Here is a 57,671-nt window from a genome sequence, read left to right on the forward strand (position 1 = left end):
CAAGACGCTCCAGTTAATTCAAAGTGATTAAGTTGTCGAACCGCCGTATACGGAACCGTACGTACGGTGGTGTGAGAGGTCGATAATTGAATTAATCAATTATCTCCTACTCGATTCTAACGTTAAAATCGTTTAGATTCATCAAATCCTTTAAATATCAAGGCATATCAGGCCTGAACTTATACTATTTTTAACCTGCTACAATATAGCCTAAGTATTTCGCTTCAGCATTTGCACTATAAGTTAATCACATTATAACTAATATTATTATTTAATCATTTTAGCAAACCAATAATAACCATTAAAAGCAATTAGGTTATTTCCTTATAAGGCACAAAAAGACCCACGGCAAATTTTGTCGTGGATCTTTTAGACTGCAACTATATTGAAGTTTTAATATTTAGATTTGAGGGGGGATAAACCTATTTATCAGTATCTTCTTTCTTCTTCCGCAAGCCACTTGCGCCTAAGAGGCCAGTAGCTGAGGCTAATCCTAGGCCAACTAATGCTGAAGTCTCACCATCCTTGTTACCAGTCTGTGGCAACTTCTTATCATTAGCTTGTTTTTCACTCTTACTACTATTAGCAGCTTGAGTCTTTACAGTCTTAACAGTAGTAGCGGTCTTGCCACTAGTCTTAGTAGCAGCCGAATTATTACCACTTTGGGTCGTTGCAGTATTTTCAGCCTTACCGGCATTACTATCAGAAGCAGTTTCGGTTGTAACGCCACTATTGTTGTCAGTATTTTCAGCAGTCTTATTGCTATCAACGTGTACCGTAACCGTGACATCGTACTTACTACCATCAGGGAAGGTTACTTCAATTACTCCGGTATGATCACCAGCGGTCGTAACATCTGGTTGTTGCTTCCAACCATACTTAGTTCCTGCTGGCATTTCATCCTTATTCGCAATTCCTTGGTCAGGAGTTGGTAACTTGCCTTGTGGAGTACTGATGTTTTGTCCCTGTGGTGTGACGGAATGAACAGTCACATCGATAGTATCTTTAGAACCATCAGGGTAGGTAACAACAACTGTCTCGGTGTGATCACCGGCAGTTTTGACATCTTGTGCAACCTTAGCTGGGTTTGACCAAGTGTACTTAGTATCGCCCGGTAAATCAGCTTTATTCTTAATTCCTTCAGCTGGATCAGGAACAACCCCTGTTGGATCAGTAATTGGCTGCGTCTGTGGTTCGTACTTATCGGCGTCAGAAACAACGGTGATGGTAATCGTGACGGTCTTATCTGTACCATCTGGGTAGGTGACAACCACCGTTGCGTTCTGCTTACCCGTCTTATTAGTATCTGGAGTAGTTTGCCATTCGTACTTGGTGTCACTCGGTAATTCACCCTTATTAGCAATGACCGTTGACGGATCAGGAACAGCTTCACCCTTATTCACGGTAATGTCCTTACCAACTGGTGCAACCTTGGTGTCATCATTACCATGTGGAGTAACGTTTTCTTTTACCGTTACCTTTACTGTTACCGTATTCTTAGAGCCATCAGGGTAATTAACCGTGATTACTTCGGTATGAGTACCAGGCGTCTTGACATCCTGAGTGATCTTAGCCGGATCATTCCATGTATAAGTCGTGTCACCTGGTAAATCACTCTTATTAGCAATTCCCTCACTTGCTTCTGGAATTACATTTTGCGTTGTGCCAACCGGCTTACCCTTTGGTACGTATTTATCTGCATCAGTTGGGTTACCGTAGTTGACAACTGTTGGTACCTTGACTGGATCTTGTCCCGGAACCGTGACTGTAACACTCGTTGGCTGATCGCCCTTCTTATTTGGATCAGGTTCTTCACCTGGTGTCCAAGTAACCTTGGTCCCAGCCGGCAAGTTCTCAGGATCCTTGATCGTATCTTGTGGATTTGCCGGATGATCAACATGATCCTTCGTAGCTACAATCACGACAGTCGCTGTAGTCTTATCAGTCGTCTTATCTGGGTAAGTAACGGTGACTGGAATCGTGACCACTTGGGTCGTACCGTCTGCGGGGGTCTTCGTTGTAATCGTCCCGGTAGATGGGTCAACTGTTACCCAGCTTGGTACATTTGCACCATCAGTAATCTTGTAAGATACATCGCCAGTCGGCTTTTCACCATCATACTTAACATTCGTCGTGGTAGTCTTGCCTGGCGTTGTAACTACTTCTGGATATGATGGGGTGTACTTATCAGCATCGGTTATCGTTGGAGTTGGCGTATCATCCTTTACTGTTACATTTACCGAAACAGTCGTCTTATCACCAGATGGATAGGTAACAACAACTACCGCTGGATGAGTTCCAACTGTTTCCGTATCAGGGGTTGCCTGCCAAGTATAGGTAGTTCCAGTCGGCAAGTCATCCTTATTAGTAATAGCCGTTGCGGGATCCGGTGTTGCACCCTTATTGACGGTAATATCATGACTAGTTGGCTTATTAGCGTTGTAGGAAACTGTTACTGTCGTACCCTTGCTATCAGGAGTGACAACAATCGCACCAGCATCCCCGCTGATAACCGTTGTGTAACCCTTAATTGGGTTAATGTGAACTGCGGGGAGTCCTTGCTTTGCAGGTGTCCATGGGTTCATCGTGGTCTTACCAGTGACCGGATCAGTATAACCAGCATTGCCCTTGGCATCTTCACGGGTAAACTTAGCAGTCTGGGTACTTGTCTTTGTCTCACCAGTGACCGGATCAGTAACATTGATTGTCCGGGTTACTTCACGGTACATATCACTGTTCGTTGGATCAAATGGTACTGGTGTTACCGCGCCCTTAGCGTAAGTAATAGTGTCAGTAACATTCTGCGAATCAGGGTTGACGGTCAAAGCAGCGATTGAAGTTGCCTTTGTACCATTGACATAGCTGTCATAGCCCTTTACCTGTTGGATATCATAACCCTTAATAAGGTAGGTCGTAACACCATTTTCAACCTTTGCGCCTTGTGGACCTTGCCATGCATTCCACGTCGTCTTGCCGGTAACAAGATCCTTGACACCGGTCCGCTGGAATTCAACTGTAACCGTGCGGGCAGGCTTAGTATCTTGCTGTCCAGCTGGTACTACATTAATTGTCTGGGTGATTGCCCGGTAAGTGTCACTGTTGTTCTTATTAACAGGGATATTCTCTGTCTTATGTTCAACATAGACCGTGATATTCTTTGCTGGTGTTGAACCAAACGTGATTGAAGATGGTACTTGCTGTCCACCAACGAGTTGCCAGTTGGCTGGAACATTGAGACTAACCTTAGCCGTTTCACCAGTCTTACCAGTAACTGTTTGGCTAGCAACCACCTGACTGTGATCATTAGCATTCACAAAGTTAATCTTGGCGCTTTGATCATTAGCCGTGTAGTTTACTTCAACCGTGTAATTCTTGACCGGAGTACCATCTTGCAATGCGGACTGTGCAGGTACATACTCCTTGCCATTGATGTTTTCAAGAGTTGCACCCGTAGCGGTCATCGTGTAACCACCGACCATTGGAACCTCAACTTCACTAAAGGCGGTTGCACCATTTTGCATGTTCGAAGTCCAGTTGGTGTAAGTCGTCTTCTTTGTAACTTCATCAGTACTCTTGATCCGGTAGAAGTCAAGAGTTTCGTGAACCGTCTGTGGTGTTTGACCTGGTAAGTTGACGGTAATTGTCCGGGTGACTTGTCGGTAAAGATCTGAATTACTCTTGTCATTGCGACCATCATTAGTATCAACCTTGTGAACCACGTAAACGGTTGTCGCAGATACTGGGGTCGAACCAAATGTGATCGTTGATGGAACGTTTGTACCGCTGACTACTTGCCAACCTGCTGGAATAGCTAAGTCAACCTTAACCGTTTCACCAGTCTGTCCGGTAACTGTTTGGGTACCGACAATATCATTATGGTTATCGTTGTTAACAAAGTTGATCTTTGCACTTTGATCATTAGCAACGTAGGTAACCGTAACTGTCGTATCATGTGATTCTGGGGTAAGCGTAATTGCAGGAACTTCATTATTAACCAAGTCCTTACCATTTACTTGAGCAGTGTAGCCAGCAATCGCAACACCAACTGCGGCAATGTCAGTATTTGCACTCCACTTACCGTAAGTTACGTCACCCGTTACCAAGTCTTCGGTTGCATTCCGAACAAAGCGTGCAGCCGTTGAGTACCGTACCGTCTGGCTACCCTTGAAGTCTTGAATAACCTTGTAGCTGATCGTCCGGTGAGTCTGATCCATTTGACTTGGGTCGTTAGTAACATCCTTGGTCTGGTGTTCAACGTAAACTGTCATATCCTTCGTTGGCGTTGAACCGAATGCAATTGTTGACGGAACTTGTTGGTTACCAGCTAGCTTCCAGTTGGCTGGAACATCGAGGGTAACCTTAACCGTTTCACCGGTCTTCCCAGTAACAGTCTGGGTACTGATTACCTTGCTGTGATCATTGGCATCGACATAATTAATCTTGGCGCTTTGATCATTAGCTGTATAGTTGACTGTTACCGTAAAGTCATTTATTGGTGCGCCATTCAACAATCCAGATTCAGCTGGAACAAATTCTTGACCATCACGGGTGATAATCGCAGCCCCAGTTGCACTAGTTGTATAACCGCCAATTGTTGGTACTGAAACAGCTTCAAAGCTCGTTGAACCATCAGTCATATTAGAGGTCCATGGTGTGTAGGTAACCGTCTTCGTTACTTCATCTGTACTCTTAATCCGGTAGAAATCAAGAGTTTCAGAAACAGATTGAGCTGGCTGACCTGGCAGGTTAACTACAATTGTCCGGGTTACTTGCCGGTAAAGGTTCGTGTTGTTCTTGTCATTACGACCATCTTCCTTATCAACCTTGTGTTGGACATAAACGGTCGTGTCTGCAACCGGTGTCGAACCAAAGCTGATCGTGGCTGGTACATCCGTTCCGGCAACTACTTCCCAACCAGCTGGTACGTCAAGGTTTACATTTACAGTTTGCCCTGTCTTACCGTTAATTGTCTGAGTAGCAACCGTTTCGTCATGATTATCATTATTGACAAAGTTGATCTTAGCCGTCTGGTCATTAGCCGTGTAGGTAACAACAATTGTCTGATCTTTAGTGTTAGGAGTAATTGTCATCTTCGGAACCACGCCATTAGCCAGAACCTCACCATTAGCATGAGCGGTGTAGCCGGCAATTGCAACATCAGTATCAGGAATCTCCTTGTCCTCGCTCCACTTACCGTAAGTTACGTTACCTGTTACGAGATCTTCGGTTGCGGTCCGGGTAAAGGTTAAGTGAGCCTCTCTTGCGACCGTTTGGGTACCGTTGAAGTCTTGAACAACCTTGTAGTTGACTGTCCGGTGAGTTTGATCCTTTTGACTTGGATCATCAGTGACATCCTTTGTCTGGTGTTCAATGTAAACTGTCATGTCCTTAGCAGGAGTTGAACCAAACGTAATTGAACTTGGTACTTTCTGATCGCCACTAAGTTTCCAGTTTGTTGGCACATCAAGTTTAATATCAACCTTCTCGCCAGTCTTACCAGCGACAGTTTGGGTACTAATTACCTTACTGTGATCCTTAGCGTTGACAAAGTTGATCTTCACACTTTGATCTTGCGCAGCGTAATTTACTTCAACCGTGTAGCTTTCAACAGGCGTACCGTTTTGTAATGCAGATTGAGCTGGAACATATTCCGTCCCATCATGATTTACAAGGGTTGCTCCTGTAGCACTAATCGTGTAACCACCGATTGATGGCAATTTAACTTCTTGGAATGATGTTGCCTTGTTATTCATGTTTGAAGTCCAAGCAGTGTAAGTCGTCTTCTTTGTCACTTCATCAGTACTCTTAATCCGGTAGAAATGAAGAGTTTCAGCGTCAGACTGCGGAGCTTCTCCTGGAAGGTTGACGGTGATTGTCCGGGTAACAGTCCGGTAAACATCAGTGTTGTTCTTATCATCCCGACCATCGACCGTATCAGTCTTGTGAACCACGTAAACTGTCATATCAGCAGTAGGTTCTGAGCCAAATGTAATTGTTGATGGAACACTTTCACCATTAACTACTTGCCAGCCGGTTGGTACATCGAGAGTAATATCAACCGTCTTACCGGTCTTACCACCGACGATTTGGGTACCAACAATATCATTATGATCATCGTTGTTGACAAAGTTGATCTTCGCACTTTGATCATTAGCCGTGTAGGTAACAATAATTGTTTGGTCCTTTGATTCAGGGGTTAGAACTGTTGCTGGCACCTTATTGTCAGCTAATGCTTCACCATCAACTTCAGCGGTGTAACCTGGTTGGGCTACATTAACCGCAGCGACTTCCTTATTCGAGCTCCATGCACCATAAGTGACTTTGTTTGTAACAAGGTCAAGCGTTGCCGTCCGCGTAAAGGTAGCAGAAGTTGTGAACTTGTCTGATTTAGTACCGTTAAAGTCTTCAACAACCTTATAGTCAACTGTCCGGTGGGTCTGATCCGTTTGACTTGGGTCGTTGGTGACATCCTTGGTCTGGTGGTCGATGTAAACAGTCGTATCCTTAATTGGCGTTGCACCAAATGCAATTGAAACTGGTACATCTTGTCCACTAACAATTTGCCAGTTGGCTGGAACATTAAGGGTAACTTTAACCTTCTCACCAGTCTTCCCGTTAACCGTTTGGGTAGCGATAATATCACTGTGATCCTTAGCGTTGACAAAGTTGATCTTGGCACTTTGGTCGTTAGCCGTGTAGGTAACAACAATCTTTTGATTATCAGACTTTGGGGTAAGAACTGTTGCTGGAATTACACCATTTTCGACAACCTTATTATTTGCGTAAGCAGTGTAACCTGGTTGAGCAACATTGGTTTCCTTAATCGAAACGTTATTGCCAGTCCAAGCACCGTAAGTTACCTTGTTTGTCACAAGATCCTTAGTTGCCGTCCGGGTAAATGGAGCACTAGCGTTTACGACCGTCGTCTGCTTCCCATTAAAGTCTTCAATGACTTGGTAAGTGACCGTCTTAGTGGTTCCTTCATCAACATTTTCAGTTTGGTGTTCCACATAAACCGTCGTTGTTGGAACCCCATCCTGACCAAAGGTAATTGTGGATGGAACCTGCGTACCAGGAACTACTCGCCAGTTAGCTGGAACATTAAGGGTGACCTTAACTGTCTCACCAGTCTGACCATCGACCGTTTGCGTACCAATAATATCGTTATGATCATCGTTGTTGACAAAATTGATCTTGGCACTTTGCTCATTAGCCGTGTAATTAATCTCTGCACTGGTTGAATCAGTCGTTGGCGTTACAGTTACTTCATCAAGACCCTTGTCCGCAGTATAGCCTGTTAATTTAGGAGCATCATAAGCAGTCCATGTGCCGGTTGTTGCATCACTACCAGCAATATGCCAGGCATTCATCTTAGTCTCACCGTTGACGATGTACCCGGCATTGCCCTTCGCATCTTCACGACTAAAGTGAACGACTTGCGGTGCTGGCTGGGTGCCCTTAACACCAGCTGGGTAGTTAACCGTAATTGTCCGAGTAACATCTTTGGTCATGTCATTCTTAGTACCATCCCACTTAATTGGGGTAGTTGTTTCAACATAATCAACCGTTACCGTTTCATCGTTAGTTGCTTCAGTAACAGTCACTGCTGGTACTTCAGTGATGTCCTTGTGATCAAGCTGTGGTGTGTAGACTGCGCCTGTTGATTTATCAGTGATTATTGATACTGGTTGAGCAGCCCAGGTACCAGTTGTTGCATCACTACCAACAACGTGCCATGAATTCATCTTCTTGGCACCAGTAACCGCATCAGTGTAACCAGCATTGCCCTTGGCATCTGCACGGGTAAAGCTAATAGTCTGCTTAGCCGGTTGTTTGCCTTCATGACCAGCTGGATAGTTGATAACAATCGTCCGGGTAATCGTCTTGGTGTCATTAGCGCCAGCCTTAATCGGCGTATCATCATTACGGTTATAAGTAATCGTGATTGTTGTTGGGTTAGTATTTGGTGTTACGGTTACTTCCTCAACCTTTTGTGGATTAGCAGTGTAACCCTTAATTGAAGTTGGCGTGTATTCAGCCCAAGCGTCAGTGCCAACAGCGTGCCAGTCATTCATCTTAGTAACGCCATTGACAATGTAACCGGCATTGCCCTTCGCATCTTCACGACTAAAGTGAACGACTTGTGGTGCTGGTTGAGCATCATTTTCATGTCCCGCTGGGTAATCAACGGTAATCGTCCGGGTAACATCCTTGGTCATATCGTTCTTAGTACTATCCCACTTAATTGGGGTCGTCGTTTCAGCATAGGTAACTGTTATTACGGCATCTGCGGTACTCTCTGTTACCGATTGACCTGGTACTTCAGTAATGTCCTTATTATCAAGTTGTGGTGTGTAGACTGCACCCGTCTTAGCATCAGTAATCTTCTCTACTGGTTGAGCGGCCCATTCAGCGGTCTGACCATCAGCGAGCTTCCAATCATTCCATGTGATATCACTCGTATCCTTACCTTGCGCATCAACATTGTGGTAACCGTCACGAACATAGTGAACTGTTTGGGTAATCGTTTCTGGCGCCTTTTCTCCTGCTGGTGCCTTAAAGTTAATCGTCCGAGTGACATAGTGGTTTGTCTCATCGTTAGTCTTGCTATCAGATGTTGGAACATGTGAACCGGTCTTGAAACTTACTGGTACTTCAAGCGTTGTGTTATCCGCAAAAGTAAATTCAAGGGTACCGTTCATATTAGTAGCATTGAACTTACCATTTGCGCCAGGCATTGATACCCACTTAATTCCAGTTGGGTTGCCATTAGCAAATGTCTTACCAGAAATACCGTTACTTGCAAGATAGTTTTCGAGGTCTGCTTCTGTGGTTGGTACGGCGCTGTTATAGTTGACTGGAATATCAGTCCGTCCAGTAGCACCAGCAAAGTTAAAGTAAACATTTGCCCAGCTATTGTAGCCCCGAAGTGATAAACCAAGCTTACTCAAAACCGTGCCATCAGTAATGCTAAAGTTGTAACGGTACTTTGAATTACCACGGAGCGTACTACTGATAAAGTCTTGTTCTGCTGGGTTGACCTGACCATTAAGAATGTATGGCGTATCAGCCGCACCATTGGTAAAGTTCTTAATACCAGTATTAGCTGCAAAGCCATCTTGCCAGCTGTAATTGAGCGCATCAGCAGCGAAACTGTCATTGCTATTCTTAGTATTTACATACTTCGTACCGTCTGCATTGAGCTTGTAGACTGTCTTAGTCTTGTAATCAGATTCTTGATTGCCAGTCTGGTCCCAATCTGAGTAATAAGTAATCGTCTGGAACTGACTATCCTTAGCTGGTAACTCATTATCAGCAGTGGTCTTGTGGACGTTGACTAAGTTATCATTGAAGACCGTCATGCTCTGGTCACCATAGTAAATGTTGTCGTCGCCTTTGCGTTCATTACCAGTAACGCTAACCGGAACGTTAACTGTCATGGTCGTTCCATCGCTATAAGTTACTTGAACAGGAACGATGACTGAGCCTAATGCAGCGTCCTTATTTACTTCTGCGGTTGCCTTACCAGTTGTTGGGTCGACAATAACCGTTACACCAGTTGGCGCGGTGTATGAACCGGCCTTGTAACCAGTGATTGCACCAGCTGGCATATCCTTAGCAGTCGTTGGGTCGACACTATTAGTGGCACTCGTCGTGGTAGTTGGTCGTTCAACGTTTAATGGGCCATAGCTAACTGGATATTGGTTAGCATAGTCGGTAATCGTAACCGGAACGTTAGCATCAATATGGGTGCCGTCAGGATAAGTAGCGGTAATGACACCAGTTTGTTGACCAACCTTAGATGTATCTGGTGCAGTCTTCCATTCAACCTTAGTTGGGTAGCCTGGAACATTGTCCTTAAGGTTGGTAATAGTTTCAGCCGGTGTGATTGTCGTACCAACTTTGACGGAAATATTCTTTACTTGTGGTACTTCATCAACCGTGACAGAAATAGTAACGTCCTTGTGGGTACCGTCTGGGTAGGTAACTGTGGCGACACCACTTCTGTTACCTGGAGTCTTGGTGTCTGGTGCAGTCTTCCATTCAACCTTAGTTGGGTAACCTGGAACATTATCCTTAAGGTTAGTAATGGCCTTAGTTGGGTTTGGTGTTTCACCAACTTTAGTAGGAATACTGTTTACATCAGGTGCTTCATTAACAGTAACCTTAGTTTTAACTGTGTCCTTAGTACCATCCGGATAGGTAACCGTGATTGATTCAGTGTGTTCACCAGGGTTGTTAATATCCGTCTTGACTTGGTTAGGGTCAGTCCACTCGTAGGTTGTTCCAGCAGGCAACTTAGCTTGGTTGGTAATTGCCGTCTTAGCTGCTGGTTCAGTTCCCTTATCAGTTGAGATATCCTTCGTCTGTGGTTGGTTGTCATCGGCATCGTTGTTAACGATAGTAAGGGTGACAGGAACATCTAATTCCGTACCATCTTCAAACCAGATAGTTACACCTGTCTTGACATCGCCAACTTTGGCAACGGATGGAATTGCAAGGACAGTCTTACCTTCATGAATTGTTCTTCCCTCATCGACAAGCCACGTAATATCTTTGATTGCTGAATTATGCGCTGCTGTCAAATCGGTTACATCAACTAATGATGCTGGATCTGGTAATGTATTAGCAAGTCCATGAACTGCCGTCTTGCCTTCTATTGGTGTAGCACCATAAAGTGTGACGGTTGTTGGCACAATGGCCGTACCAATAATTGCACTACTCTCACCTCTATTAATCTCAACCTTTATATTTACTTTCTTATCCTTAACAGTAGCGGTTGAAGCACCTGGCTCTACTTGATCAAAGTCAGTAGGATCCCAGCTACTTGTAGTACCATGACTTTCTAGAGCTTCAGAAACTAAATTACCATTGTCATCATAGACATAACGTTCACTATTTACGTCAGGTAATAATATACTTCCACGACTTGACCAGTGATATACACTTGGCGTTGTCGTTAAGATAACTACACCATACTCGTTTGAGACAACCCGCTGGTTAACTGGGTTATAAACAACTAACGGAATTGTCGTCTTAGCAGGATCACCTATCTGGTAGTTGACAGTTGCTGGTAAGTTGTAAACCCCAGTCTTAGTCGTATCAGGGGTAGTGGTCCATTGGGCACTAGTTGGATAACCATCTTGTGGCGTACTCTTACCATTATTAAGGTTGGTAATTCCCTTCGTCGCATCTGGTGTACCATTTACTGCGACCACGATTGCCTGGGTAGTTGGTGCAACGTTAGCGGTAACATTAGTCGTAACCGTATCCTTGGTGCCGTCGGGATAAGTAACCGTGATTGATTCGGTGTGGGTACCTGGAACCTTAACATTGGCACTTACTTGACTCGGGTCTGTCCACGCAATCGTTGAGCCAGCAGGAAGCTTCTTTTGACCTGTTGGAACTTTATCCGTTGCTTTATTAGTAATTGCGTCACTTGCTGTTGGCGTGGTGCCTTCTGGAACAGCAATATTCTTCGTCATTGGTTGGTAGGTATCATCATCCCCAATGACATTTAGTGATTTCGCTGGAATAGTGATATTAAGGTAGGTTGGCTGGCCATTAGCTTCATCTTTAAAGGTGATCTTAATAACGCCACCTTGACCCTTTGTTGGCTTAGTTTCCCAAGCAGTCGAGGCAACCTCACTTGCTGGAATATTGCTATCAACTAATTGGTTAAATTGGTCAGACGTCAAGTCAGAATCTAATTGAATAGTAACCGGGGTCTTAACATCCTTTGCTGCAGCACCTTTAGCAAGAATATCAAACTGTGGCGTTGATACTTCCTTAGCATTATTCCCAAGGATTGCAACTGCCGTTTGATTGCTTGACAAATCAACATTAACCACATTACCAGTAATCTTCTTACCCGCTAAAGTAGCTTCGGAAACGGTGGTGTCTGGAGCAGTCGCCCAGCTTGCCTTTACTGAAGCAGGAGTAATATCTACCGTTGATTTTGCAATCTTGCCATCTGATTGAAGCTCATAGCTTTGGATTGAGATAGCATCATTAGGAGAAACTACCTGTGAACTAGCAGTGGTTTCATGTGCGGCTACGTTAGGGTTGGCAGTAACAACCACTACCCCATTTTCACCGGAAACAACCGTTTGGGTAGCATCAGTAACAACAACTGGAACGTAAACAGTTTCTGTGCTGGCATCAGGATAAGCAATATGAACAGGCACATTATACGCACCGACTCGAACCTCAGTACCTGGCTTAAGGGTTACTTCACCAGTTGAAGCATCAATTGTTGCCCATTTTGGAGCGTCCGCACCCATAGTAAATTGAGTACCTTCTGGAACATCAGCTTTGTTTTTACTATCCTTCTCAACAAAGTTCAACTGAACAGTTACTGACTTGCCCTGTTCAACATTCGTTTCTGGATATGAAGCCTTGTAAAAGTTCTTAGCTTGATAATCTGAACCAAAGCCAGCATTATTGTTCCACCAGCTAAAGGTATTGATAAAGCTATTTAAGGCCTTGGATGCTTTACCGTTAGCAACCTTATTATTGTTAAATTCAAAAGAACCTTCTTGACCTGGGAGAGCATTAAGAATAACCTCGTTTTCACCACCGGCGTTGTCATTTACCGAGCCAGCCATCGTTGGTGCACCGACTTGGTATACAGCAGTCGGTGAGTTACGGAAGCCATAGGCATAGTCTCCCCCTTCACTCCGGTTGTTGAGGTACTTAACACCATATAATTGGGTATTACCATTAGCATCCATTACAACAAGTGGCGTAACTGTTTGCGAGTCAGGTGTATTAATCCGGATATAGCTTAATTCAGTACCATCCATTCCGGCAGCATCCGTGTGAATCAAGTAAGTTCCACGGGTAGTTGGGTTTGTCCGCTCAAGGGTGATCTTCTTAGCATTATTAAAGGTAATATAGTTTTGTGAACCAGTACCCCACATGGTCAGAATTCCAGGCCAACCAATCGTATAGTTCCCCTTAGTAACTGATGAAGGCCACCGATTAGAATTGGCAGAATCCTTTAACATCACGCTACCGCCATTAACTGTGAAGTTATAAGCTTCCTTAGGGCCATTACCATCATTGGGTCCCATTGAAATTAATGGCGAATCAGACTTAGCAACCCCAGCACGAATAACTGATAATGTCGCGTTTTGTCCAACACGGAATGTACTATCGCTTACATCACCATCAGTTGAGTCTAATTCAATTGGTGCCAAAGCCCGGAAACCAGTCGTATTAATCTTAGTATTGACGTCCAAAGTAGAATCATGTTGCATATCAATGTGACTTGCCCGCATGATAGCCATTGATTCGCCAGCACCAAGGTTCATCTTAACCGCCGCAGTTGGCATTAAACGAACAACCCCATTTGTAGCGTTGTCGATTGTTTGGTCACCCGCTCCCTTGTCAAAGGTGATTCCGGCAAGGTTAGCAGAATTACTATTTACATTTAAGTTGGCATTGCCGTTAACAGTAACGTTACCATCCGCAATTCTAATAGCTGTAACGCTCTTCTTGGTCTGGTTAGTTGCGTTAATTGTCGTTGTACCATCAAGAACATTGAGACTCTTAGCATAGATACTTTGGTCAGTGTTGTTGCCAGCAAAGTTAAGCGTAAAGGTGTTGTCACCAGCAAAGTTGACGTTGACCCCACTAGCATTGATTAGCTTTTGGGTAGCTTGCGTTGTCTTAACATTCCTAAAGGTAACCGTGTTCTTAGCATTATTAGCAGCACTACCATTGAAGTAAAGCGGCCCATAAGAACTCGTTGCACCAAGCTTCATGTTAGACAAGGTAATGTTCCAGTTGCCACCGCCATTACTTTGGTTGGCGTTATTAAAGTTAAGGTAATGATCGCCAAAATTAAGGGTATGGCCTTGACCATCAATTGTGATTGTCCGGGCAATTCCTTGGTCATTGATGTTTTCGTAATTTTGACCACCAATATCTTTACTATTTAGGTTCGCATTACTAAAATCAACATCATTAGTTAATTGAATCGTTCCAATATTAGCATCACGAACAGCATTTAAAAATGATGAATAATTATCAACATTTTGCGTCTGACTAGCAGAAGTCGTAGCTGCAGGGACTTGTGCAAAGCTTGCCCCGTATAACCGAGCTGCTTGCGCGGAGCTTACAGCTTGATTACTAGTCGTAACTTGCGATTCAGCCTTAGCAGCATTTGAGGCAACAATCTGTTCATAAGCATCGGCAACCGGCATTTGTGGCGCAGCCTGGCTTTGACTTGTTGGTGTTGCCTGGCTGGCAGCAGTTGAAGCTGTAGTAGTAGCTGTGTTCAGTACTGCTGTCGTTGAAGTCATATTTGCATTTGACTGTGCGTCATCTGAACTAGCATCGCCGTTTCCACCTGCATTAGGCGTCGTATCAGCGTTCGCAGAATTATTTAATCCCATAAAAGTAAAACCAATTAAGACAGATGCAACCCCTACGGTTAATTTCTTAATCGCAAACCGTTGCTTCTTCGGCTCTTGCTTTTGAATCTGTTCCTTTTTATTATTCTTTGATAACATATCGCTTTATCCCCCTCTACATTATCGAAACAAAAATCACATATCACTTTACAAGGTAAAGGGTAAACCCACTACTAATTAAAAACAATTCACTAATAAGTCAATAAGTTTTATAAACGCTATTATGTCGGTAATACATCGATATTAATATTTTTATATCACATGATAGACTTATCATACATATCTATAATTGATAAATAAACGAAAATTATTCCCTTTAAGGAACCGAATACATCCCTTGCTAACCCTTGATTTTATAGCGTTTATATCACTTATCAATCGATTTATAGATTTGGAATTTATTTATCTATATTTTTAAATTTATAAAATAAACACATTCATATAAGTAATATTAAAAAAGATAGCTCATTAAGCCTTTTAACGATAAAAAACTCAATGAGCTATCTTCCATTTTTTCGATATCTTGATCATTCTCCAAGTATCTTGATCATTTTACCCCAAATGATCAAGATACTCCAAAGATGATAAAGATAGATCAACTCTTCCTTACCCCGTACTTAGTAGCTCTAGCATTACCATATTTAGCGATCTTATCATCATCACGCAATTTCTTAATAGCACGGCGAATAGTAATCTCACTATATTGAGGAATTAAATTAGTAAGTTCTTTAATAGACAATGGTTTCAAGGATTGATGGATAGTCTTCATCACTAGCTTATCTACAGGTAAATCGGATTGATTCACCATACTTAATCGTTCGTTAAAGTCACGATAGTCTTTCAAGACAACCCCTAAAAAATAATCTAGGAACGGTAAATAATCATTCTTATTTTCCATCCAATTAATTGAACTGTCTTTCAAAGCTTCATAGTACGCTGGTTTTGTATCCTCAATTGATTTTTCAATACTAATATATTTTCCAACATCAAATCCTGCTTTATACATTGTTAACAGCATTAACAAACGCGACATTCTTCCATTGCCATCACGAAATGGATGAATTGACACAAAGTCAAAAATAAACGCTCCCGATAATAGTAATGGTGATATTTCTCCTGCTTGAACTGCTAAATTATATGAATCGCATAAATTTCGTACTAGCTCCGGTGTTAAATAAGCCGCTGGTGGATTAAACCTCACTTTCTGTGTACCATCAGTATATTTCGTAACTATTTGATTGTTACTATCTTTAAACTTTCCACCCCAAGTACTTTCTGTATATGCAAATAATTGTTTATGCATTTCTAAAATAGAGTTAACTGTAATTGGAATATAATCATATTGTTCATGAATTAGTTTAAGAACATCGCGATACCCTGAAATTTCTCTCTCATTTCGATTTCGTGGTTGCGTTTTATTCATCATAATCTTATTCATTCGATCATCGGTTGTATAGATCCCTTCAATACGATTAGATGAACTCGTACTTTGTATCTTGGCAACTTCAACTAACCGATCCAAGGTATCTTGATAGTCAGTTTCGTAACTATCAGTCTTACCTCTAAGATTATAAATTTGATTTAATTTATTCACCAACGAATTAGTGTATTTCAATCCATTAAGTGTCTTATAATCAAACTTTTTGATATTAATCACCCCTTTTATCTTGATCATTCTCCAAGTATCTTGATCATTTTACCCCAAATGATCAAGATACTCCAAAGATGATAAAGATAATTATCATTCTTTAAACCCAAAAAGATCCATGACAAAGCTTTTTTGCTCTATCATGGATCTTTTTTACTTCATCAGCAGACTTATTTAGCTACTAAATCCTTTTGAGGGGGAATGGATCTATTTATCTGCTTCCTTCTTCTTGCGTAAGCCGCCTAAGCCAAAGAGACTTGCAACAGAAGCGAGGCTTAATCCAACTAATGAAGCAGTATTGTTAGCTTCATTACCAGTCTGTGGTAATTGCTTAGCAGGTGCGGCACTTTGCTTCTTATCACCAGTAGAAGCAGGCGCTGCAACCTTGTTAGTTACTGTTGTGTTGTTGTCAGCTTGTGGTGCAGCAGTATTGCCATTACCGTTGTCAGTATCGGCATTAACATTATCGTTTACTGCGTTGACATGAACATTAACAGTTACTTCATAAGTCGTCCCATCTGGGAATGTTACTTCAACGATACCAGTGTGGTCACCCGGTGTAGTTACATCAGGTTCTTGCTTCCAAGTGTACTTAGTACCATCTGGCATTTGGTCCTTGTTCTTGATAGCATCCGCTGGGTTAGGAAGTTGACCCTGGTCGGTGTTAATGCCTTGGCCTTCTGGAGCCGGAACAGTAACTTCGACTTGCTTTTCAATGTTTGAGCCATCTGGGTAGTTCACAACAATAATTTCAGTGTGAGTACCTGGAGTCTTAACATCTTCTCTAACCTTACCTTCGTCCTTCCAAGTGTACGTGGTACCATCTGGCATATCACCTTTGTTCTTGATACCTTCTGATGCATCAGGAAGAACGCCTTCTGGAGTGGTAATTGGTTGAGTTTCAGGAGAATATTTATCCTTGTCTTGATCGTTGCCGCCTGGATTTGCAGGGTTTTGCACATTAACAGTAACAGTGATTGTGTCCTTTGAACCATCTGGATAAGTTACTGTGATTTGTTCATCATGCTTACCAACAGTGTTAACATCTTCCTTAACCTGATCTGGGTTAGTCCAGTTAGGCTTAGTGCCTTCAGGTAATTTATCAAGGTTCTTGATTCCATCATCAGCAGCTGGAACATTACCCTTAACAGTGTTAACTGGTTGGCCTTCTGGTTCGTTGCTTTCAGCATCAGTCTTGACGTGAACAACAGTTGGCACTTCATCTTTTGAACCATCTGGGTAAGTTACAACAACTGTCACTGACTTGTCACCTGGAGTAGTGGTGTCAACAGGAGTCTTCCAAGTGTACTTTGTGCCGTCTGGAAGATCGCTCTTGTTCTTAATACCATCTTCAGCATTAGGAGTCTGACCCTTATCAACAGTAACAACTTGTGGTTCTGGAGTATACTCGTCAGCCTGACTAGTAACATTGACATAAACTGAAACAACTTCACTTGAACCATCTGGGTAAGTAACAGTTACATCATGCATTGTTAATCCAGACTTAGCGGTTGATGGAATACCATTAGTCCATGTGTACTTGGTACCACTTGGTAAGTCACCCTTGTTGGTAATACCTTCAGGAGCAGCATTAGTCAAGTCATCGCCTAACTCAGCAGTGATTGTACCGCCTTGTGGGTTGTACTTATCAGCATCAGTTTGTCGAGGTTGAGCCGGCTTGTTAACCGTGATTACTACCGGAACAGTGTCCTTGGAACCATCTGGGTAGGTTACAACAACCGTAGCTGGCTGGTCCCCAACCTTGCTGGTATCAGGGGTAATTTCCCAAGTGTACTTAGTTCCTTGTGGTAAGTCATCCTTGTTGGTGATAGCAGTTGATGCATCTGGAACTGGAGCATCCTTTTCAACAGTGATGTTTTGACCCTTAGGTGTGTTTTCATCAGCTTGTGATGGGTTAACGTGAACGATTGTTGGTACATCTTCAGCAGAACCATCTGGGTAGTGAACTGTGATTACAGCAGGCTTGTCACCTGGGGTATTAGTATCAACATCATTCTTCCACGTGTAAGTAGTACCTTCTGGCATCTCATCCTTGTTCTTGATACCTTCTGATGCATCTGGAAGCTTGTGACCCTTGTCAACGTTAACTACTTGACTTTCTGGAGTGTACTTTTCAGCATCCGTCTTGTCTGGAGTAGTAGCGTTGTCAGTTACGATGACCGTAGTCGGTACCTTGTCTTGTGAACCATCTGGGTAAGTTACCGTGATAACTACCGGTTGCTTGCCGACCTTAGATGGGTCTGGAGCTACTTCCCATTCGTACTTAGTATCGCTTGGTAAGTCACCAGTGTTCTTGATTCCATCCTTAGCAGCTGGAACCGGGTCACCCTTCTTGATAGTGACATCTTGACCTTGTGGATCGTACTTAGCAGCATCATCGATAACGTGAACCATTACTGGAGCTTCGTCAACTGAGCCGTCTGGGTAAGTTACGATTACCACACCTGTCTTGTCACCAGTAGTTGAAGTATCAACCGGTGTCTTCCAAGTGTACTTCGTGCCAGCCGGTAAGTCATTGTGGTTAACAATTGCCTTTTCAGCATCCTCATCAGTCAACGTGTATCCCTTGTCGACAGTAATGTTGCCACCGTCAGCAGTGTACTTGTCAGCATCTGTTGGGTTAACAGTAACAGTAACTGGTACTTCAGTCGTCTTACCACCTGGGTAAGTTACAACTACCGTAGCTGGCTTTTCGCCTGGAGTAGTAGTGTCAACTGGAGTCTTCCATTCGTACTTCGTGCCGTCTGGAAGATCGCCAGTGTTGCTGATAGCAGTTGCTGGATCTGGAGTTTCACCCTTATTAACAGTGATATTTTGACCCTTAGGTGTGTTAGCGTTGTAGGAAACGTTAACAGTTTCGCCCTCAGTATCTGGAGTTACCTTAACTTCTGCAGTGTTTCCTTCAACAACAGAAGTGTAACCCTTCTTCTCTTGGGCTGTGTATGCTGGCCATACGCTAGGAGCCTTGTCGTCAGCAATGAATTTGTCTCCATCAACTTTACCTAATTGCCATTCACCGTACTTAACAGGCGCATTTGGATCAGTTGAAACCGTCTTCGTCCGACCGAACCATACTGTTTGAGTTGAAGTAGTAATTTTACCAGTTACCGGATCAGTTACCTTAATTGTCCGTGTTGGGTGAGCGAACATATCACTGTTTTCACCTGGGTTATTAGGATCAATTAATGGATCAGTTGGTTGGGTAGTCTTGTCGTAAGCAACAGTTACATTAGTGTTATGAGCTTCTGGAGTAACCTTATCATTGCCTTCAACTACCTTAGCATCTTTGCCATCAACAGTTGAAGTGTAACCCTCAACTTGTGGTACATCGTATTCGTCCCATGAGCCAGCCTTAGCACCAGTTGACTTCCAAGTGCCGCCATCCTTAGTAGCAACAGTCCAGTCTACCCAGTTACCATTCTTGTCCTTGGCATTTTGGCCTTCGCCACCACGAACGAAGTGAACATTTTGCTTAACAGTTTCAGTAGTACCATCAGTCTTGTAAACCGTGATTGTCCGAGTAACATCCTGGTTCATTTCGCTGTTTGATGGATCATAAGCAGTACCACCATTTTCGTGAGTTACGTATACCGAAATACCGTTTTGTGGTGTCAAGTAGCCGTGTGCATCAGCAGTTGATTGAACAGCTTCTGACTTAATCTTGTCTGACTTAGTCTTTTTACCGTTTTTGCCGTATTGTACGTAAGTTACGTCATCAGCATTCTTACCTGCTGGAGCATCTTCTTCAGCGAAGACAGCCTTTTCAGTTGAAGCAATCCACTTACCGTTTTCAAGCTTGCCAAATGTCCATGCGCCGTAACTTACAGTATCCCCATTAGCGTCAACTTCCTTAGTACGTGCGTAGCTAAGAGTTTGTGACAATTCGTCTGACTTTGTACCATCTACGTATACATCACGGTGAACATTCATGAAGAGGTCCTTTTGGTTTTCGTCAGTTGGATCTGTTGGGTTAACTGTAGTAGAACCCGCAGCAATCGTTACATCAATGTCTAAGTAGTTATTAGGATCATTGTTGAAAGTCAAGCGAACAGTACCTTCATTAGCACCCTTAACAAACTTACCATCTTGGCCCGGAGTCTTATTCCAGCTTGCGCCAGTCAACTGACCGTTTTCAAAAGTACCAGTTGCCAAGTTACCTAAGTTAAGGTAGTTTTCAAGATCCTTAGCTTCTGTTGGTACAGTTTCACCAACACCAGCCTTCAAGTTATCCTTAGCAGTTGCACCGTAGAAGTTGAAGTAAACATTTGACCAGTTTGAGCTACCGTTATAGCCTAATCCAAGCTTACCAGAGATTGATTTATCAACCATGTAAGTGTAACGCCACTTAGAGTTGCCACGTAAACCTTCTTCAGTTTGTTCAGCAGAGTTAACAACACCATTTACCTTGTAAAGCGTGTCGGCTGAACCGTCTGCAAAGTTAGATACGTTAGTGTTTGGAGCTTTTACACCCTTGTGGTAACTCTTGTCAGAATTATTAATCCATTCATAACTAATAAGACTTGCGTCAAAGCTATCACTTGGATCTTCAGTATTAATAAACTTAGTACGATCAGCATTTAACTTGTAAGTTACATGCTTGTTATAAGCATCCGCAGTATTACCCTTGCCTTTCCATTCACTGTAGAAAGTAATTGTATCAAAACCACTCTTAGCAGCTTCTGGAGTGTAATCATAGCTAGTCTTGTGGTAATTCTGTTCAGTTGCCTCGAATGAGGTCATGGTTTGGTTGCCATAGTAGGTATTGTTACCATGGTCCACACCAGTTACGCTTACCGGAACATTAACAGTAGTGCTTGAACCATCCTTGTAAGTTACAGTTACAGGGACAGTTAATGAACCAAGGTCAGCATCTGAATCTACGGTTGCTGTTACTTCACCAGTAGTCTTGTTAACATCAACGTTTACACCCTTAGGAGCAGCGAAGTCACCAGCTTCGTAGCCAGTAACAGTACCTTCTGGCATGTTCTTAGCATTTTCAAACGAAGGGTTAACGCTTTGCGTAGCTTGACCACTTTCTGGACGTTCAACGTTTAGGTCTGGGTATGAAGCTTTGTACTTATCAGAATCGTTAACGTGATCAGTAACCGTTACTTTAACACTAGTTTGGTCTTGTGAACCATCTGGATAAGTTACAGTTACCGGAATAGTGTAATCCCCAGTAGTAACGTCAGTACCAGGATTCAATGTTACAGTACCATCTTCTCCAACAGTTGCCCAATCTGGAGCATTATCGCCCTTAACAAACTTCGTACCTTCTGGAGCAGTTGTGGCTTTACCATCTTTATCCGTAAACGATGGGGTAGCTGTAGTTTCTCTACCTTGTTCAACTGTTACCGCTGGGTATGAAGGAGTGTAATTATCAGCTTGAGGTTCAGTAACATTTACTGGTACAAGAACAAAATCAACTGATGGGTGATCTGCTGTACTATCCTTGTAAATAATCGTTGCTACTTGACCGTTGAAGTCATCGCCAGTACCACTAGTCTTAACCTTAAGAGTACCATCTTCATTAGTGGCTGGAGTTACACTAGCAATCTTCTTCAAAGCGTTGTAGACGTTTTGTTGAGCTGTAGTTAACGTAGCACTTGGATCTTTGCGGAGCTTACCGTCTTCAGTGAAGTCAGTCTTACTCCAATCAAGGCCCCAACTAGAATTATTCCAGTCAATAAGACTATCTGGTCCAAGAATAGTTTCGTGGTCTTGGGCAACAGTGTTATCTGAGCCCTTAAGATCCTTGATCCCATTTTGTAAGTCTTTCTTAGTAAAGTCACTAACTTTGTCGTTAGTAGTCTTGTTAATAGCTTGAGTTTCTGGTTCATAGTTGGTTGCGTCGTTGATTACGATCTTGCCGTTTTCACCAAGAGTGATTCGACGTGGTGACCACCAATTAAAGTCGTTAGTCAATTGAGTTAAACCAACACCATGAACGCCGCTCATTGAATCACCAATGTATGAACCGTTGACGTATTTGTAATCGCCTTGGAATGGAGCCATCACAGCAGTACCTGCTGACTTGTCAAATGGCGTTCCCCAATATTTGCTCTTCAAGTAACCTGAGATATCGAAGTATTGACCACCCTTGTCGCCAGCCTTAGCACCAGCTGGTAAGAAGTTACTAAAGAAGTTACCACCAGCAACTTGAGTATTTAATTCTTGGATTCGCCATGCTTCATCTGGAGTTTCAGTTTGGTTAGAGCCATTCCATTGAGCTAAAGGAGTTCCTTTAACGTCATCCGCCTTAACGATTACATTGTTGTGAAGGCCTTCAAGACGGAATGCTGAACCAACTTGCGAACCTAAGCGTTGGAAGTTAACGTATTGCGGGTTAGTGATAGTAACGTTGTTAGTTGCTCCCGTACCAAACATTGAAACCAAACCAGCAATATTTGCGGAACCCTTTGGACCAATCCAATTCATTGAATCTGGCCAAGTACCATCGTATGCAGAATTAGCTGAATCTTGTAAATCAAGAGTTGCACCTTCACCAACCGTTAAGTTATAAGTTTGTCGTTCGTTAGTATAGCCTGAACCAAATGAAATTAACGGATCAACGGTTTGAATGTCCATGCCCTTTTCGCCACGAACAATTCTCAAAGTACCATTGTCAACAAGTGAATTACTGTTCTTCTGGAGAATATGAGGGTCACCTTCAATTACATTAAGAGTAATTGGAGCATAGTGGAAACCATCGTTAGTTAAAGTTGCTGAATCTTTAACAGTACCGTTCTTGTTGTTATCTTGACGGGTATCAATGTTTAAAGTGGCGTCCTTATCAATTTGCAAGTTACCAGCATAAATTGCGATTGAGTGACCAGTACCCATAGTAAGGTCCATGTTTGAGCCACTCTTTAAGACAACGTTACCACCTTGAGCATTGTTGTCGTACAAGAAGCGTAAGTTGTGACCCACACCATTTTCACGGTCAATACCCTTATTAAAAGTCAGCTTAGCGTTTTCACCCATCGTGAAGTTACCCTGGGCAGCTGGCTTCTCAAGAGTTGCATCACGTTCATTTTCAACACCAACGTAGAATGCGTTGTAGCCTTTACCAGTGGTCTTGCCACTAGTAACTGGGCCAGTAACATTCATGTCGAGAGTTGCATCTTTGGCAAAGTCAACATTGCGGGCAACAACTGTACTGTAACCAGTTCCTGGTAATACGTTAGTTACCTTGTTGTTACCTGCAAAAGTAACGTTGATTTGACCAACACCAGCCCCAGAGTTATCAACTAACGAAGCGTTCTTAACATCAGCAGTAACGTTTTCAAAAGTTAAGTTAGTGTTGTCAGCGTTCTTTTGATTTACGAAGAAGTGGAATGGACCATAGCCACTAGTAGTGTCATTAGTCTTAAGATCCATGTTCTTAACAGTTAAGTTCCACTTAGCACCGTTATCGTAGTTCTTATCCCAGAAACTGAAGAACCATTGACCCATGTTAAGTTCGTGACCATTACCATCAATAGTTAAATCACGGGCAATACCATTAAACGTCTTATCAAATGCGTTCTTATTACCAAATGCAAGTTCATGAGCGCCAAGTAATGTATTATGATAGTCACCCTTGTTACCACCGGTCCAGGCACCACCCTTAACATCAGCTTCTTCATCAGTTAAGTTGGTTAAATCGATGTTATTTGAAAGGTTAATAGTATTAACATCTTTGTTAGCAATCGCTTGACTTAAACCGTAAATGCCATCAACAGTAGCAACACCATCTATAACATCGTATTGCTTACCTGGTTGATCATTATTTTGCGCTGCACGGAAAGCAGTATTTTCGTTTGCGTTAGCAGTGGTCTTTTCAGCAGCTACTGATTCTAAAACAGCGTTAGTATCAACATCCGAACTCGCTGCCGGTGCGTCACTTTGCCCATGTGAACTTGCAGCAGCTTTTTCTGCTTCGGCAGTGTTTGATGCAACTGCCTTTTCAAATGCGTCAGCAACCGTAGCGGATTGACTAGCTGGGGCCGCACTTGGCGCAACTGCTGAAGAATCAGCTGCAGCAGAAGCCTTTAAAGTAGTGCTAGTAGCGTTTGCGTCGTTACTTGCTTGGGCACTGGTTGCGGAGTGTGCATTAGCATCAGAATCAGGTTGTACTTCATCAGCACTAGCAGATGCATTTATCCCCATAAATGTAAATCCTAGTAATACAGAAGCAACACCTACCGTAAGCTTTTTAATCGTAAACCGTTGTTTCTTCGGTTCCTGCTTACGGAAATATTCTTGTCGGTTATTCTTTGACAACATTTAAATTTCCCCCTCTTAGTTAGTGGCTTATAAACATAATTATTAATTAACGTGTTTGATTCTAAACTAATTTATCATGTTTTCAAAGAATAAATTTTCCCCAACGGCCGTAAACCCTATGCTCTAAAGGGAAAGCAGCCCAAAAAATTATTTTTGTTCGCATGATAGATTTATCATATATAAAGTAATTAGTCATAAATGCGATAAGCGTTTTCAGGTGAAAAGTAGAAATATGCTATTTATCACCCTGGTCCAACCGTCAATAGCCCTTAAACACGTAGAGAATTAGCTAACCCAATGCTATTTTCCATTATTTTAGCCTACAGTTCAAAACTGAAAAGCTATTTTTGACTCATCATAGTATCTATCGATAAACCAAAAGAAGCGATAAAAAAGGCTCACGACATTTTGCTGTCGTGAGCCTTTATAGCTGGCAATGTTACTAATACGCTGTGTTAATAATCATGTTTATTGGTAAATCCTAGAGGGGGAGTGTGGATTTACTTGTTGTCGTTTTTCTTGCGTAGACCACCGAGGCCAAAGAGACTTGCAATTGCAGCTAGTCCTAAGCCAACTAGTGAAGTGGTTTCGTTAGTTTCATTACCAGTTTGTGGCAATTGCTTAGAATTATTCGTTGTGGTAGTTTGCGAATTATTCTTTACGCTTGCCGCTGCTGGTGCGGATACACTAGCAGTCTTGTTAACTGTTGATGTCTTTTCTTGCGGTGCAACAGTACTATTGTTGTTATTATCGCTCTTAACATTGCTGTTGTTTACTGCATTGACATGAACAGTAACTTCAACATCGTAAGTCGTACCGTCTGGGAAGATGACTTCAACAACACCGGTGTGATCACCTGGTGTAGTTACATCAGGTTGTACCTTCCATTCGTACTTGGTGCCATCTGGCATTTGATCCTTGTTCTTAATAGCATCACTTGGGTTAGGAAGTACGCCTTGGTTGGTATTAATGTTCTGACCTTCTGGAGCTGGAACAGTAACCGTTACTGTAACTTCATCTGTTGAGCCATCTGGGTAAGTAACAACGATTGTTTCAGTGTGAGTACCAGGCTTCTTGACATCATTAGCAACCTGATCCTTGTTCTTCCATTCGTACTTAGTGCCACCTGGCAATTGATCCTTATTCTTGATACCTTCTGATGCTTCAGGAACAACGCCTTCTGGAGTAGTAATTGGTTGAGCAATTGGGTTGTTCTTCTCAGCGTCAGTTGGATTTGGCGTTGCAGGATTCTTAACAGTAACGGTGACCGTAATAGTATCCTTAGTACCGTCTGGGTAAGTTACCGTGATCTGTTCATCATGGTTACCAAGTGTGTTGACATCAGTCTTAACCTTGTCTGGGTTAGTCCATTCAACCTTCGTACCAGTTGGAACTTCATCCATGTTCTTGATGCCCTTTGTAGGAGCTGGAACATTACCCTTAATAGTATTTACATTTTGTCCTTCAGCAGGAGTGTAAACTTGAACGACAGTTGGAACTTCTTCCTTAGAACCGTCTGGGTAGGTAACAACTACTGTAGCAGGCTTGTCACCTGGAGTTGTAGTATCAACTGGGGTCTTCCAAGTGTAGTCAGTACCCTTAGGAAGGTCACCCTTGTTCTTGATACCATCAGCTGGGTCAGGTGTTTGACCCTTCTTAACAGTAACCGTTTGTGGTACTGGGCTGTATTCGTCAGCATCACTTGTAACGTTGACATAAGCTGGAACAACTTCACTTGAGCCATCTGGGTAAGTTACCGTTACGTAATGCATCGTCAAACCAGCAGTCTTGGTTGATGGAGTACCATCAGTCCAAGCATACTTAGTACCAGCTGGCAAGGTATCCTTGTTGACAATGTCATCAGCAGCCTTGCCACTCAAGTCTTCGTTCAACTTAGCAGTAATCGTGCCACCTTCTGGGTTGTACTTGTCAGCATCACTTTGTACTGGTGTTTCAGTATTCTTAACCGTGATGATAACCGGAACATTGTCTTGTGAACCATCTGGGTAAGTTACAACAACTGTGGCTGGTTGATCACCGACTTTATTAGTATCAGGGGTAGTTTCCCAAGTGTACTTGGTACCTTGTGGTAAGTCACCCTTGTTAGTAATAGCAGTTGCTGGATCAGGAACCTTATCACCCTTGTTGACAGTGATGTTTTGACCTTGAGGAGTGTACTTATCAGCGTCTGATGGGTTAACATGAACGATCGTTGGTACATCTTCAGCAGAACCGTCTGGGTAAGTTACTGTGATTACAGCAGGCTTGTCACCTGGTGTGTTGGTATCAACGTTGGTCTTCCAAGTGTACTTAGTGCCGCTTGGTAAGTCCTTAGAGTTCTTAATACCATTGACGGCATCTGGAAGCTTGTCACCCTTGTTAACAGTGACTACCTGACCTTCTGGAGTGTACTTGTCAGCATCAGTCTTTGTAGGTGTTGGGGTGTTATCAGTAACAATAACAGTTGTTGGTACTTGGTCTTGTGAACCGTCTGGGTAGGTAACAGTAATAACTACTGGTTGTTGACCAACCTTAGATGGGTCAGGAGCAACTTCCCAAGTGTACTTAGTACCGCTTGGTAAGTCAGCAGTGTTCTTAATACCTTGTTCAGGATCAGGAACCTTGTCACCCTTCTTGATAGTGATTACTTGACCTTCTGGGTCGTACTTAGCAGCTTGGTCAGTAACGTGAACCATTACTGGAACATTGTCAACTGAGCCATCTGGGTAAGTTACAGTAACGATACCGTTCTTATCACCAATAGTAGCGGTGCTTGGCGCATCCTTCCAAGTGTATGTGGTACCTTCTGGAAGCTTATTGTTGTTAACAATAGCGTTTTGTGCATCCTTGTTATCTAAGACATGACCCTTGTCAACGGTGATATTACCACCATCAGCGGTGTACTTGTGAGCATCAGTTTCAGTGTAAGTGATGTTTACAGTAGCATCCTTAGTAGTTGCTGTTATGTCGTTTACAGCTGCAACCTTAGCTTGACTTGGGATGTAACCGTTGAATACTGGAGCATCAAATTCTGCCCAGCCGTTAGGAGCCTTGGCATCAACAACGAATTTGTCGCCGTCAACCTTACCTAATTGCCATTCACCATAAACAGGTTTTACATTTGGATCAGTTGAAACAGTCTTTGTCCGACCGAACCATACTGTTTGAGTCTGAGCATCAGTCTTACCTGTCAATGGGTTTGTAACATTGATTGTCCGTGTTGGGTGAGCGAACATGTCGCTGTTTTCACCTGGGTTGTTAGGGTTGATTGATGGGTCAGTTGGTTGAGTACTCTTGGTGTAGGCAACTGTTACGTTTGAAGGATCAGTATCTGCAGTAACATCGTTGTTTGCAGCAACATCCTTAGCAGCCTTGCCATCAACAGTTGAAGTGTAGCCATCTACTTGAGGTACATCGTATTGTGCCCAAGTACCCTTAGTAGCACCGGTTGACTTCCAAGTATTGCCGTCCTTAGTAGCAACAGTCCAAGCACCCCAAGTAATCTTACCATCAGCATCCTTAGTACCAGCAGTTTGACCTTCACCACCACGAACGAAGTGAACATTTTGAGTAATGGTTTCAGTCTTATCATCAGTAGTTGTGTAAACCGTGATTGTACGAGTTACGTCCTTATTCATGTCCTTGTCAGTTGGGTTATATGGAACTGGTACACCTTCGACATAAGTGATATGAACTGCAGCAGCATTAGTTGGAACGCCATTTACAAGAGCACTTTCAGCAGCAATTTCAGTTGAAACTTTATTGTTTACATATGATACGTAACCATTAAATTGTTCAACAGCTTCTTTAGCAAAGTCGGAGCTACCACCTGGAACGAATATACCATTTTCAGTCTTACCGACTTCCCAAGCACCTGTACCAGTTACTTTACCAGTTACTTTATCTTCAATACCATTACGTCCAAATTCAACCTTTTGAGTATTAATTAATTTTTCGCTCTCATTTGGTTTAGTTTGGTAAATATCACGACTTACTGTAGTGAACATATCCTTATACTTAGGCTTGTTAGGATCTACGCCTGGAGTAGTTGGAGTAATGTCTTTGGTGCCGTGAACTAAGTTGATAACAATGGTTTCACCCTTGGCTGGAATAGTTACTTCTTCTGGAAGAGTTTGTCCTTTAGCTAGCTCGTAATTTTCTGGAACCTTCAAGCCGGTCTTTTCTACTGAACCTGGCTTACCAGTTACTGTAATTGGATTACCAACATTCTTCTTATCAGTAGTGTCGTAGAATTGGTAGCTTACAGTTACGTCTTCAACTGGAGTTGGAGTGTTCTCTTGGTAAGTTACGTATACTGGAGTACCATCTTCTGGAGTTACATAGCCTTTATCATTCTTGGTAGTTGGTACTTCTTCTGACTTGATTTCATTGGTTGCAGTCTTAGTATCTTTGTCTTCACCATATTGTACGTAAGTTGTGTAACCAGTCTTATCAGGTGCTGTTTCAGCAGTAAATTCTGCAGTTCCGCCTGCAACCCAGTTACCGTTTTCTAACTTACCAAGTACCCAGTCACCGTAACTAATTACTACACCAGTCTTGGTATTAACTTCCTTGGTACGTGCATAGTGTAAAGTTTGTGATAAGTCATCTGACTTCTTGCCTGATACATAGACATCACGACTTACGTTCATGAACAAGTCTTTCTGATCTTCCTTAGTTGGATCAGTTGGATTTACTTCATGCGAAGCTACGTCATAAGTTACGTATACGGATTCGCCGTTTTGTGGTGTTGCGATATTTTGACCTGTTGATTCGGTAACATCTTTAGTTGTTACTGGAACTGCCTTAATCTCATTAGTTGCAGTCCTTTCACCATTTGCACCGTATTGTACGTAAGTGGTCTTTGATGGATCTTTAGAATCTGGTGCTGTTTCAGCAGTAAATTCTGCAGTTCCGCCTGCAACCCATTTACCGTCTTCTAACTTGCCAAGTACCCAGTCACCGTAACTTACAACCTTTTGAGTTGCAGTATCAATTACCTTGTTACGTGCATAGTGTAAAGTTTGTGATAAATTCTTATCCTTGTTACCTGATACATAAACATCACGATGTACATCTAAGAACAAGTCATTTTGATCTTTATCATCTGGATTTGTTGGATTAATAGTGTTGCTCTTGTAAGTTACAGTAACAGTTGCATTATCTGTTTTAGCACTTACACCCTGCTTAGCTACACTAGTTGCTTTCGTACCATCTACATATGAATCGTAACCAGTAATTTGAGTTACTTCCTTTTCAGGCCATGCAGCGGTTTGACCCTCTGCTAAAGTCCAATCAACATAGACTGGGTTACCAGTATTAGGATCAATGTAACCTGCATTACCATTCTTGTCTTTACGTACATAGTGAACTGATTGTGTTTGATCAGCAATTGCTGCGTGGTTAGTATCTGCAACATTATACTTAATCGTACGAACTACGTAGTGGTTATATTCATCGTCTTTACCTGGAGTACCTGGTTCATATGGTACAGGATCGTCACCAGTAACATTGATAGTAGCTGGAATATCAAGGTAAGTACCATCGCTGAAGCTAATTCTTACAGTACCTGCAACCTTATCAGCAATATCCTTAGTTGAAGGAGCCTTGTCTGGAGCCCAACCTAAAGTGAATTTAAAGTTGTGACTTGAAAGATCAGTCGTATTAATTAACTTGTTAAATTGGTCTGCAGATAACTTAGACATATCTTGGTTTTGCTTGAATGTTAATGTTTCACCAGTAGTTGCACCGTAAATGTTACCAAAGGCGTTAGACCAGGTATTAACATTGAATGGATTATCTGAACCACTCATAGTGATATTTACACGAGTCTTAGAGTTACCAGCTAAATTACCTGATTCGGTACGTTGGTCACCATAAGGAGCTTCCTTGTAGTTAGTTGATGCGAGTGAGGTACCAGTGCCTGAACCCTTAATAGCAGGATTACCTGTTGATTCATAGTTAGAAGCGTTGGTGTTAGGTGTGAATCCGTCTTTCCACTTAGTTTGTACATCTGCAGCACTGAATGATTCAGGAGCGTTACTACCGTTGATTTGAATTGCGTTACCATCGGCATCAACAATTGGAGTAGTTGCAACGTATTTGTCACCTTGGAGCTTGTAAGTTACAGAGCTAAGAACCTTCCAGTTTTTATCTTGATTCTTAAATTCAATTTCAGTAACTGGTGGGGCAGCTACAGTTGCTGAACCATCTGTAGTCTTGTGACTAGTGTATTCACCAACAGTAATAGAAGTAGTTGCTTGGTTTCCGTAGTAAACGGTAGTGTTTTCACCATTAACTGCAACTGGTGCATAAACGGTTTCAGATGAGCCATCTTTGTAAGTTACCTTAACAGGAACAGTGTAAGCATCTGGAGCCAAGTCAGCAGCTGGTTTCAAGGTAATAGTACCGTCTTTAGCAACTGTTGCCCAAGCTGGAGTATCTGTAGTTGAAGTAAATGTTACATCACCATCAGTTGGAGTCTTGTCATCTTTCCAACTTGGCTTATCGGTTGCAGATGTACCGCGCATTAGACTAACTGGCTTGTATTCAGGTTCATACTTGTCAGCATCTGTAACATTAGCTTCAACAGTAACGTTAAGTGGAACATAATCAAATGAACCATCACTATAAGTTACCTTAATCATTGTTGGTTCAGTACCTGAAACGCTTGTTACAGGCATTGGTGCCCAAACATCAGTAGTTGCTACATCTGATGGAATACCTGTGATTTGGTTCTTTGCAGGATATTTATTCATATCTGCATTGAACGGAACAGTCAAATCAGTTGCTGATGGGTTGTAGTAATCAGCCATTGGTCCAACGTTAACTGAAACAGGAATATTCTTAGTATTAGTTACGTCGTTACCATTGCTATCCTTGGTAGTCCAAGTTGCGGTAATATCAGCGGTTTGAATTCCTGGCTTAGTAGTATCTGGCTTCGTACCCCAAGTGTATTGAACACCATCTGGAGCAGTTTCACCTGATGGTAATTCAACAACTGTATCAGCAGCTGGAACTCCAGCACCGGTTGGACTATATGGTAAATCTAAGTTCTTAGCATATGGGTCGTAAGTACCATTAGTTGGAATTACAGTAACTGGAACTCTAACTACAGTAGATTCGCCATTAGGATAAGTAATCTGAACTGTACCAGTTTGTTGACCTGGTGTGTTTGGATCTGGTTGATTTACCCAAGTATATTTAACATTTGGATCAGTTGGTTTAGTACCATCTGGAACTTGACCATTGTCAGTCCAGTCAATAACAGTTGATGGTTCTGGAACTTGACCACCTTGTTTAATAGTAGTTGCTTGCCCAGCTGGTGAATTCTTAACAGTTACGTTAGTTGGAACTAAATCAGTTGTTCCATCTGGGTAAGTTACTTGAACAACACCTGGGTGTTCACCCTTAGTCCAAATATCTGGGGTAGTTGACCAGTCATACTTAATTTGAGATGGATCAATGCTGTTGCCATCTGCATCTACTGGAGCCTTTGGCCAATCAACAGCAGTGCTTGCATCAGGAACTGTACCGATAACTGTTGATACATCTTTACCTTGTGGATCGTTCTTAGCAGCATCGCCGTCTTTACCAGGAACGTCGCCCTTATCATCCTTAACAATGACATCAACTGGAACTTGATCTACTGAGCCATCACTATAAGTTACATTAACGATTGATGGAACGATTCCGGCTTTAGATACATCTGGAGTTGTTGACCAACTATATTTAGCATCAGCTGGTAAAGTAGAAACATTTGAAATACCATCCTTGGCTGCTGGTTCCTTACCGACAGTAGTGTTAACGTTTTGACCTTGTGGATTGTATTCGTCTGCTTGACTCTTGATGTCTAATGGAATATTTACAAAATCAACTGAATTATCCTTATAAGTTACCTTAGCCCATGCTGAAGTATCACTAAGCTTCAAATTACCAGTTGGGTTAGTTGGTGCTGGATAATCACCCATTACACTTTGCCAATCAGATGCATCGTTAGTGGCGTTGTACCAAGTTACTTTTGCACCAACAAGATCATTGGCTACAATACTTGAAGTCTTACCATCATTTTCGATGTAATCCTTAATACCTTTAGCAGCATCTAAATCATTTAAAGTTTGATCAGTATAACCTGTAATTACTTGAGTTTCAGGAGCATATTTATCTGCTTCTTTGACACCCACTTCTGGATCGTTAAGTAACTTAGTACCCATAGATAAACGTTGTGGAGTCCAGTAATTGAAGTGGTTCAAGAATTGGTTCAAGTATGGTTGGTAGTAATCAGCACCATCAATTCCAGTACCTTGAACAATAATACCTTGAGTCTTACTACCGGCTGCTAATTGAGTACCGTTATATCTGAATGAGTTCAAACCAGCTTGGCTAGGTGCCATCGTTACAGTACCGTTTGAGTGTAAGAACTTATCAACACCTTTGCCAGTTGAAGAACCTTGCTTACCTGCTTGAGTAAAGCCAGTACCAGCATCAGCACCCGTGTTGTTATAACTAGCTACATTAGAAACTACCCACGTATTGCTTGGACCACCAAAGTTTGCTTCATCCCATTGAGCAATTGGAGAGTTATTAATAGTAGTTTGGTTATGACCTTCAAGGTAGATTAACTTACCAACAGTGTGATTGTTTAAGCGTTGTAAGTTAACGTACTTAGGGTGAGTAAAGTTAAGGTATGAGTTAACATTCGTTCCTGATACATAAATCATACCAGTAGTACTTTGTTCAACTGAGTCTTGTAAGTCTAAAGTAGCTCCGTCATTAACGTTGATTCTAAAGTCACCATTGATTAAACCTTGTGAGCCAGAACCCATGGAAATGATCTTACTGTTAGTTTTAGCTTCTGAAGTTCTAACTACCTTGATTGAACCGCTGTCATTAATAGCATTAGCTTTTTGATTAGATAGGTTACCTGGTTGACCAACCCCGATAGAAAGAACACCATATTGTCCACCATCAAAGTTAGTAATACCTATTAGAGAGTCACCATTTTGATCTTGAGCAGTAGTTACATCAACACTAGCATCCTTGTTAACATTCAAGTTACCAGCAAAGATGGCGATTGAGTGACCAGTACCCATATTCATGTTAATAGTACCGTCAACGTTAACTGTACCACGAGTACCATCAACAGCATAGATCCCCTTGACGTTTTTAGCACCAGTAATATTTAATGTAGCATCTTTAGCAACGTTCATCGTGTACTTGCTTACGTTGCCTTCTTTATCAGCAACATCAGGTTGAATAGTACGGATTGCGTTACCACCGTATTGAAGGTTATAAGCAGAAGTCTTGGTCATGTTAATGGTAGTTGTACCATCAGTAATATTTACGTAACCTGCTTCAATAGCAGAACCATCATCAGCTGGAGTAGCACCACCATCGTAACCTTCATTAGTGAAGTTATTGTTACCACTTAAGTTTAAAGTGTAGTATTCACTAGTCTTATTAGCACCATTGGCACCGCTAATAATCGGCCGACCGGTAACGTCCGCAGTGACATCCTTTAAAGTAATGGTATCGTTCTGTTGGTTCTTAGCAGAAACATTGGCAAATGAAAGCAAACCGTATGTACCAGGATTAGTAGTACTGGTTTCGCCTTGACTGTCTTTAGCAACACCCTTCATAGTAAGATCATTAAGGGTAATATCCCAAGCTCCACCATTCTTTTGGTTAACATCTTGGAACATTAATGTATAACGACCAAAATCAATTGTATTTTTATTACCATTAATAGTTAATTTACGAGCACTATTTTGGGCATTGAAGTTTAGACAACCATTGTAACCAAGTGATTGTCCACCAATTTGACCATTGCTGGTTTTACCAGTAACCGTGAAGCCTTGATCAATGTCAATAGTAGAAACGCTTGTATTACTTAAGGCATTGATAAAGCCATTCCAGTCACTAACATGTTGCTCATTTTCATCCACAGGTGTAGCTTGCTGGTCAGTTGGTAAAGCAGCGAGCATCTCAATACCCAAATTGAAATTATTAGCTTGCGTAGCTACTTTACTTTCACCTAAATTACCAGCAATTGCATTGGAATCTTCAGGTGTGAAAGAAACAGTCTTAGTCTTCGTATCTGTTGCAGAAACAGAACTTTGTTGTGAAGTAGGTGCTACTTCAGGTTTTGCATTTGTAGAAGCTTGTTGAGCTGTCTTTTCTGCAACTTTAGCAGCAACCTTGCCTTCATACTCAGTGGCAACCGGTGAAGCAACTTGTTCCGGTTGACTTTGCTGTTGATCATTAGTTGTGGCAGCTGCTGAAGAATTTAATGTCTGTGCGCTACCAGAATTTGCATTGCTATCCCCATTAGTCGTAGTAACTTCAGGCTGTTGTTGCTGACTATTAGCTGTTTCATCAGCACTGGCCGAAGCATTCAATCCCATGAATGTGAATCCGATTAATACTGAGGCAACTCCAACCGTAAGCTTCTTGATCGCGAACCGTTGTTTCTTCGGTTCTTGCTTACGAAATTGTTCTTGCCAGTTATTCTTAGATAACATCCAATTACCCCTCTCTGTAATAACGTATAAAAATATTTATCAATTAACATTCTAAATTATACAACTCCCAGAAACTTTTTAAACAGATTTGCTATTGATTATTTACTGAAACCCGTGTGCCCGTAGAAGAAACTCACTATAAAAAGATTTATCATATATGATAAACAAATCATATATGAGGTGATTTTTATTAATCTGATAATAAACAAATGATTAGTTAATTTATCTTTTAAATCACCTGCCCATTTCAGCATTTAGCGGACAAGTCATCATCTTACAGCCATAATAGTTCACAGTAATTGTTGAATGCTGGCTTATATTATCATTCCAGATTAATAATGTTCGTGTAAATCACAAATTCAGTGCTCTCATCATTTAATTAATAACAATACAGCAATATAGTAACTAGCAGTTTATTGAGGGGTCGATAAATAAAATCCTCTACCAGCGCACTAACTTTATGACGATATACCCAAAACTAACCGAAAAGAAAAAGCGACCAAGACCGGTTTTACTGCCGATCTTGATCGCTTTACTATCTTATAATTAATTATTAAAACCAACACTAGTCATTGATTCATCATTATGGATAAAAATGGCGCCACGGTTTCCCGCCTGATGTTCCCATCCATCTAGGGGACGCCCATTAAAGAATAGGCGCTTAGCTTCAATCTCTCCCATTACTGATTGGTCAGTAAAAACAGTGACACTACTCAGGTCAGTTTTCAGCGGATAACCAGTCCGGGGATCCAAGAGGTGGTGATAGCGGTGCCCATCCTTAATCAAGAACCGTTCATAGATTCCTGACGTGACCGCAGAACATGCCGGCTCACGGACTGTTGCTAGGTTTTCGCCCCGGTGCAGCTGTGGGTCCTGAACACCAATAATCCACTGCCCGTCATCCCGTCGTGGCGATTTACCAACAAATAATAAATTACCACCAAGATCAATAATTCCTGCTGGAACGCCCTTAGCAAGCCACAAGTCCCGAATTCGATCGGCGATGTACCCCTTCGCAATTCCGCCAAGGTCAAGTTCCATCCCCGGTTCTTCCAGAAAGACTGTCCGTGCGTCATGATCTAATAATACTTTATAGGGGTCAATCAGCTTTAAGCGTTCCTGGATTTCTACATCCCGTGGAACCCGTGCTCCTTTAAACCCAATCTTCCATAATTTTACTAACGGCCCGATTAACGCATTAAAGCCAAAATTCTCGCGACTATACTTTACCGCTAATTCAATTAGCTCAAAAGTAGTTTTCGAAACCATTTTCGGCGTTTTTCCAGCTCCGTGATTAACTGACATTACTTCTGATTGTTCACGATTAACGGTTAACTGGTCTTCGTAGTGGTCAATCAAATCCATCGATTCTTTTAATAACGAGAAATACTCATTCCCAAAAATCGTTAAATTTATCCGCGTTCCTAAGGCATGATGGGTCATCACGTGTCGTTGCGCCATTAATTCCTTATTCATGATTAGTTTTCAGATGCTCCCGTGGTGGCATCAGCCTCTTCGTCATTGGCGTCAACACTACCTGAATCTGAAGCACCGGTTGTTGCGTCGGTACTTTCTGTTTCAGTCGTTGATACCGGAGCAGTCACCGTTGTACTAGGTGTTGTCGTGTCATCGTTATCATTAGATTCTGAAGCGCCGGTCGATGCGTCAACACTTTCTTCTGCCACCTGATTATCAGCACTATCTTCATGCTTGGAAGCACCAGTGTTGCCATCAGTACTCCATGCCCCATTTTCAAAAAGGTTGAGGATATATTCAACACTACCAGTAAATTCGATTGTGCCTAAGTAATGACCATTAACGTCACGTAAAGCGTAGTATTGAATTAATGAACGGTGACCATTCATCCATAATGGACGCGTAACAACGTCTTGTTCACCATTACGGAAGCTGTTGATAATCTTCATTACTACTGGAACAGCCTTTGGCGGATGACATTCTTGAACGGTTTCACCAAGAGAAGCCACATTCCGAACGTGTTCCCGGTTTGGCTTGTCTGAGTACCATGCAAAGTGGTCAGTACTATCGATGAGGTCCAATTCAAATGGAATCGTACTAAAGATTTGTTGAACTTCTTTTAATGTCAAACGACCTGTAGGGAAGTTAATGTATGCTTCACTGATCGTTGGTTGCTTAACGGACATATCCAGTCCCTCCTTATTAACTTTTTCAAAAACTTGAATGTATTCCACAAAATGAGTGAAGCATTCTTCAAGGTTGTCCCGCATTTGATCGTTTACTAACCGCCCATCCTTTGAGAATGAATGGCTGGCATTTCCAATCAGCACTTCATTACCGGGAAGAAGATTGGTATCACAGTCTGGTGACATTAGGATCTGCCGCATTTGCACCTGTGAACGAGCAGAGGCTTGCCGACCGTATGAGACACCTACGACCATTGTTGGCTTATGCTTCAATACATTTGTGTGGTATGAAAGCCATTCAACGGTACTCTTTAAGGCCGCTGGAATCCCGTGATCATATTCTGGAGTTGAGAAGATTATCCCGTCAGCCGTCTTAACCTTTTGCTTTAACTTCCATACTTCAGTTTGTTCGGAAAGCGGTGTATCAACGCTAAATGCTGGCAATTTATCGATTTCTTGAATCTCGATATCTGCCATTTGTCGAAAATGCTTCTTCATGTATCGGAGCAAGATTCGGTTATATGAGAACTTAGCATTGGTGCCGACTAATGCAAGAATTTTCATTATTTATCCGCCTCCTTCTTTTCCGCAACCATCTGGTTAATCGCTTTAGCATAGTGTTTAAATTCACGTACGCACTTTTCTAAGAAACTAATCGTCATCTCATTAGTAATATTACCATCTTTATCGATAATATTAGCGGCGTCACTCATGAAGAATTCTTCGTTTTGGAAAATATAGGCATTAACCCCGGGCGAAATCAAAATATCCCGCAACTGTACTTGTGACCGGGATGACCCTTGTTCATGCGTAGAAGCTCCAATAATCATTACTGGCTTATCTTCTAATGGGTGTACTTCATAGGATAACCATTCAACCACACTCTTTAATGCGGAAGTAATCGAATGGTTGTATTCTGGGCTGGCAATAATAACAGCATCGGCGCTTGAAACACGACGATCAATATCGGCAACAACCTCAGGAATCTTACCCTTATAATTTTCGTTAAACATCGGTACTTGACGAATATCGATCACATCAATATCATCATCACTAAAATGACGGGCCATAAATTCGAGCAACATCCGGTTATACGAATGATTTGCATTGGACCCGGCAATTGCAGCAATTTTCAAACGTGTCACTTCCTTTAAGTTATTTATGCAACATTTCACATTGTTATTCTACTATATTTTAACCGATTAAAAAACATATCATTAGCAATATGCATACTTATTAGATATTTTTATAAGATTTGATTATAACACCACCCTTCTAAAGTTAACCAAAGTGCAAAAGTGAATTTTTTACGTATATATAAGATTAGGGCACTGAAAAGGCTCCTCAAAAATTTTGAAAGAGGTATACGGATGGAAAATGATCGAACAGCCCAGCTTGCAGCCGCTTGGGAAAAGTGGCAAAGAATGACAATTACTAGTGACCCGATGTTTGGGATGGTAATGGCAAATAAGGATATTTGTTTGGAGTTAATTAACCGAGCACTGCCGAAACTAAAGGCAACTAAAATCATACATTTAAGTACTCAAAAAGCGGACAATTGTCGTCTTTAATGCTCTTGCTAAGGAGTTTAAAGACGATGACCAACCGATTAAAGATTTTCTTGCCTTAATGCGCAATCAAGCGGACAATAAAGATAGATTTATTGCACAGATCCAAAACGAAATTGATAAAGTCAAAAGTGATCCAGAAAGGAGACAAGGCTTTATGAAATATGAGATGTTGATGATGGATGCAAAGCGCAAGGCACGTGAAGAGGGTAAAACAGAGGGTAAATCTGAAGCACGCAAAGAAGGAATTCGAACCCTTGTTAAAAACCTACAAGAGTTAGGCGTTGACAAAGAAAATATCAAAAAGCGAGTCAAAGCTAGCTATAACTTAACTAGTGCCGAAGTTGAAAAATATTTAACTAACCTAAACTCCTAATCGAGGTTGTCCTCTCCATGATGTGCTAGAATAATAACCACACTATATTTAAGAGAATGGAGATACACTATGACGCAATCAAAGCAACGTGAACAAGACGTTGACGTATGGGTGGGAAAAAGATTTCCACTCACCATTCGTAAAATCGGGGTTAATGGTCATGGAATTGGCTATTATAAGCATAAGGTCTGTTTTGTTCCCGGCGCGCTACCAAATGAAGTAATCGTTGCAGAGGTTACTCGGGTATTACCTCGTTATCTCGAAGCAAAAATTCACCGAATCCGGCAAAAGAGTCGCTACCGCGTTCAACCACGCGATGAATATGCTGATATTGCCGGTGGTTTTGAATTGGAAAACTTAGCCTATCAGCAACAATTAAAATTCAAGCGCCAGGTCGTCCTCGATAGTCTCGAAAAATTTCAACCATATGGCTACCGTAATTATGAGGTTCGTCCGACAATTGCAGCCCCTGAGCAATATGGTTACCGGAATAAGGCACAATTTCAAGTAAGAATGGTCGACGGTCACGTCGCGGCAGGACTATACCAGCCAAACAGTCACACCTTAGTTGATATGAAAACCTGCGCTGTCCAAATGCCCCGCACAATGGGAGTAGTTCGGGCAGTCACTAAAATGATTGAAGATTTACAAATTCCAGTTTATGACGAACAGCACAACAGCGGGATTATCAAGACCCTCGCTGTTCGTGAATCATGGTCGACTGGCGAAGTCCAATTAACTTTTATCACTAATTCAGCTAAGCTCCCTCATAAGCGCGAATTATTAGCACAAATTGAAAAAGATCTTCCAGCTGTTGTATCAGTAATGCAGAATGTTAATCCCGGCGACACCCCGCTCGTCTGGGGCGAGAAAATGATTCACCTTGCCGGCAAGACCTCGATCCTTGAAAGTTTAATGGGACTGGACTTTAAACTTTCCGCTCGCTCCTTCTTACAGTTAAATCCTGAACAAACAGAAACCTTATATGAAGAAGCAGCCAACGCCCTTGAATTAGATGAGAATGATACATTGATCGATGCTTACGCCGGAATTGGGACAATCGGGTTGTCATTAGCACCGCGGGTAAAAGCAGTCCGTGGAATGGAAGTCATCCCCGAAGCAGTAGCTGACGCCAACGAAAATGCCGCTCTAAATGGCATTACAAATGCACATTACGAAGTCGGCAAGGCAGAAGAAGTTCTCCCCCGTTGGCAAAAAGAAGGACTAACCTTCGATGCTCTCGTGGTTGACCCGCCACGAACCGGTCTTGATGATCAATTAATCAAGCAAATCTTAAAGGTTAAGCCACGTAAATTTGCCTATGTCTCTTGCGGAATGGCATCACTAGCACGGAATCTTCGGCGGTTGACCAGCGTCTATCACGTTGACTACATTCAGCCAATTGATATGATGCCCCAAACTGCCCGTTGCGAGGCTGTTGTTAAATTATCATTACGGAAATAATTAAGGCTGGGAATTAACCCAACCTTTTTCTATTTTAAAGATATTTATTAATATTGTGGGCTGCATTGCGACCAGAATAAAAGGCGTACCCAACACACGTCCCCGGCATATTAGGCCCATAAGTATCACCAACTAATCCTGAAGCATCATTTCCGGCAGCGTACAATCCTGGAATTGGCTTATAGTTGGTATCTAGCACTTGATTTTCTGGCGTTACCTTCAATCCGCCCATGGTACAGAAAGCTCCCACATTTAGTTTAAAGCCATAAAATGGCCCAGTCGTAACTTTCTGTAGGTATTGGGATTCTTTGCCAAAGTCACTATCAACACCCTGATCAGCAAACTTATTATAACGATTAATCGTTTCCTGCAAGTTAGCGACGGGTAGCTGCATCTGCTTAGCTAATTCCGCAATTGTATTAGCCTTAAAAATAAACGATTTTTTAGCTGCTACTGCCTGGTCTAATTCTGCTTGTAATTTATCCATCTTTTGACCCCGACGAACGTAAATTCCTAAGCCCATAAAGTTACCTTCAGTTGCCATTTTGTCAATTACCGCTTGATCTAAAATGCTATAAACTTGCGCTTGCGTATAGAGGGCATTACCAGCTAACGAGAAATTGTAAACGACCTCCTCATTAACAAAGCGCTCACCATTTTCATTAACCCATAAAAGGGGCTGTTGACCAGCCGCGGTGTTCATCTGGGAAGACATCATCTTATAAGAAGGTTCCTGCTCATCTTTAAGATATCCGCCAAACAGCATCGCCATCCCCATTCCATTCTTCTGGGCACCCAAATGCCAAGCCATTTCAAGCCCATCACCGGTACCCTTTCCCGAACTTACGGGAACTAGGCGCCGTTCATCATAACTGGTCTCTTCTTTAATCAGACGTTCATTATTTAAGTACCCACCAGTCGCTAAAACAACGGTGCGTGCGCTAACGCGGTAATGTTCTTTAGTTCGATTATCACGGAGCGTTACTTCAATGTCACCGTTATCCTTTTTTTGAAGGTTAACAGCGCGTGTCAAAGTAAGTATCTCACCGCCTGCCTGTTCAAATCTTGGTTGCAAAGCATCATGGATAACACCAAAACCCATTCCCTTATAAATGTGCCATGTCGCTTCTCCTGCGCCCATTGCTTGCACACCCTCATATTCAACGCCTTGTTCATGCAACCATTGCACATTTTCAGCACTACTATTAATATAGTCACGCCATATACGGGAATCGGCCTTGTATTTAGAATAGTTTACTTCTTCACTAAGGACATCGGTCGCCTTAATTTTGATCCCCTCTTCTTTTTGTAAATAAGAATCAATCGCAAATAATCCTTCCGTATAGTTAGTACTGCCACCAGTAGTTTTTCCCTTTTCAAGCATCAGTACAGAATGACCATCCTGAACTGCCGTAAGCCCGGCTGCCATCCCTGCCGCTCCGGTTCCAATGACCACAACATCATAATTAGTTTTCTTACTTCTCATTATTTTTCACCTTTTCTTTTTAGTTGTAATTTCATTATAATTACTTTGTGAAAGTGTTAATATGACTAATAAGTTTGATAGCCGCACTTAAATTTCGGGTAGGAGGAGAGCAAAATGGAAATTGAACAGCTCAAAACGTTCTTAGCAGTTGCTCAGCTCGGGAGTTTCCAACAAGTTGCTGAGCAAAAATTTATTTCGCAACGGACGGTGTCAAAGCAAATGACTAACTTAGAAAATGAGTTGAGAGTAAAATTATTCTTTCGTGGCAGTAATAAAATTTCCTTAACTAATGCCGGAATCTATTTTTCCCAACAAGCAAACGAACTTATCAATCAGCTCAACGATAGTGTGGTAAAGCTTCATAATATTACAAACAATAATTTACAGCATCTTCGTATTGGTTACTTCTCACCATTTGAGGGTCGTTTATTAGTCACACATATCAGGAAATATCGTAGCATGATGGCAGATCAGCCTATTAGTTTTCATGTAAGTGAAGCCAGCATTGAACATTTAATCGCTGATGTCACGCTTGGTATTCTTGATTGCGCTTATATCCTTGACTATGGAACTCATGACCATTTAATAAATACCGAATTGAACAGTATTAAAGTTGCTGATGGTAAGATGGTCCTCGGAATTAGCAAAGATCATCCCCTCGCTGCTAAAAAATCACTATCTGCGACCGATCTTATCGGCCAAACAATTTTATACTATAGCAATGAAAGTTCGACCTACTTACAATCAGCATTCCTCGCCACCCTTCCGCGCAACCATTCCTACAATATTCAACGAATTGGAACTATTGAACAGCTTCAAACCCTAGTCGCGTTAAATCAGGCAATTGCCTTTTATCCTGAAAGTTTGCCTCTATTTTCTAATGATTGGGTTGTTTTCCGTCATCTCAACAATTCTGCTAATCGGGCATCACAAAATTATTCTATTCAATTAATTTATCGTCCTGACAACAACATTAACGGTCTTCACTATTTTCGCCAATTTTTAGGGCAGCTTAATTAACATAAGTTGCCATTTCACCTTTGAAAACGTTTACATATAAATAAAGGTTTTCTATAATAGAAGTAATAATAATTAGCGAAAGAGGCCCACTTTATGAAACCAACAATTAAAGACATTGCTCAACGGGCCAACGTTTCAACGGCCACTGTTTCCCGTGTACTCTCAAAGAAGGAAAAATCCTACCGGCCTGAAACCGCGGCTAAAATTGAAGCAATTGCTAAGGAACTAGGCTATAAAAAGAATCTGGCGGCCGCAGAACTTGCCGCCAATAGTAGTAAGCTAATTGCGGTTATTTTGAATAATACACAAACAAACTTTTCTAATGACATTATCGCTGCTGTTCAAGCAGAAACAGATAAAGCCGGCTATCAAATGTTCATTCTCTACGCCGGAAATCACAATGCGCGGTTACTCAACCAAGCGATCAGTGTTGCCCTTGAACGACACGTTGCCGGAATCTTGCTAGTGGCTACCTCACTTGATGACCAAGCAGCCACAACCTTAAAGGAGACTAGCACCCCCTGTCGTCTGGTGTCCGTCTACGATCAAGAAGATCAACGTTACCGTGGGTTAAAGTTTATTAGCTCAGATAATGAACGAATCGGTTACCTAGCGACAAAGTATTTATTGGCGCGAGGACACCAGCGAATTGGCCTTGCCGGAATTGATCATTCATCAACCGGTGAGCAAAGATTGCATGGCTACCAACGGGCAATGGTTGAACAAGGGTTAGTGCCGCAAATGGACTGGGTCAAATATGGGGACTATAGTTTTGGTCCGCAACAAAATATTTTAAAATCACTCTATAATAAAAATCTGGATGCCTTAATTACTGCCAGCGACATGGTGGCCGTCGGGGTAGTAAAAGAAGCCCGGTTGCTTGGTATTAAAATTCCTGACGACCTCTCACTAGTTAGCATTGATGGCACCTTTCTCTGCGATATTACAATTCCTACTATCACCAGTGTTACTCAAAATTTCTATCAAATGGGGACAGCTGCTATTAAAAGTCTGCTAAATGATCGTGATTCAGAATTTATTCCTGTTCGAATAACTTCTCGTGATAGCGTCCAGCAAATGACTAGCAAAATATACTAGAAAGCAGTAGTTAGCGGTTTAAGCCTAACATACCAACGCTTAACCCACCGTGCTATCCCGCTTTCTTTTTATTTCATTTTTTGCAACCGGTTGCACATCTTTTGTTTATCTGCTATATTGTCCTTGTAAGAGCTTACATTAGCTCATTTGCAATTATTATTTATTTTTATCGTTAGGAGTTGTTTGTAATGAGTCAAGACGAATCTGTTGTTCTCAATCAAGATAAGACTTCGACGAGCGGATTACCGATACTTCCCAAAAGTACTATTTGGATGATCAACTTTGGATTTCTCGGTGTCCAAATCGCCTTTACACTGCAGGGTTCACAAATGAGCCGAATCTTCCAGACCATTGGTGCCAACCCTAATAACTTAGGATGGTTCTTCTTACTGCCACCGCTTGCTGGTTTAATCGTTCAACCCATTATCGGTTATTATTCTGACCGTACTTGGGCGCCCAAGCTCGGTGGACGACGGTTGCCATATCTTTTCATCGGAATGATCATCGCGGTTATCGTTATGATCCTCCTACCGAACTCTGGTAGCCTCGGATTTGGCTATGGATCGTTCGCTGCTTTATTATTCGGAGCAATTACCGTTGCCTTCCTTGATCTTTCATCAAATATGGCCATGCAGCCATTTAAGATGATGGTTGGTGACATGGTTAATGACGACCAAAAGAGTTATGCTTACGGTATTCAAAGTTTGATCTGTAATACCGGGGCGGTCTTAGCAGCCATCTTCCCCTTCCTCTTAACTTGGTGGGGAGTTTCAAACACTGCTAAAAAGGGTGTTGTTCCGCAATCAGTTGTTATTTCATTTTACGTCGGCGCAGTAATCCTAGTTATTACCTGCCTCTTCACGATTTTCCGGGTTCACGAATATGATCCTGCAACTTACGCCCGTTATCACGGTATTTCTGAAGCTGATAACAAGGAAGGCGGCAATTGGTTCACCCTCTTAAAGCACGCACCAAAAGTATTCTGGAACGTAGCATTAGTTCAATTCTTCTGCTGGTTCTCCTTCCAATACCTATCAACTTACGCTGTCGGAGCCATTGCGAAGAACGTATGGGTAACGACTGATGCTTCTTCTGCTGCCTATCAAGCTGCTGGTAACTGGTACGGGGTAATGACTGCGGTTCAATCAATCGCTGCAGTTGTTTGGTCCTATGTTCTAGCTAAGGTTCCCAACAACCACCACAAAGCTGGTTATTCTCTCAGCCTCTTACTTGGGGCAATTGGTTATACCTCCATTTTCTTCATTCATTCCCAAAATGCCCTCATCTTCTCCTTTGTATTAATCGGAATTGCATGGGCATCAATGAATACTTACCCATTAACAATGGTTACCAATGCCTTGTCCGGTAAGCACATGGGAACCTACCTTGGTTTATTTAACGGTTCAATCTGTGTTCCACAAATGGTTGCATCGTTACTTAGCTTTGGTCTCTTCCCATTACTCGGCAGTTCACAAGTAAACATGATGCTCGTTACTGGTATCTCTGCTCTACTTGGTGCAATCGCCGTTCTCTTCATTAAAGAAACCTACGCTGAATAAAATATCTTACATTCAAAGTAACAAATAATCCCGATCGGCACTTAGTCGGTCGGGATTATTTGTTTATAAAGTCATTCTCTAAATCAACGTAATACGCAAACGGGCTTCAGCGCTCATCAAGAACTCTGAAGCCCGTTGATATTTATGTTCTTAAGGAGAAATTCTAGCAGTCCACTATGCCTTCTTTACAGTAACCCCTTCATGAATTGCTTGAACAGCTAACGCCCCGATGAGGAGTGAAATACCACCAAGCAAAAGCATCATCGGTTGTTTGTGTCCAACAAGTGGGAACAGGAAGAAGCTGCAAAGGGAAGCGACAATTTGCGGTACACAGATCCCAACATTGAACAATCCGAGGTATGCCCCTTCATTTTTACCATTTAATGATGAAGTAAGAAGGGTAAATGGGATGGTGTTAATACTGAAGTTACCGATACCAAACATAATCATAGCAATAATCGAGGTCGTCTTAGTCGTCACAAAGGTCATCCAGATAAGACCTAGACCGCCAATAATCATCCCAAATGTATACCACTTTTTCCGTGAACCAGCCTTGGCATGAGCGTAAATCAAGCCCCAGACAATTCCAGCAATACTGTATACGGCAGTTAAAATTCCGTACCAGTTACCAGCTGCTTGGTACCCGGCAGAAGTTACATCTGACGTATGCCAAATATTCCGCGCACAGGTTCCGGTCGTATAAGTCCAAACATACATAATGGCAAACCAGCTAAATAATTGCACAAGATTAATTTCCCAGAATGCCCGTGGCGCGGTCTTAACTAGCTTCCAAAGGCTAACTGACTTTTTCCGTTCATCAGGGTCAATATGGTGGTACTTGGCATAGGTATCAGGGTCATATTCCTTAACATTAAAGACCGTCCATAAACCGGTGAAGAGGAGTACAGCCGCTGCGCAAAGGTATGACCAGATAACGGTATTCGGGACGACTCCCCTTTTTGCCGTGTTTGACATTCCAAACATCGTAAAGATAAATGGTAAGATCGTTGCTAAAATTCCACCACCGTTAGAAAATACCTGTTGCCACGACCATGCAAAGTTCTTCTGCTTATTATTGACCATATCGCCGACGATCATTCGGGATGGCTGCATACAAATATTACTAAATAAGTCCATTAAACACACTGCTGTTGCAGCATAAATCATGGCAGCCATCGAGCCATAACCAAAGCCAAGCGAACCGGAGAATGGCAACATAATCAAAACCAAAGCCGCAATTGGTGTCCCAAAGAGAAGGTAGGGCAGACGGCGACCAAAACGGTTCCACGTACGGTCAGACATCTTTCCCATGATCGGTTGAACAATCATCCCCATCAATGGCGGAAAAATAAAGAAGAAACCTAAATTATTAGGATTAGCCCCAATTGTTTGGCAGATTCGACTCATCTGTGAACTTTGGAGGGAAAACGCCATGTTAATTCCTAGAAAGGCAAACGTAATCGCAAATAATTCTTTTTTCGGCAGGTCCGGCATCCCTGTATCAAGGTCAACCTGTTTCGTTACTGTCTTTGATTTTACTTTTGAAATTGGCTTATCCATTACCGTTCATCTCCACTCTAAAATTGATAAACCTTTGCTTCATATGGCCGAATCGTATCATGCTGATCGTCTTCGTAATTGCTGATTAATAACGTCGCCGTACTTGGTACATCATAATGGCGACTAACCGTTTCAGCAGTGTAGTTTAAGATGACGAGCAAGGTAGTATCATCATTTTGCCGCGTGTATGCAAATACTTGGTCATCATCTTCATTACCAGTAACAAGGGCATATTTACCGTTTGTAATAACTGGCATAGTGTGCCGCAGTTCGATTAATTTCTGGTAGTAATAGAAGATTGAATTTTTATCGGCTAATGCCTTCTTGACATTAATCTGCTTGTAATTCGGGTTTACTTTTTCCCACGGCTGATGATCAGAAAATCCAGCGTACTCACTGTCATCCCACTGCATTGGCGTCCGCGCATTATCACGAGAATGAATCGCAATGTATTTCATCATTGTAGCGCCGTCAAGCAAATGCTGATCATCGACGAGTTGATGGTAAGCATTGATTGACTCCAAGTCAACGTAATCTTCAAGCTTAGGGAAGTAAGCATTAGTCATCCCAATTTCTTCTCCCTCATAGATGTAGGGTGTACCTTGCATCATATGAGTCATCGTTGCCAACATCTTAGCAGACTTAACACGGTAATCTTCAGTTTCGTCATTGCCAAACCGTGATACAACCCGTGGCTGATCATGGTTATTCCAATAAAGCGAATTCCATGCCTTACCATAGAGCTTTTCCTGCCACTTTGTTAAGTTTGCGCGGAGGTCCTTTAAGCTCGTTTTCCGGTCATCCCATTTACCCAGTGCTGGATTAGGATTGCTATCAAGACCCATGTGTTCGAATTGAAAGACCATGTTTAATTCTTTATTATCAAGGCCAGCGTACTTTTCGGCATCTTCTGGTGTTGCACCAGGCGTTTCTCCAACCGTAATCATCTTATGCTTACTCATGACATTTCGGTTCATTTCTTGCAAGAATTCATGAATCCGGTGGCCATTCGAAACTAATGGCTCAACATTGGCATACTTTTCATCGGCGCTCTTCTTAGCATCCGGCAGTCCGGCTGGCTTGGAAATCAAATTAATAACATCCATCCGGAAGCCATCAACACCTTTAGCTGCCCACCAGTTCATCATGTCGTAAACTGAGTGCCGTACTTGTGGATTCTCCCAGTTAAGGTCTGGTTGCTCAGGAGCAAAAAGGTGGAGGTAGTATTGACCAGATTCATCATCATATTTCCAGGCCGCTCCTGAGAAGTACGATCCCCAGTTATTTGGTTCTTTGCCGTCCTTACCGTCACGCCAGATATAATAATCACGGTAGGGGTTATCCTTACCCTTTCGCGATTCCTTAAACCAATTGTGTTGGTCCGATGTATGGTTAACAACAAGGTCCATAACCAACTTCATCCCGCGTTCGTGAATGCCGTCAATTAGCTCTTGAAAATCATCCATGTTACCTAATGTAGGGTTAATAGCTTCATAATTGCTAATATCATAACCGTTATCAACTTGTGGCGACTCATAGATTGGATTTAGCCAAATAACATCTACACCTAGTTTTTTGATGTAGTCAAGACGGTCAATAATTCCCCGGAGGTCACCTACGCCATCATGATTTGTATCTTGAAAACTCTTTGGATAAATTTGATAAACAACTGCCCTATTCCACCAATGAGTGTTTTCCATAAAATAAAACCTCTCTCCATAAAATTATTCAAATTGAATAAAAATAATAAATGTAAACGTTTACTTAAGCTCAACTAAATATTAACACCATTATTTTTAATTGCAAGGCTTTTATGTAAACGATTACATTTTAGTAAAACAAAATCGGCCGCTTCGTTTGACTAGACCAAGTATAGCAGCCGATTTGTATTTTATATAAGAAACCTAGATTTTAAAATCGCCGTAAATGACGCATCGTGTGACCAGTACGTCCATTACGCTGGAAACGGTTTGAGCGCCGTGGTGGTCGTCGCGATAGTTTCGGTAATGGTGCAGTCGTCGACGTTGGGGTTGGTTCAACTGTTGGCTCTTCTTCCACCGTTACCTCTTCAACTATTTCAGCCGTAGATGCTGGTTGTTCCTCTTCATCCGTAGTGCTTGAAGTTGCCAGTGGCTGTTCTTCTTCCTGTTCCGTTACTTCACTATCAACTTCTTCTATCTCTGCTGATTCTTCCTTTGTTTCTGTTGGTGACTCACTAACAGGAACGTCAAAAGAAATCGATAATTCATCAGTCCCACGTGGTTCAACTGCTGGCGAAGCAACTGGTGAATCCTCACCCTTACTATCATCACTTTGTTCAGGTTCGTTTGCCGCACTTGCTGACTGGTCAAAAGAAATAATATATGCCGACTCTTCTGCCGTTTGCTCTTCTTCAACAGGGGTTTTCTCCGTAGCTACCGGCGCTTGTTCAACAACTGGTTCTTCTATTGGCGATTCTTCTTCACTTACTGTTGAAAGCCCTACTTCGCTGGTAGAAGAAGCGGGAACAAAGTCGTTGTCTGCCGCAATGGCTGGTTCATCACTTTCGATTGGTGCTAATGATTGTGGCTCAGTCACTGGCTCTTCAACTGGAGGAGCTACCGGTTCTTGAGCCTTTTCTGGTGCTGGTTTTTCAGACACCTTGCTTACTGACTCATGTTCTTCTTTAGGAACCGCATGACCACTAGCCGTCATTGTAATTCCCGTAGCACTAGCAGCGGTTGAGTTACTCATATAAACATTTTGCTGATCCATCCCAAATAGACGAGCTCGCAGACGGACATCGCCCTGAAGCTCATCATCATATTGGCCGATCACTTTAATTACATATGAATCATTCGTCTTTTTGGCGGTAAAATTCAGGCGCATTTTATTATCAGCAAACGACATTGTTAGCGGGGTATCAACAAGGTGGTCTCCCTCAACAACTGGAAAGCGGTTAGTAACATCCCGCAAACGATGAAGATTTACCCCGTACGACTGCGGAAGCTTTAACCCATGAGAATTTTGATAAATCTCAATCCGCATCGTTGACGGTTTGACAATCGCATTGGAAAGCTCTTCAACCATCTCGCTTGTATTAAACACAATATAGGCATGACTAAGCTCTTTTTGACCAGGATTAACGTAAATTAAATCCGTAAAAAGATGTTTATCTTGGTCAAAAGCCATCATCCGACTAGAAATCCCCAGAAACATATCATTACCAAGGTCCGGATAATCAACATCAATTGTAAAATCTTTCTGGTAGTCGTCAACGCTAATAAAACATGCAAGACCAAACTCATTTTCTGGAATAGTCTGGGGATCGATTGCCAACTCACCAGCTATCTCACCAGTAATTCTACGATGCTCGGTTACATAGTTGGTAAAAGTATATACCAATTGGTGCTTGGTTGGATTATATTCCCCCATGGCAATTACAACGCCATCCTGATCAGCAAAATCCACAATTGGTTTATGGGGATGACCATTAGGAGCAATAATCAAATTGTTAGATAGTTGGACAATAAATTGGTCTGCTGGCCGAACATCCTTCGCAACCGTAAATTTGACCTGCCATTTAACCGTATCTCCCCGTGTTGGATCGAGGAAGAAATCTGATTGCGTCGTAATTTTAACATTATGTAAAATATGTCCATCTTCATAAAACGAGCCAAACTCCACTGGTTCAGAGGCTGCTTGGGGCTGTTCTTCCTTTTCATTGACCGTGTGATATGCCGTTGCCGTTTGTTCGTCTACTTGTTCAACGCTTTGGGCTACCAGCATTAAAGTTGTACATAAATGGGGATTAAAAAAGCCCGCATGCAAGTTAAGAAGTCCATAATAATAATTCATTGCTTGATAATTATCCATTTTTCTGCCCTCATTCTCCATCTTTTGATTATCAACAGATAACCATTAAAGGCTTCAAAAACATTATTTTTCTTTATTTTTTAGCTTTTCTCTTTTATTATACCTAAATTCTAATTAAATAGATGATAACTGTTGCCATTGTTGCCAAGTTTTTTCCGCTGCTAATTTATTACGATGCTCGTAAGCCCCATCACTTAAGTGTTGCAGCTCATTTTGGTTCCGTAATAGTCGCGTAACCGTTTGGATGAATTGGCTTTGATCATTTAACGGTACCAATTCTCCATTTTGTCCAGGAATAATCATTTCCGCCGGCCCGTAAAGGTAATCATACGAAACTACCGGCACTCCATGATTCAATGCCTCGCCCATTGCAAGCGGCTGTGCATCTATCCGACTAGTATCAACAAATAGCTGTGCCTGGTCATAAGCAGCGGCTAATTGTACCTGATAGCCAGCAAAATCAATCACATCAGCTAATCCCAGCTTTTCAACTTGCTTTTTATAGTTATCAACATCCTGAGCCGTACCATAGCCATACAAGGTAAGCTTACTTTCTGGAACCTGCTGGTGAACCTGCGCAAAAATATTAATTAACTGACTGGTCTGCTTGTCTTCTGCCAGCCGACCAACATAGATTAATTGTCCCGGAGTTCGTTGATCCATCTTAATCGGCTGGGCCTCAGTACTAATTGGCGTCCCGTTAATAACATAAATCGGTACCGTATTATTAATTTGCTGCCTTAGAATCGTTGCTTGTTTCTCGGTCATTACAATGATCCCATCCCACTTATCGGCATTAGTTGTTACCGGACCAATTAGCATTGAATTAAGCGGTCCAGTCAACAAGTCTTGTCCATCATTTACTTGGTTCATTGGTAACCACAAGAACTTCTTTGCGGCAGTAGTCATCTCTTGCACCGGCTTAATTGCCACAGCTGGGCGGTCGGCAATGAAGATATTATTTTCACCATTTTCTTTATTTAATTCATCAAGAAAGAAGGTAAAAAGATCTTCAAGAGTATCAAAGAACCAGTCTTTCCCCTTATAATCACGGAGAACATTCAAGGAGTTAATTGGTGTATTTTCTACCGACTTCACAAAATAGCGTTCAAGGTATACTTGCTGGTCTGGTCGATAGTAACGGGCATAATACATCTGACCATCTTCACCAAAGAATTCATCAACCGCCTTGAATCCACGAATATCATATTTTTGCCGCAAAGTCATGTTACCTGCAATGTCAAAATAATCAACATGATTTACCTGACCAATTGTCCCTGCAGCAAAATGTACTTCACAAACGAGACGGTCACCATCCTTAACTTCTCGATAATTATTACCCGTTCCCACTTGATAAGCAATCGGCAGGTTTAAGTCTTCTATATGGAACACTTTGCCCTGGTAAGCGGTCGTTTGTGCAAAGAAGTCGTACATATTAACAAGCTGGGCATCATCTATATTGAATTTTTTGATCGTTTTATGGATGACAGGATCAAAATCACGGGTGACCAATTTAACTGGAGCATTATACTTCTTAAACAGCGCCAATCGCTTAAGCTCGGCATGTTCAACACTCGAATTACTGCTTAGTAAATACTGATTTACAAAAAAGTACATTACTCTTCCTCCTTGGCCTGCATATCATCAATAAGTTCATTCCACAGTTTCATTACATTTGGCTCTGAATAACGTTTACTGTCTTCATATGCGTTTGCACTCATCTCGGCAAGCCGTTTTTGGTTCTTTAGCAGGCTAATAATTGCTTGGGCTAGGCCATCAATGTCACCATTTTGCGTCAACAACCCATCTTGGTGGTCAATGATTACATCTGATGGCCCATATTTAATGTCATTAGCAACAATTGGCAATCCATGTGACTGCGCCTCAACTAATGACAGCGGCAATCCTTCCGCCCGGCTCGGTAAAATTAATAACTGGGCATCTTCATAAACCGAGTTAACGTCATCTGTATAGCCATGGAAAGTGACCGAACTACCGATCTGTTCATCTTTTACTATCTTATTAAGTGTTTTGTCAAAATTATCATTAGCGTAACCCCAGAAATCTAATTTAGCATCAGGAACTGCTGCTAATACTTGCGGCCATGCTTTTAACAAATGATCCTGTTGTTTTTCAGGGGACAAGCGGGCAACCATTACTACCTGTTTAGGAGTCCGTTTTTTAAAGGGAACATGTTTTTTATCAATCACGTCAGCAGGAACAATCGGCCCAGGAATACGATAAACTTTCACGCCAAACTTACCAAAACGGGCAATAACATCCTGTTGCTGCTGTGGTGTTAAGGTAATAACCCCGTCCCAGTCTTGAAGATGTTTTAATCCCCAATCATAGTTATAATTAAGAGGAGAGTGCAACATATCAGCTGGATTATTAACGTGGTCATTGTGAAGCTGCAACACACGGAAAACACGGTGTTTCATGTGTAACACGGACCAACCAAGCTCATATACTCGGTCAACCACTAGACCAACTGCGCTCGATCCGCAAATCTGCTTATCAGTAACCAATTCATCAAGGAAAAACCGAGTCAACTGGTCAAAGTCACTGAAATGGTAATCGTGGCCATGGTAGTTAAATAGATGGTAGGTTTTAATTTCTTTTCCTCGTTTATTTTGCTGATGCGATAGTTGAATTGCGAGCGATCCATCTGGACGGTAATAATTTTCGGTCGCCATCTTGCCATCCCAGTCATATAATTGTTCGACTGAGATAAAGCCTCGGCTATCAAACCAGCTCACCTTTAATAACTTGCCATAATGATCAAAGTATTGTAAATTAATCACTCGCCGATCTGTATTGCTTCGGCGTCGAACATAGAGGATCCGCTTGCCATTCTGATAATAATTATAGTTGATTCCATCAGCTTTTCGATCCCATGCCGGATTAACCGGAATATCTTTGATTCGGATATTCTTTTGCGGGACACTACATGCGTCTTGAAAGTAATCAAATAAGTTTATAAAATTGTGATCATCTATTCCAGCTTCTGCAGTAACGAGGTGTAATTCATTTGAATACTGACGTGTAACAATTTTGGCTGGCTGGTTGTATTTTTCAAACAGGTGCAACCGTTTAATTTGCGCGTGTTCAATTCCTGATTTATTTCGTTGAATATTATCATTTAGAAAAAACAGCATCCCCAAGGTCCCCTTTCATGGTTATCAATTTGAGTTTAACATATAATTGTTAATATTCCTTGAAAGCTTAACCAGTGTTTCCTATCCCTCACGCAATGTGTTAATATTAATATTTAATAGAAAGAAGTGGACGAGATATGCAAAACCCATTTGGTAATAACAATAACAATGATAACCAAAATCCGTTTAACTTAAACAATCTCCCCCTCCCACCAAATTACGCAAAAATCGTTAATGACCAGGGGGATATCCGAATAGCCAAAGTCGGCTTTTCATGGACAACTCTTTGGTTTGGTCCTCTGCCAGCGCTATTTCGTGGTGATTACTACAACTTTATCTTAATGATTGTCCTTGACATCGATTATGCCCTAGTTGTGATGTTTTTTGGGCTTAATAACCTCTTACAATTTCCATGGCCGTCAATCTTTTTCGGCTTTTTCTATAACATGATGTACTTCCGCCACCTATTTAATAAGGGCTACCGACCTGCTGACCAGCGATCACGAGCATTGCTGACAAGGGCACGGTATTGGAAGGAATAAACAAAATCGTCCAATAAACATGCAAATGTTTGCTGGACGATTTTATATATATGCTTATGCTATTTAAACGTTAATTCGCATATGACTTATAAATTTGAATTAATTCAATCGGCGACTTAGCCTGAATCAATCCTGCCATCGACTTAATCTCATTGATACTCAAAGCATCAGGATCCTCACCCCACAGCATTAACAAATTAACAATCGTATTGATATAAAGCGTCCTAATAAACGAAAATGGCAATGGCGCTTTACCATCGGCTTTTTCGATATCGATATCGCCAAACAAATACGGAACCCGCGCATCAAATTCATCATTCGCTAATTTAACAATCATCTGGTAAAACTGCATATCCCCGTTTGATGACAGCAAATTCGACAAAAAATGTTTATTTTCATTGCAGAAGGCTAAGGTCTTATTAAAAGCAACACTGGCTAATTGCTGAATCTCGCCTGCATCTGGGATCCGGTTAACCTTTTCTAGTTCTTCACGATCAAGCTCTAAGGCCTGCTGAAGGCCATGCAATAAGTCATCCTCAATTTCATGCAGAAGTTCTCGTTTATTTTGATAGTAATTATAGAATGTCTTCTTACTGACTTCCGCGCTATCGACGATATCATTTGTAGTACATTCTGACAGCTTTTTGGTATCTAATACACTAATAAATCCTTCTTTAATCCGACTTAGTGTGTTGATTTTGCGAATATCCATCTTTTTTCTCCTAACAGCGCTTGTTTAGCTTAATTCAGTGCATCTTAAATCATTACTAAGTAAAGTATATCCATAGTAACAGTTTTACACTAACCGTGTACAATGTCCAGATACTATTAACAGTCGATAAATCAGCTGTTAAAATACAGACAGATTGAAGTTCTAACACTAATAACAATCGACGAAGAAACTGACTTATTACCTTACATATCTTTCAAGTCCTTATCTTTTTCTCATTTTAATAAGGGCTATATATAGCTAAACTCCCAAGCAAGGTTTATTGTTCTTCATGGGTGGTGCCATGATTGATTTTATGTGTCGCTTCAATTAAATCAGATGTTTCTGCAGGTAGAAGATATATGTGCAATATTAACTACCGATATATTCTTAAAAACATCTTAAAACATAATAAAGCCGCTCGATGATCTGTGCAGTCACTGAGCGGTTTTTATTATATAAATTTCGTTCACCTATTAATATTCTCTGCCCTTTCACGGCGCGTCAGCCAGAACAAAATTAATGGTAAAATCACAAAGCCAAAGAACATTCCAAAAATAGCAAACCAGTTTGGCGTAAGGTGCCCGGCCTGCTTAATGCTGAATTCACTTACCCAATCGTAACGAATTAAAAGAAAGGCCGTAATCACAACTGAGAGTGCTGGTAAAACAACATCGGTAAAAAGATTCTTCCGCGCTGGCAAAATCTTTTCCTTATTTGTTCCCCGATAAAAACGGATCACCCCTAGCGGAATGACAATAAACTCAAAGAACCGGACTGTGGCACTAATTACGATAATCGTTGGCAGGTTGTACTGGAAAGCCATTGGAATACCGATTGCTAAAATCAACGTAATTATAAATGACACAAGCGGAAAATTCCGTTTAGTCCGCCGCGCGATAAATTGCGGAACTTGATTTTCGTTTGCCATCGCTTCGAGAACCCGTGGTGTATGGAACGATGATGCAACATTAATTCCAAACATTGAGATAATCGCACCAACAAGGATTACATCTTGCAATACCTGGTTATGGAAAATCGCCACAAGTGCTACTACTTGTTTAGTCGTTACCATTGCTGCTGGATTAACCATCATCGCTACGGCAATCGTACAAATATAAACAATCGCAATTACTAAGATTGCTAACGGGATCGCCCGTGGTAAGTTTTTTTCGGGTTCTTTCATATCTTCAGAACCAGTTGCCACCGCTTCGAAACCGGTAAAGGCATAAAATGCAGAGATTACTGCCATTACAAATCCAGATGTCGTAAAAGATGGAATCAACGGCTTACCCGCACTATTTGTCATCGTATTTAACTCACTAAAATGATTGGCACCAGTCTTTAGTAGCACAACTACTCCTGCAATAATAATTAATGCAAGGGCACCTAGCTTTCCAATTGTCGATAAATCATTAATAATTGTAAAAATTCGTCGCCCCATCATGTTAATAATCATAATTATTAACATCAATACGACAAAGCCTAAGGTAATATTGCCAAACGACTGGTTCCAGCCAAAAATCGAGAATGTTGTGCGAATAACACCAACCGCCATTACTCCCCATGCAACGGAAGCCGAAAAGAAACGGACAACTCCCATATAAAAGCCCATGTTTTCGCCATAGGCTGCCTTAGCATATGAATAAGCAGCCCCACTTTTATTAACGTACTTTGCCGCCGCAGCGAAGGTAATTGCTAAAATTGAAGCAAAGATTGCCGCAAGGAAATAGGCTAATGGTGCTTTTGTTCCAACCATCGATACCACTGACCCTGGTGTTAAGAAAATCCCCGAGCCAATAATCGAATTGATTGCTAATAGCACAATCGACCAGAAGCCTAGTTTAGTTTTTGTCATAATTTTCTAGCCTTCTTTCATTGCCTTATTAATCAAATCGCTAAAGACCTTATTCATCTCACGGTCACTACGATGGAGCATTTCTGGATGCCACTGGACGCCGATTACTGACGCATCATCGTTTTCCAGCGCTTCAACTACCCCATCACTGGCATGACCAACTGCCTGCAATCCTTTCCCAACATTTTTAATTAATTGGTGGTGGAAAGTATTAACACTTAGCGTTTGACGACCAAATAACTTGGCGAGATAACTATTAGGTTCAAGCGCTACCGACTGACTTTCAATATCTGGCGTCCGGCCTTGATTATGTTTAAGGGTCAACCCATCGCGATAACTAGTATCCTGGTAAAGCGAACCGCCATGCGCAACGTTGATT

23 protein-coding genes (1 of these 23 running past the window's edge) are annotated in these 57,671 nt (G+C 41.8%); 7 read left to right on the forward strand and 16 right to left on the reverse strand.

The genetic code is table 11. From position 1 onward, the window contains the following. Positions 1-422: 422 nt before the first annotated feature. The 7 genes from H5S39_RS00365 to H5S39_RS00395 all read right to left on the reverse strand — a co-directional run bounded on the left by H5S39_RS00365 (position 423) and on the right by H5S39_RS00395 (position 38,175). On the reverse strand, positions 423-14,519 hold the full coding sequence (locus H5S39_RS00365) for a Rib/alpha-like domain-containing protein (protein WP_182595108.1): 14,097 nt from the start codon (positions 14,517-14,519) through the stop codon (positions 423-425). 496 nt (positions 14,520-15,015) lie between these two features. Then, positions 15,016-16,095, reverse strand: coding sequence for a Fic family protein (locus H5S39_RS00370; RefSeq protein ID WP_182595109.1), 1,080 nt, complete (start codon positions 16,093-16,095; stop codon positions 15,016-15,018). A 180-nt stretch (positions 16,096-16,275) separates the two neighbouring features. Next, positions 16,276-24,357 (reverse strand): Rib/alpha-like domain-containing protein, encoded by an 8,082-nt coding sequence (locus H5S39_RS00375; protein ID WP_182595110.1) that lies wholly within the window; start codon positions 24,355-24,357, stop codon positions 16,276-16,278. Positions 24,358-24,857: 500 nt separating this feature from the next. Further along, the gene (locus tag H5S39_RS00380; RefSeq protein WP_182595111.1) at positions 24,858-34,877 is read right to left on the reverse strand and encodes a Rib/alpha-like domain-containing protein; all 10,020 of its coding nucleotides are present in this window, start codon (positions 34,875-34,877) and stop codon (positions 24,858-24,860) included. A 546-nt stretch (positions 34,878-35,423) separates the two neighbouring features. Continuing rightward, positions 35,424-36,353 (reverse strand): FAD:protein FMN transferase, encoded by a 930-nt coding sequence (locus tag H5S39_RS00385; RefSeq protein WP_182595112.1) that lies wholly within the window; start codon positions 36,351-36,353, stop codon positions 35,424-35,426. A gap of 2 nt (positions 36,354-36,355) precedes the next feature. Continuing rightward, positions 36,356-37,603, reverse strand: coding sequence for an NAD(P)H-dependent oxidoreductase (locus H5S39_RS00390; protein ID WP_182595113.1), 1,248 nt, complete (start codon positions 37,601-37,603; stop codon positions 36,356-36,358). Further along, a complete protein-coding gene (locus H5S39_RS00395) occupies positions 37,603-38,175 on the reverse strand; it encodes an NADPH-dependent FMN reductase (protein WP_182595114.1) in 573 nt (190 codons plus the stop codon). The genes H5S39_RS00390 and H5S39_RS00395 overlap by 1 nt, the downstream gene beginning before the upstream one ends. Before the next feature lie 234 nt (positions 38,176-38,409). Here H5S39_RS00395 and H5S39_RS00400 point away from each other — a divergent pair, with 234 nt between their 5' ends. The 3 genes from H5S39_RS00400 to rlmD all read left to right on the forward strand — a co-directional run bounded on the left by H5S39_RS00400 (position 38,410) and on the right by rlmD (position 40,447). After that, on the forward strand, positions 38,410-38,610 hold the full coding sequence (locus tag H5S39_RS00400; protein ID WP_182595115.1) for a hypothetical protein: 201 nt from the start codon (positions 38,410-38,412) through the stop codon (positions 38,608-38,610). 58 nt (positions 38,611-38,668) lie between these two features. Further along, on the forward strand, positions 38,669-38,983 hold the full coding sequence (locus tag H5S39_RS11530) for a hypothetical protein (RefSeq protein WP_231832850.1): 315 nt from the start codon (positions 38,669-38,671) through the stop codon (positions 38,981-38,983). A 69-nt stretch (positions 38,984-39,052) separates the two neighbouring features. Then, positions 39,053-40,447: a 23S rRNA (uracil(1939)-C(5))-methyltransferase RlmD gene (gene rlmD, locus H5S39_RS00410; protein ID WP_182595116.1), complete on the forward strand. Its 1,395-nt coding sequence runs from the start codon at positions 39,053-39,055 to the stop codon at positions 40,445-40,447. A 34-nt stretch (positions 40,448-40,481) separates the two neighbouring features. On the opposite strand, the gene vprA is transcribed toward rlmD, so the two are convergent. After that, positions 40,482-41,933, reverse strand: coding sequence for a vinyl phenol reductase (gene vprA / locus H5S39_RS00415; protein ID WP_220477011.1), 1,452 nt, complete (start codon positions 41,931-41,933; stop codon positions 40,482-40,484). Between the two features lie 114 nt (positions 41,934-42,047). Here vprA and H5S39_RS00420 point away from each other — a divergent pair, with 114 nt between their 5' ends. From H5S39_RS00420 to H5S39_RS00430, 3 genes are all read left to right on the forward strand, one after another. Then, positions 42,048-42,953 carry a LysR family transcriptional regulator gene (locus tag H5S39_RS00420; protein ID WP_182595117.1) on the forward strand — a complete coding sequence of 302 codons (906 nt, stop codon included), beginning with the start codon at positions 42,048-42,050 and terminating at the stop codon, positions 42,951-42,953. Between the two features lie 93 nt (positions 42,954-43,046). Continuing rightward, positions 43,047-44,051: a LacI family DNA-binding transcriptional regulator gene (locus H5S39_RS00425; protein ID WP_182595118.1), complete on the forward strand. Its 1,005-nt coding sequence runs from the start codon at positions 43,047-43,049 to the stop codon at positions 44,049-44,051. Positions 44,052-44,239: 188 nt separating this feature from the next. Beyond that, the gene (locus H5S39_RS00430; RefSeq protein WP_182595119.1) at positions 44,240-45,610 is read left to right on the forward strand and encodes an SLC45 family MFS transporter; all 1,371 of its coding nucleotides are present in this window, start codon (positions 44,240-44,242) and stop codon (positions 45,608-45,610) included. Positions 45,611-45,784: 174 nt separating this feature from the next. Here the strand turns inward: H5S39_RS00430 and H5S39_RS00435 are convergent, their stop codons facing one another. From H5S39_RS00435 to asp1 (H5S39_RS00455), 5 genes are all read right to left on the reverse strand, one after another. Beyond that, on the reverse strand, positions 45,785-47,170 hold the full coding sequence (locus H5S39_RS00435) for an SLC45 family MFS transporter (RefSeq protein ID WP_182595120.1): 1,386 nt from the start codon (positions 47,168-47,170) through the stop codon (positions 45,785-45,787). Between the two features lie 17 nt (positions 47,171-47,187). Then, positions 47,188-48,870: a glycoside hydrolase family 13 protein gene (locus tag H5S39_RS00440; protein ID WP_182595121.1), complete on the reverse strand. Its 1,683-nt coding sequence runs from the start codon at positions 48,868-48,870 to the stop codon at positions 47,188-47,190. Positions 48,871-49,081: 211 nt separating this feature from the next. Beyond that, the gene (locus H5S39_RS00445; RefSeq protein ID WP_182595122.1) at positions 49,082-51,025 is read right to left on the reverse strand and encodes a fibrinogen-binding adhesin SdrG C-terminal domain-containing protein; all 1,944 of its coding nucleotides are present in this window, start codon (positions 51,023-51,025) and stop codon (positions 49,082-49,084) included. A 114-nt stretch (positions 51,026-51,139) separates the two neighbouring features. After that, complete coding sequence (gene asp1 / locus H5S39_RS00450) at positions 51,140-52,642, reverse strand: accessory Sec system glycosyltransferase Asp1 (RefSeq protein WP_182595123.1); 1,503 nt, start codon at positions 52,640-52,642, stop codon at positions 51,140-51,142. Beyond that, complete coding sequence (gene asp1, locus H5S39_RS00455; RefSeq protein WP_182595124.1) at positions 52,642-54,183, reverse strand: accessory Sec system glycosyltransferase Asp1; 1,542 nt, start codon at positions 54,181-54,183, stop codon at positions 52,642-52,644. Before asp1 (H5S39_RS00455) ends, asp1 (H5S39_RS00450) begins: the two co-directional genes overlap by 1 nt. A gap of 137 nt (positions 54,184-54,320) precedes the next feature. Here asp1 (H5S39_RS00455) and H5S39_RS00460 point away from each other — a divergent pair, with 137 nt between their 5' ends. Then, complete coding sequence (locus H5S39_RS00460) at positions 54,321-54,725, forward strand: hypothetical protein (RefSeq protein ID WP_182595125.1); 405 nt, start codon at positions 54,321-54,323, stop codon at positions 54,723-54,725. A 70-nt stretch (positions 54,726-54,795) separates the two neighbouring features. On the opposite strand, the gene H5S39_RS00465 is transcribed toward H5S39_RS00460, so the two are convergent. From H5S39_RS00465 to H5S39_RS00475, 3 genes are all read right to left on the reverse strand, one after another. Then, entirely contained in the window at positions 54,796-55,437 is a 642-nt protein-coding gene (locus H5S39_RS00465; protein WP_182595126.1) for a TetR/AcrR family transcriptional regulator, read from the reverse strand. A gap of 466 nt (positions 55,438-55,903) precedes the next feature. Then, positions 55,904-57,292: an APC family permease gene (locus H5S39_RS00470; RefSeq protein ID WP_182595127.1), complete on the reverse strand. Its 1,389-nt coding sequence runs from the start codon at positions 57,290-57,292 to the stop codon at positions 55,904-55,906. Positions 57,293-57,298: 6 nt separating this feature from the next. Further along, positions 57,299-57,671, reverse strand: partial view of a gamma-glutamyl-gamma-aminobutyrate hydrolase family protein gene (locus H5S39_RS00475; protein WP_182595128.1) — the 3' portion only. It continues 359 nt past the right edge of the window; 373 of the gene's 732 nt are visible here — the last part of the coding sequence; its start codon lies beyond the right edge, outside the window; it ends in the stop codon at positions 57,299-57,301.

Source organism: Limosilactobacillus rudii, assembly GCF_014145455.1.
Taxonomy (GTDB): domain Bacteria; phylum Bacillota; class Bacilli; order Lactobacillales; family Lactobacillaceae; genus Limosilactobacillus; species Limosilactobacillus rudii.

Excerpts from the sequence above, each read along its gene's own strand:
- H5S39_RS00365 (WP_182595108.1), bottom strand. The coding sequence starts at position 14,519 with ATGTTATCAAAGAATAATAAAAAGGAACAGATTCAAAAGCAAGAGCCG.
- H5S39_RS00370 (WP_182595109.1), bottom strand. The coding sequence starts at position 16,095 with ATGATCAAGATAAAAGGGGTGATTAATATCAAAAAGTTTGATTATAAG.
- H5S39_RS00375 (WP_182595110.1), bottom strand. The coding sequence starts at position 24,357 with ATGTTGTCAAAGAATAACCGACAAGAATATTTCCGTAAGCAGGAACCG.
- H5S39_RS00380 (WP_182595111.1), bottom strand. The coding sequence starts at position 34,877 with ATGTTATCTAAGAATAACTGGCAAGAACAATTTCGTAAGCAAGAACCG.
- H5S39_RS00385 (WP_182595112.1), bottom strand. The coding sequence starts at position 36,353 with ATGAATAAGGAATTAATGGCGCAACGACACGTGATGACCCATCATGCC.
- H5S39_RS00390 (WP_182595113.1), bottom strand. The coding sequence starts at position 37,603 with ATGAAAATTCTTGCATTAGTCGGCACCAATGCTAAGTTCTCATATAAC.
- H5S39_RS00400 (WP_182595115.1), top strand. The coding sequence starts at position 38,410 with ATGGAAAATGATCGAACAGCCCAGCTTGCAGCCGCTTGGGAAAAGTGG.
- H5S39_RS11530 (WP_231832850.1), top strand. The coding sequence starts at position 38,669 with ATGCGCAATCAAGCGGACAATAAAGATAGATTTATTGCACAGATCCAA.
- rlmD (WP_182595116.1), top strand. The coding sequence starts at position 39,053 with ATGACGCAATCAAAGCAACGTGAACAAGACGTTGACGTATGGGTGGGA.
- vprA (WP_220477011.1), bottom strand. The coding sequence starts at position 41,933 with ATGAGAAGTAAGAAAACTAATTATGATGTTGTGGTCATTGGAACCGGA.
- H5S39_RS00420 (WP_182595117.1), top strand. The coding sequence starts at position 42,048 with ATGGAAATTGAACAGCTCAAAACGTTCTTAGCAGTTGCTCAGCTCGGG.
- H5S39_RS00425 (WP_182595118.1), top strand. The coding sequence starts at position 43,047 with ATGAAACCAACAATTAAAGACATTGCTCAACGGGCCAACGTTTCAACG.
- H5S39_RS00430 (WP_182595119.1), top strand. The coding sequence starts at position 44,240 with ATGAGTCAAGACGAATCTGTTGTTCTCAATCAAGATAAGACTTCGACG.
- H5S39_RS00435 (WP_182595120.1), bottom strand. The coding sequence starts at position 47,170 with ATGGATAAGCCAATTTCAAAAGTAAAATCAAAGACAGTAACGAAACAG.
- H5S39_RS00440 (WP_182595121.1), bottom strand. The coding sequence starts at position 48,870 with ATGGAAAACACTCATTGGTGGAATAGGGCAGTTGTTTATCAAATTTAT.
- H5S39_RS00445 (WP_182595122.1), bottom strand. The coding sequence starts at position 51,025 with ATGGATAATTATCAAGCAATGAATTATTATTATGGACTTCTTAACTTG.
- asp1 (WP_182595123.1), bottom strand. The coding sequence starts at position 52,642 with ATGTACTTTTTTGTAAATCAGTATTTACTAAGCAGTAATTCGAGTGTT.
- asp1 (WP_182595124.1), bottom strand. The coding sequence starts at position 54,183 with ATGCTGTTTTTTCTAAATGATAATATTCAACGAAATAAATCAGGAATT.
- H5S39_RS00460 (WP_182595125.1), top strand. The coding sequence starts at position 54,321 with ATGCAAAACCCATTTGGTAATAACAATAACAATGATAACCAAAATCCG.
- H5S39_RS00465 (WP_182595126.1), bottom strand. The coding sequence starts at position 55,437 with ATGGATATTCGCAAAATCAACACACTAAGTCGGATTAAAGAAGGATTT.
- H5S39_RS00470 (WP_182595127.1), bottom strand. The coding sequence starts at position 57,292 with ATGACAAAAACTAAACTAGGCTTCTGGTCGATTGTGCTATTAGCAATC.